At 66.1% G+C, this 57,671-nt stretch carries 53 protein-coding genes and 1 pseudogene (1 of these 54 running past the window's edge); 12 read left to right on the top strand and 42 right to left on the bottom strand.

Annotated elements, in window-relative coordinates:
* Nucleotides 1-95, top strand: the end of a protein-coding gene (locus QMA10_RS09090) for a DUF4870 domain-containing protein (protein WP_290167729.1). Its footprint begins 325 nt before the window's first position; the window shows 95 of its 420 coding nt (coding positions 326-420); its start codon lies off the left edge, out of view; the stop codon is at nt 93-95.
* A 46-nt stretch (nt 96-141) separates the two neighbouring features.
* On the opposite strand, the gene hemW is transcribed toward QMA10_RS09090, so the two are convergent.
* Nucleotides 142-1,374: a radical SAM family heme chaperone HemW gene (gene hemW / locus QMA10_RS09085; protein ID WP_290167672.1), complete on the bottom strand. Its 1,233-nt coding sequence runs from the start codon at nt 1,372-1,374 to the stop codon at nt 142-144.
* Complete coding sequence (gene lepA, locus QMA10_RS09080) at nt 1,371-3,224, bottom strand: translation elongation factor 4 (RefSeq protein WP_290167671.1); 1,854 nt, start codon at nt 3,222-3,224, stop codon at nt 1,371-1,373. Before lepA ends, hemW begins: the two co-directional genes overlap by 4 nt.
* 174 nt (nt 3,225-3,398) lie before the next feature.
* Between lepA and QMA10_RS09075 the strand changes: the two genes are divergently transcribed.
* Together QMA10_RS09075 and rpsT are read left to right on the top strand one after the other, a co-directional pair.
* The gene (locus QMA10_RS09075) at nt 3,399-3,962 is read left to right on the top strand and encodes a type II toxin-antitoxin system PemK/MazF family toxin (RefSeq protein ID WP_290167668.1); all 564 of its coding nucleotides are present in this window, start codon (nt 3,399-3,401) and stop codon (nt 3,960-3,962) included.
* A 237-nt stretch (nt 3,963-4,199) separates the two neighbouring features.
* A complete protein-coding gene (rpsT, locus tag QMA10_RS09070; protein WP_290167667.1) occupies nt 4,200-4,460 on the top strand; it encodes a 30S ribosomal protein S20 in 261 nt (86 codons plus the stop codon).
* A 90-nt stretch (nt 4,461-4,550) separates the two neighbouring features.
* Here the strand turns inward: rpsT and holA are convergent, their stop codons facing one another.
* A complete protein-coding gene (gene holA, locus QMA10_RS09065) occupies nt 4,551-5,522 on the bottom strand; it encodes a DNA polymerase III subunit delta (RefSeq protein ID WP_290167726.1) in 972 nt (323 codons plus the stop codon).
* Nucleotides 5,523-5,693: 171 nt separating this feature from the next.
* Nucleotides 5,694-8,003, bottom strand: a complete 2,310-nt coding sequence (locus tag QMA10_RS09060; RefSeq protein WP_290167666.1) for a ComEC/Rec2 family competence protein — start codon at nt 8,001-8,003, stop codon at nt 5,694-5,696.
* An 851-nt stretch (nt 8,004-8,854) separates the two neighbouring features.
* Here QMA10_RS09060 and QMA10_RS09055 point away from each other — a divergent pair.
* The gene (locus tag QMA10_RS09055) at nt 8,855-9,754 is read left to right on the top strand and encodes a macrolide 2'-phosphotransferase (RefSeq protein ID WP_290167664.1); all 900 of its coding nucleotides are present in this window, start codon (nt 8,855-8,857) and stop codon (nt 9,752-9,754) included.
* A 97-nt stretch (nt 9,755-9,851) separates the two neighbouring features.
* Here QMA10_RS09055 and QMA10_RS09050 read toward each other — a convergent pair whose 3' ends face one another.
* Nucleotides 9,852-10,556, bottom strand: a complete 705-nt coding sequence (locus QMA10_RS09050; protein WP_290167661.1) for a helix-hairpin-helix domain-containing protein — start codon at nt 10,554-10,556, stop codon at nt 9,852-9,854.
* A 356-nt stretch (nt 10,557-10,912) separates the two neighbouring features.
* Here QMA10_RS09050 and QMA10_RS09045 point away from each other — a divergent pair, with 356 nt between their 5' ends.
* Nucleotides 10,913-11,407 (top strand): hypothetical protein, encoded by a 495-nt coding sequence (locus QMA10_RS09045; RefSeq protein WP_290167660.1) that lies wholly within the window; start codon nt 10,913-10,915, stop codon nt 11,405-11,407.
* Here QMA10_RS09045 and QMA10_RS09040 read toward each other — a convergent pair.
* From QMA10_RS09040 to QMA10_RS09030, 3 genes are all read right to left on the bottom strand, one after another.
* Nucleotides 11,404-12,405: a DegV family protein gene (locus tag QMA10_RS09040; protein ID WP_290167657.1), complete on the bottom strand. Its 1,002-nt coding sequence runs from the start codon at nt 12,403-12,405 to the stop codon at nt 11,404-11,406. The genes QMA10_RS09045 and QMA10_RS09040 overlap by 4 nt on opposite strands.
* Before the next feature lie 45 nt (nt 12,406-12,450).
* Complete coding sequence (leuS, locus tag QMA10_RS09035) at nt 12,451-14,976, bottom strand: leucine--tRNA ligase (protein WP_290167724.1); 2,526 nt, start codon at nt 14,974-14,976, stop codon at nt 12,451-12,453.
* A gap of 204 nt (nt 14,977-15,180) precedes the next feature.
* Nucleotides 15,181-15,732 (bottom strand): GNAT family N-acetyltransferase, encoded by a 552-nt coding sequence (locus QMA10_RS09030; RefSeq protein ID WP_290167655.1) that lies wholly within the window; start codon nt 15,730-15,732, stop codon nt 15,181-15,183.
* 155 nt (nt 15,733-15,887) lie between these two features.
* On the opposite strand from QMA10_RS09030, the gene QMA10_RS09025 reads away from it, so the two are divergent.
* Nucleotides 15,888-16,904, top strand: coding sequence for an RNA polymerase sigma factor (locus tag QMA10_RS09025; protein WP_290167654.1), 1,017 nt, complete (start codon nt 15,888-15,890; stop codon nt 16,902-16,904).
* A 19-nt stretch (nt 16,905-16,923) separates the two neighbouring features.
* Here the strand turns inward: QMA10_RS09025 and QMA10_RS09020 are convergent, their stop codons facing one another.
* From QMA10_RS09020 to QMA10_RS09000, 5 genes are all read right to left on the bottom strand, one after another.
* On the bottom strand, nt 16,924-17,925 hold the full coding sequence (locus tag QMA10_RS09020) for an SDR family oxidoreductase (protein ID WP_290167651.1): 1,002 nt from the start codon (nt 17,923-17,925) through the stop codon (nt 16,924-16,926).
* On the bottom strand, nt 17,922-18,899 hold the full coding sequence (locus QMA10_RS09015; protein WP_290167649.1) for a bile acid:sodium symporter family protein: 978 nt from the start codon (nt 18,897-18,899) through the stop codon (nt 17,922-17,924). The genes QMA10_RS09020 and QMA10_RS09015 overlap by 4 nt, the downstream gene beginning before the upstream one ends.
* Nucleotides 18,889-20,277, bottom strand: a complete 1,389-nt coding sequence (locus QMA10_RS09010; protein WP_290167648.1) for an NAD(P)-binding domain-containing protein — start codon at nt 20,275-20,277, stop codon at nt 18,889-18,891. Before QMA10_RS09010 ends, QMA10_RS09015 begins: the two co-directional genes overlap by 11 nt.
* Nucleotides 20,278-20,492: 215 nt before the next feature.
* The gene (gene glpK, locus QMA10_RS09005) at nt 20,493-22,013 is read right to left on the bottom strand and encodes a glycerol kinase GlpK (protein ID WP_290167646.1); all 1,521 of its coding nucleotides are present in this window, start codon (nt 22,011-22,013) and stop codon (nt 20,493-20,495) included.
* A gap of 60 nt (nt 22,014-22,073) precedes the next feature.
* Nucleotides 22,074-22,811: an MIP/aquaporin family protein gene (locus QMA10_RS09000; protein ID WP_290167722.1), complete on the bottom strand. Its 738-nt coding sequence runs from the start codon at nt 22,809-22,811 to the stop codon at nt 22,074-22,076.
* Nucleotides 22,812-23,085: 274 nt separating this feature from the next.
* On the opposite strand from QMA10_RS09000, the gene QMA10_RS08995 reads away from it, so the two are divergent.
* The 3 genes from QMA10_RS08995 to QMA10_RS08985 are packed head-to-tail and all read left to right on the top strand — an operon-like array spanning nt 23,086 to nt 25,936.
* The gene (locus tag QMA10_RS08995; protein ID WP_290167645.1) at nt 23,086-23,922 is read left to right on the top strand and encodes an aldo/keto reductase; all 837 of its coding nucleotides are present in this window, start codon (nt 23,086-23,088) and stop codon (nt 23,920-23,922) included.
* Nucleotides 23,922-24,842, top strand: coding sequence for an alpha/beta hydrolase (locus tag QMA10_RS08990; protein ID WP_290167643.1), 921 nt, complete (start codon nt 23,922-23,924; stop codon nt 24,840-24,842). Before QMA10_RS08995 ends, QMA10_RS08990 begins: the two co-directional genes overlap by 1 nt.
* A 2-nt stretch (nt 24,843-24,844) precedes the next feature.
* Nucleotides 24,845-25,936, top strand: coding sequence for a glycosyltransferase family 1 protein (locus QMA10_RS08985; RefSeq protein WP_290167721.1), 1,092 nt, complete (start codon nt 24,845-24,847; stop codon nt 25,934-25,936).
* Nucleotides 25,937-25,943: 7 nt separating this feature from the next.
* On the opposite strand, the gene QMA10_RS08980 is transcribed toward QMA10_RS08985, so the two are convergent.
* From QMA10_RS08980 to QMA10_RS08970, 3 genes are all read right to left on the bottom strand, one after another.
* Nucleotides 25,944-27,224: a DUF1524 domain-containing protein gene (locus QMA10_RS08980; protein WP_290167642.1), complete on the bottom strand. Its 1,281-nt coding sequence runs from the start codon at nt 27,222-27,224 to the stop codon at nt 25,944-25,946.
* Nucleotides 27,225-27,395: 171 nt separating this feature from the next.
* On the bottom strand, nt 27,396-28,415 hold the full coding sequence (locus tag QMA10_RS08975) for an NADP-dependent oxidoreductase (protein ID WP_290167641.1): 1,020 nt from the start codon (nt 28,413-28,415) through the stop codon (nt 27,396-27,398).
* A 74-nt stretch (nt 28,416-28,489) separates the two neighbouring features.
* Nucleotides 28,490-28,921 (bottom strand): MarR family transcriptional regulator, encoded by a 432-nt coding sequence (locus QMA10_RS08970; RefSeq protein WP_290167639.1) that lies wholly within the window; start codon nt 28,919-28,921, stop codon nt 28,490-28,492.
* Between the two features lie 165 nt (nt 28,922-29,086).
* Here QMA10_RS08970 and QMA10_RS08965 point away from each other — a divergent pair, with 165 nt between their 5' ends.
* Both QMA10_RS08965 and QMA10_RS08960 read left to right on the top strand, forming a co-directional pair.
* The gene (locus tag QMA10_RS08965; RefSeq protein ID WP_290167638.1) at nt 29,087-29,446 is read left to right on the top strand and encodes an Hsp20/alpha crystallin family protein; all 360 of its coding nucleotides are present in this window, start codon (nt 29,087-29,089) and stop codon (nt 29,444-29,446) included.
* A gap of 63 nt (nt 29,447-29,509) precedes the next feature.
* The gene (locus tag QMA10_RS08960) at nt 29,510-29,716 is read left to right on the top strand and encodes a hypothetical protein (protein ID WP_290167636.1); all 207 of its coding nucleotides are present in this window, start codon (nt 29,510-29,512) and stop codon (nt 29,714-29,716) included.
* A gap of 26 nt (nt 29,717-29,742) precedes the next feature.
* Here the strand turns inward: QMA10_RS08960 and QMA10_RS08955 are convergent, their stop codons facing one another.
* From QMA10_RS08955 to pyrR, 13 genes are all read right to left on the bottom strand, one after another.
* Complete coding sequence (locus tag QMA10_RS08955) at nt 29,743-31,851, bottom strand: primosomal protein N' (protein ID WP_290167634.1); 2,109 nt, start codon at nt 31,849-31,851, stop codon at nt 29,743-29,745.
* Nucleotides 31,852-31,860: 9 nt separating this feature from the next.
* Nucleotides 31,861-33,090: a methionine adenosyltransferase gene (gene metK, locus QMA10_RS08950; protein WP_290167633.1), complete on the bottom strand. Its 1,230-nt coding sequence runs from the start codon at nt 33,088-33,090 to the stop codon at nt 31,861-31,863.
* Between the two features lie 90 nt (nt 33,091-33,180).
* On the bottom strand, nt 33,181-34,464 hold the full coding sequence (gene coaBC / locus QMA10_RS08945) for a bifunctional phosphopantothenoylcysteine decarboxylase/phosphopantothenate--cysteine ligase CoaBC (protein WP_290167632.1): 1,284 nt from the start codon (nt 34,462-34,464) through the stop codon (nt 33,181-33,183).
* Nucleotides 34,465-34,535: 71 nt separating this feature from the next.
* Nucleotides 34,536-34,796 carry a DNA-directed RNA polymerase subunit omega gene (rpoZ, locus tag QMA10_RS08940; RefSeq protein ID WP_290167629.1) on the bottom strand — a complete coding sequence of 87 codons (261 nt, stop codon included), beginning with the start codon at nt 34,794-34,796 and terminating at the stop codon, nt 34,536-34,538.
* Between the two features lie 39 nt (nt 34,797-34,835).
* Nucleotides 34,836-35,405: a guanylate kinase gene (gmk, locus tag QMA10_RS08935; protein WP_290167628.1), complete on the bottom strand. Its 570-nt coding sequence runs from the start codon at nt 35,403-35,405 to the stop codon at nt 34,836-34,838.
* A gap of 62 nt (nt 35,406-35,467) precedes the next feature.
* Nucleotides 35,468-35,785: an integration host factor, actinobacterial type gene (gene mihF / locus QMA10_RS08930; RefSeq protein WP_290167626.1), complete on the bottom strand. Its 318-nt coding sequence runs from the start codon at nt 35,783-35,785 to the stop codon at nt 35,468-35,470.
* A gap of 142 nt (nt 35,786-35,927) precedes the next feature.
* Entirely contained in the window at nt 35,928-36,815 is an 888-nt protein-coding gene (pyrF, locus tag QMA10_RS08925; RefSeq protein WP_290167625.1) for an orotidine-5'-phosphate decarboxylase, read from the bottom strand.
* Nucleotides 36,808-40,104, bottom strand: a complete 3,297-nt coding sequence (gene carB / locus QMA10_RS08920; RefSeq protein ID WP_290167624.1) for a carbamoyl-phosphate synthase large subunit — start codon at nt 40,102-40,104, stop codon at nt 36,808-36,810. Before carB ends, pyrF begins: the two co-directional genes overlap by 8 nt.
* Nucleotides 40,104-41,240, bottom strand: a complete 1,137-nt coding sequence (carA, locus tag QMA10_RS08915) for a glutamine-hydrolyzing carbamoyl-phosphate synthase small subunit (protein WP_290167719.1) — start codon at nt 41,238-41,240, stop codon at nt 40,104-40,106. Before carA ends, carB begins: the two co-directional genes overlap by 1 nt.
* Before the next feature lie 38 nt (nt 41,241-41,278).
* Nucleotides 41,279-41,797, bottom strand: coding sequence for a hypothetical protein (locus QMA10_RS08910; protein ID WP_290167621.1), 519 nt, complete (start codon nt 41,795-41,797; stop codon nt 41,279-41,281).
* A complete protein-coding gene (locus tag QMA10_RS08905; protein WP_290167619.1) occupies nt 41,785-43,116 on the bottom strand; it encodes a dihydroorotase in 1,332 nt (443 codons plus the stop codon). The genes QMA10_RS08910 and QMA10_RS08905 overlap by 13 nt, the downstream gene beginning before the upstream one ends.
* On the bottom strand, nt 43,113-44,111 hold the full coding sequence (locus QMA10_RS08900) for an aspartate carbamoyltransferase catalytic subunit (RefSeq protein ID WP_290167618.1): 999 nt from the start codon (nt 44,109-44,111) through the stop codon (nt 43,113-43,115). Before QMA10_RS08900 ends, QMA10_RS08905 begins: the two co-directional genes overlap by 4 nt.
* Nucleotides 44,108-44,689, bottom strand: coding sequence for a bifunctional pyr operon transcriptional regulator/uracil phosphoribosyltransferase PyrR (gene pyrR, locus QMA10_RS08895; protein WP_290167617.1), 582 nt, complete (start codon nt 44,687-44,689; stop codon nt 44,108-44,110). Before pyrR ends, QMA10_RS08900 begins: the two co-directional genes overlap by 4 nt.
* 235 nt (nt 44,690-44,924) lie before the next feature.
* Between pyrR and QMA10_RS08890 the strand changes: the two genes are divergently transcribed.
* A complete protein-coding gene (locus QMA10_RS08890; protein WP_290167615.1) occupies nt 44,925-46,160 on the top strand; it encodes a PrsW family intramembrane metalloprotease in 1,236 nt (411 codons plus the stop codon).
* Between the two features lie 110 nt (nt 46,161-46,270).
* Here QMA10_RS08890 and nusB read toward each other — a convergent pair whose 3' ends face one another.
* From nusB to QMA10_RS08825, 13 genes and pseudogenes are all read right to left on the bottom strand, one after another.
* Nucleotides 46,271-46,681, bottom strand: coding sequence for a transcription antitermination factor NusB (nusB, locus tag QMA10_RS08885; protein WP_290167614.1), 411 nt, complete (start codon nt 46,679-46,681; stop codon nt 46,271-46,273).
* A complete protein-coding gene (gene efp / locus QMA10_RS08880; RefSeq protein WP_290167613.1) occupies nt 46,678-47,241 on the bottom strand; it encodes an elongation factor P in 564 nt (187 codons plus the stop codon). The genes nusB and efp overlap by 4 nt, the downstream gene beginning before the upstream one ends.
* A gap of 68 nt (nt 47,242-47,309) precedes the next feature.
* A complete protein-coding gene (aroB, locus tag QMA10_RS08875) occupies nt 47,310-48,431 on the bottom strand; it encodes a 3-dehydroquinate synthase (RefSeq protein ID WP_290167610.1) in 1,122 nt (373 codons plus the stop codon).
* A gap of 4 nt (nt 48,432-48,435) precedes the next feature.
* On the bottom strand, nt 48,436-49,014 hold the full coding sequence (locus QMA10_RS08870) for a shikimate kinase (protein WP_290167608.1): 579 nt from the start codon (nt 49,012-49,014) through the stop codon (nt 48,436-48,438).
* On the bottom strand, nt 48,998-50,212 hold the full coding sequence (aroC, locus tag QMA10_RS08865; RefSeq protein WP_290167605.1) for a chorismate synthase: 1,215 nt from the start codon (nt 50,210-50,212) through the stop codon (nt 48,998-49,000). The genes QMA10_RS08870 and aroC overlap by 17 nt, the downstream gene beginning before the upstream one ends.
* 32 nt (nt 50,213-50,244) lie before the next feature.
* Nucleotides 50,245-51,135, bottom strand: coding sequence for a shikimate dehydrogenase (locus QMA10_RS08860; RefSeq protein WP_290167603.1), 891 nt, complete (start codon nt 51,133-51,135; stop codon nt 50,245-50,247).
* On the bottom strand, nt 51,136-52,335 hold the full coding sequence (gene mltG / locus QMA10_RS08855; protein WP_290167601.1) for an endolytic transglycosylase MltG: 1,200 nt from the start codon (nt 52,333-52,335) through the stop codon (nt 51,136-51,138). It abuts the gene before it with no gap.
* 26 nt (nt 52,336-52,361) lie between these two features.
* Nucleotides 52,362-52,943, bottom strand: a complete 582-nt coding sequence (gene ruvX / locus QMA10_RS08850) for a Holliday junction resolvase RuvX (RefSeq protein ID WP_290167599.1) — start codon at nt 52,941-52,943, stop codon at nt 52,362-52,364.
* 2 nt (nt 52,944-52,945) lie between these two features.
* Nucleotides 52,946-55,639: an alanine--tRNA ligase gene (gene alaS / locus QMA10_RS08845; protein WP_290167598.1), complete on the bottom strand. Its 2,694-nt coding sequence runs from the start codon at nt 55,637-55,639 to the stop codon at nt 52,946-52,948.
* An 82-nt stretch (nt 55,640-55,721) separates the two neighbouring features.
* A complete protein-coding gene (locus QMA10_RS08840) occupies nt 55,722-55,973 on the bottom strand; it encodes a DUF6167 family protein (RefSeq protein ID WP_290167717.1) in 252 nt (83 codons plus the stop codon).
* 30 nt (nt 55,974-56,003) lie between these two features.
* Nucleotides 56,004-56,378, bottom strand: a complete 375-nt coding sequence (locus QMA10_RS08835; protein ID WP_290167597.1) for a DUF948 domain-containing protein — start codon at nt 56,376-56,378, stop codon at nt 56,004-56,006.
* A 191-nt stretch (nt 56,379-56,569) separates the two neighbouring features.
* Complete coding sequence (rpsD, locus tag QMA10_RS08830; RefSeq protein ID WP_104054795.1) at nt 56,570-57,196, bottom strand: 30S ribosomal protein S4; 627 nt, start codon at nt 57,194-57,196, stop codon at nt 56,570-56,572.
* A 271-nt stretch (nt 57,197-57,467) separates the two neighbouring features.
* Nucleotides 57,468-57,671: pseudogene (locus tag QMA10_RS08825) on the bottom strand (replication-associated recombination protein A); the annotation flags it as partial.

Below are 57,671 nucleotides of genomic sequence, written 5' to 3'. Positions count from 1 at the left end.
GGGTTGCCATCGCGGTGTCCTCAGTGATCGCCGGCATCGAGTGCAACCGCGGCCGGCCGTACCGCTACCCGCTGAACCTGCGCCGCATCCCGTAGCACGCGCGTTTTGCCGGCACGGTGCCAGGCGGCGCTCGTTCAGGGGCTAGTCCGGAAGCAGGCGGCGGACGACGGCGTCCGCCAGCAGGCGGCCCTTGGACGTCAGCAGCACGCGGCCCGCCAGCGCCGCGTGCGGATCCACCAGGCCGTCGGCCATCAACCCGGCCACGGCGAGCCGGCCGGAATCCTTGAGCCGGGACAGCTCCAGGCCTTCGGCCAGCCGGGTGCGCAGCATGACGTCTTCCACGTACCGGGTTTCGGCGTCGAGGGTTTCGCGTCCGACGGCGGGTGACTCCCCGGCGGCGAGCCGCTGCGCATACGCGGTGGGGTGCTTGGCGTTCCACCAGCGCACGCCGCCGGCATGGGAATGGGCCCCCGGCCCGATGCCCCACCAGTCGTCGCTGCGCCAGTAGGCCAGGTTGTGCCGGCACTGGTCCGCGGGGGTGCGTGCCCAGTTGCTCACTTCATACCAGGACAGTCCGGCGGCGGTCATCAGTTCGTCGGCAAGCAGGTATTTGTCCGCGTGGTCGTCGTCGTCGATCGGCGGGACTTCACCGCGCCGCATCCGGGCGGCGAGCTTGGTCCCGTCCTCAATGATCAGGGCGTAGGCCGAAATGTGGTCCGGCTCGTAGCTTAGGGCCTCCTTGACGGAGATTTCCCAGTCCGCCAGGGACTCCCCCGGCGTGCCGTAGATCAGGTCAACACTCACCTTCAGGCCGGCGTCGCGCGCCCATTTCACGGCCTCGGGAACCCGCGACGGCGTGTGCGTGCGATCCAGCACTGCGAGCACGTGCGGCACCGCGGACTGCATGCCGAAGGACACCCGGGTGAAGCCGGCGTCTGCCAGCAACTGCAGCGAGGCGGGGGTGACCGAATCGGGGTTGGCTTCGGTGGTGACCTCGGCCCCCGGTTCCAGGCCCCACATATCGACGGCGGTTTTCAGGATCCCTGCGAGGTCCTCCGCGGGCAGCAGGGTGGGGGTGCCGCCGCCGAAGAACACGGTTCCCATCTTCCGGTCCGGAAGACCCGATGCCTTCAGCGCACGGGCGGCGAAGCGCACTTCCTGCTCCGCTGTGCCGCCGTAGGCAGCCTGCGAGGCACCGCCGCCCAGCTCCGTGGCGGTGTAGGTATTGAAGTCGCAGTAGCCGCAGCGGACGGAACAGAACGGGATGTGGACATACAGACCAAACTTCCGGTCCGCTGCTCCGTCCGCAGCCTGGGCGGGCAGGAGACCGTCGGCGGGAGCCGGGTCTCCGAGGGGTAATGCGCTGGGTGTCACTTCTTGGCTTTATCCTTGGACTCGTCGGAGGAAAGTGCGGCCACGAAGGCTTCCTGCGGAACTTCCACGCGGCCCACCATCTTCATGCGCTTCTTGCCTTCCTTCTGCTTTTCCAGCAGCTTGCGCTTACGGCTGATGTCACCGCCGTAGCACTTGGCCAGCACATCCTTGCGGATGGCGCGGATGGATTCGCGGGCAATGATGCGGGAGCCGATGGCCGCCTGGATGGGGACCTCAAACTGCTGGCGGGGAATGAGTTCGCGCAGCTTGCCCGTCATCATGACACCGTAGGAGTAGGCCTTGTCCTTGTGCGTGATGGAGCTGAACGCATCCACCTGTTCGCCCTGCAGCAGGATGTCCACCTTAACCAGGTCGGCAACCTGTTCGCCGTCGGCCTTCCAGTCCAGCGAGGCGTAGCCGCGGGTCTTGGATTTGAGAATGTCGAAGAAGTCGAAGACAATCTCGGCCAGCGGCAGGCGGTACCGGATCTCCACCCGGTCCTCGGAAAGGTAATCCATGCCGCCCAGGACGCCGCGCCGGGCCTGGCACAGCTCCATGATGGCGCCGACAAATTCATTCGGGGCCAGGATCGTGGCCGAAACCATCGGCTCGCGGACCTCTTTGATCTTGCCTTCGGGGTACTCGCTGGGGTTGGTGACCGTGACCACCTTCTTGTCCTCAAGCGTCACCTCATACTCCACGTTGGGCGCGGTGGAGATCAGGTCCAGGTTGTACTCGCGCTCCAGGCGCTCCCGGGTGATTTCCAGGTGCAGCAGGCCCAGGAAGCCCACGCGGAAGCCGAAGCCGAGCGCCGCCGATGTCTCGGGCTCGTAAACCAGCGCGGCGTCGTTGAGCATGAGCTTTTCCAGGGCGTCGCGCAGTACCGGGTAATCGGCGCCGTCGATGGGATACAGGCCGGAGAAGACCATGGGCTTGGGATCGGCGTAACCGGGCAGCGATTCGGAGGCCGGCTTGGCCAGGTTGGTGACGGTGTCACCAACCTTGGACAGGCGCACGTCCTTCACACCGGTGATCAGGTAGCCCACCTCGCCGACGCCAAGGCCCTTGGACGGTGTGGGTTCCGGGGAGCTGACACCGATTTCGAGCAGCTCGTGGCTGGCCCGGGTGGACATCATCTGGATGCGTTCGCGCGGCGAGAGCTTGCCGTCCACCACACGCACATAGGTGACAACGCCGCGGTAGGTGTCATACACGGAGTCGAAAATCATGGCACGGGCGGGAGCATTGGGATCGCCCACCGGAGCAGGAATCTCCCGGACGATCTGGTCCAGCAGGTCTTCGACGCCCACGCCGGTCTTGCCGGAGACACGCAGGACGTCCTCCGGATCGCCGCCGATCAGCTTTGCCAGCTCCTCGGCGTACTTCTCCGGCTGCGCCGCCGGGAGGTCGATCTTGTTCAGGACCGGAATGATGGTGAGGTCGTTCTCCATCGCCAGGTAGAGGTTGGCCAGCGTCTGGGCCTCAATGCCCTGGGCTGCGTCCACCAGCAGCACGGCGCCTTCGCACGCGGCCAGGGAACGGGAAACCTCGTAGGTGAAGTCCACGTGGCCCGGGGTGTCGATCATGTTCAGGGCGTAGGACTCGCCGTCGAGCTCCCACGGCATGCGCACGGCCTGCGACTTGATGGTGATGCCGCGTTCGCGCTCAATGTCCATGCGGTCCAGATACTGGGCCTTCATGTTCCGGTGCTCGACGACGCCGGTGGACTGGAGCATGCGGTCGGCCAGGGTGGACTTGCCGTGGTCGATGTGGGCGATGATGCAGAAATTTCTGATGATCGCCGGATCCGTCGCGGCAGGCACCGGTGAGAAGCGGGCCATAGGTGACACTGTGGCGGTTCCTTTACTGTTCACAGGACTTCACGGCGGCTGCGGCGCAGGCCGCGTGCCGGAACCGGACAAGGCTCGGTTCATCGTTTTTCCTGGTGGTTTTAACTGCTGAATTAACAGTCTCCCACGAATGCCAGCCCGCGCTGGAACCGCAGAACGTATTAGCGTGGGCTCATGTCCTTCTCCAACCGATCCTTTCTTTCCCTGGCCCGCACGGCCATCCGCCTGCTGACGCGTCCCGCAGCCGGCTCCGGTTCCCGAACCGCACGCAAGCCGCACCGCTCCAGTGCCGGAGCCCCCGCCGCCCGCAGCAGGACGGCTGCTCCCAAGCCGGCGTCCAGGTCATCCGCCTATCCCGGGGACTACCGGGGAAAAGTCACTCCCGTTTACGCCCCGTCCCCGGACGGATCTCCCGATCCCGGCGAAGTGGTGTGGGCCTGGGTTCCCTATGAGGACGACTATTCCCAGGGCAAGGACCGCCCGGTGCTGCTGATTGGCCGCAGCGGCTCCCGGCTGCTCGCCCTCATGATGACCACCCGCGACCGCAACAACGGCCGGGAGTCCGATCCGGACTACGTGGATGTTGGCACCGGCCCCTGGGACAGCCGGGGCCGGCCGAGTGAGGTTAAGCTGGACCGCGTGCTGCAGCTGGATCCGGCCACCATCAGGCGGCAGGGGGCGGTTCTGCCCGCCGCAGCGTTTCAGCGCGTCGCCTCAAGGTTTTCGGCCCAAAACTGATGTCCCGCGTCCCGCAGACCCGGGGCGCACGCCCGGGGAAAGCTCCGCCGTCGGGGCCTGGACCCCGCCAATGGGCCTTCGAGGCCAAGTTCTGCTAACATTTATTGCTGTGTGTCCGCGCAGGTCGACGGGCACTTCAGTTCAGGCGCCATTACGGTATCCCCACGCCGCTCAGTCAATGTCTGGGCTGAAATTCCCTCACCGACCAAGTCCGCAATACAAAGAGAGTTTATATAAGTGGCCAATATTAAGTCCCAGAAGAAGCGCATCCTCACCAACGAGAAGGCGCGCATGCGTAACAACTCGGTGAAGTCCGAGCTGAAGACCGCAATCCGCTCCGTTGACGCTGCCGTGAAGGCCAGCGACAAGGATGCAGCAGTCGCAGCAGTGGCCACTGCCAGCCGCAAGCTGGACAAGGCTGTCAGCAAGGGTGTTATCCACAAGAACAATGCCGCCAACCGCAAGTCGGCCATCTCCAAGAAGGTCAACGCGCTCTAAGCTGTTGTTCTTGCTTTAGTCTTATCGGTCTGGCCGGTCCCCTTGGGGCCGGCCAGACTGCTTTAACCGGCGGGCTTCAGCCGGGGCAGGTCAGCGTCCGGCCGCAGCCAGCGAAATCACGGTTACCGCGTGCTCTACGGCGTATATGGGATCGCGGCCGGCGCCCTTGACCTGCGCATCGGCCTCGGCCAGCACCTGCACGGCCTTGATCAGGGATTCCTGGGACCAGTGCTGGGCGTCGCGCCGCGCCTGGTCCACCTGCCACGGGGCCATGCCCAGTTCCTTCGCCATGGAAGCTGAGGAGCCGCGCAGGTTCGCCACCTTGGCCACAGCCCGGACCTTCATGGCCAGCGCGCCCACCAGAGGGACGGGATCCACGCCGGTGTCCAGGGCATGGCGCAACATCGACAGGGCCTGTCCGCCTCGTCCGGCCAGTGCTGCGTCGGCCACCTTGAAGGCGGTGGCCTCCACCCGCCCGCCGTAATACTTCTCGACAAGCTCTTCGCTGATTTCCCCGGAGGCATCGTTGATCAGCTGCCGGCAGGCGGCCGCCAGATCCGCCAGCTTGGAGCCCACCGCGGCAACCAGGGCGCGGGAGGCAGCGGGGTCGATCCGGCGCCGGGCTGCTTTGAATTCCTGGGCCACAAAGTCCAGCTTCTCAGCGTCCTTCTTGAACGGCTGGCACTCCACCACCGGCGCCCCGGACGCTTTAACCGCGTCCAGGAGCTTTTTGCCGCGGTTGCCGCCTCCGTGACTCAGAACCAGCACCGTGTCGGGGGCGGTATCCGCGAGGTACGCGAGGGTGTCGGTCAGGAACTCATCATTCATGGCCGCCAGGTTCGAGGCCTCGATGAGTTTGGCCTCACCGAAGAGCGACGGGCTTGAATGCAGCATCAGTTCACCCGCGGCGTAGGTTGCCGCGTCCAGACGGACAATTTCCGTGTCCGGCTGGTCCTGCCGCAGCGAGGCACGGATCCGTTCCATGGCGCGTCCGGCCAGGTAGTCTTCGGGGCCGCTCAGCAGTACCACCGGCGCGGGTTCCGCCTCGCGCCAGGAGACAATCTTCCCCGCGGACTTGCCGCCGGATTTTGCGGTGCTTCGCCTAGCGGACGGGACGGCCGGATTCACAGCGAACAGACTCCTGGGATGAGAACGAGCGGGACGACGTTTGGGAACACTCCAACATTACCTGCCGGCTTCCGCGGGCACCTTGCGTTTGGAGGCTGCGACAGCCTAATGCCCGTCCATGCGAACCCATGACAGCAACGATCCGTCCGTCTCCAAAGTGACGGGGCCGAGTTCATCAGTGCGCACGACAGCGGTCCCGGAACCCCTCAACCCTTCCAAAATCTCCGGCGACGGATGTCCGTACTCATTGCCGGCGCCAACGGAGATCAGCGCCAGGCGCGGGTTTAGTTCCTCGATCAGCGCCGTACCGCCGTTGCGGGCACCATGGTGGGGCACTTTCAACACATCCACTCCTGCGTCGCGCAGCCAGGCATGCCGGGACAGCAGGGCATCCGATGCACCCTCTTCGATGTCTCCGGTGAATAGCATCGTGACGCCGGACCCGTGTGGCTCTCCCGGCACAGGTTCGGCCGGTGAGTCCATTGTCACCAGAATCACCGAACTGGCATCGTTTTCATTGGCCTCTTTTCTCCGGGCGGGAGGCCACAGCACCTCCCAGTCCACTGTGCCGGCCCGAGACGCCATCCCTTCGGTCAGCCGCGTCAGTTCGGCTCCGGAGCCTTCCAGCACCATCCGCAGGGATCCGGGAAGAGCTTCTTTGGCCGTCGAATAGGCAACATGGTTCACCTCCCTGCCCCGCAGCACACCTTCAGCTCCTCCGTAATGGTCCAGGTGGGCATGGGAGAGGATGAACAGGTCTACGGTGTCCACCTCCAGCCGCTTGAGGCAGTTGTCCATGACGTCCGGGTCAGGACCGGCGTCAATCACCACGGCACGGTGTGCCGCCGTCCGCACCACCAGCCCGTCTCCCTGGCCGACGTCACAGACAGCGGCCATCCATCCAGAGGGCGCCGGACCAGGACGCAACTGGAGCCAGGCGGCAGCCGCGGCGGCCGGCAGCAGCAACAGGGCTGCAGCAACGGCCCAGTGCCGGTGTGGCCGCACAGGCCTGGTGCTCACGGCTGCAGAGCCCGCGGGCCCAGTACCCGCAGGTTCAGTACCCGCAGGTTCAGCGCGGGGCGGCTGCGCTGCATTCCCCGGCGGTCCAAAACGCCACAGGAGCCAGACACCGGCACCGGCAGCCAGCACCATCAGGATTACGCCCGCCGCACCGGAGGGCCACGGCACCAATGCACCGGGAAGCCCGTCAAAGAAGCGGGCCACCCCTGCCGTCCAGGCCGCACCCGCACCGGAAATGAGCACGAACGGTCCGGCGGCAACCGGAACGGTGGCCGCGAGGACAGCCGCCAGCATTCCGACCACCGTGACCAGCGGCACGACGGGCGCCACTGCCACGTTGGCGGGCAGGGAGAACGCCGGCACCTGCGGCTGCAGGAGCACCAGGACCGGTGAACAGAAGAACTGTGCCGCCATCGGCACGGCCAGCGCTGCTGCCAGCGGCCAGGGCAGCCTTCTGGACAGCAGCTCCGTCAGCCGCGGACCCAACAGGATCAGCCCGGAGGTGGCCAGCACAGAGAGGATGAAGGCGTAGCTTCCGCTGAGCCAGGGATCCACGGCCAGCAGGACCGTGATGGAAAGACACAACAGGGCCGCCGGCAGCTTGCCCCGTCCGGACAGGACGGCGATGGTCCCCAGGCTGCCCATGACCGCAGCTCTCAGGACACTGGCGTCGGGACGCACCACCAGCACGAATGCCAACAGGGCCGCTACCCCGGCTGCAGCGGCCCAGCCCCGCGGCAGCCTGACAGCGCGCGCCAGCAGGAAGACGAAGGCCAATAAGTAGCCGCAGTTGGCTCCGGAGACAGCGGTGATATGGGTGAGTCCGGTGTTCTTCATGGCTGTTTCCACCGCATCGTCCAGGGTGCTGCGGTCCCCCAGAACCATCCCGGGCAACAGACCTGCTGCATCCTCGCCGGTGACACCGGCGTGTTCACCCGCCGCAGCGGAAAAGGTGCGGCGGATGCGCGCCGTTTCGCCGTACCAGCCGCCGGCTGTTTCCACCTCGGGCCTGCCGTTGGCATACAGCAGTGCCACTGAGCGCTCACCGGCTTCAGTGGCCTGCAGTGATCCGGCGGCGGTGAACCGGTCGCCAAGCTGCACCTCCTCGTAGCCGCTGCCCCCGATCACCAAAACCGTGGCGGCAGCGGAGAACCGCTGACCGCCGCTCGTGGCCTGCTGAAGGACGGCCTCGGTGATGTACCGGGAACCGCCGCTGAAGCGGTCGGCCGCCACCGCGCGGGCATCCGTGGAGGCTCGGAACTCGCCGGTGACCGTCCTGCCTTCGGCGATGGCTGATGCGACCGGTCCGGCCGTTCGTTCCGCGGTCAGGATGCCGGCACAAACACAGACCAGTGCTGCGGCGGCGAGGGGAACCGCGGCCGCGCGGGCAAACATCCCGGCGAACTTCCGACCCCGGTCCCCTTGTTTTCTCATCCGCCGCAGTGCCGGGACCAAAAGGACGATTGAGCAAAAAGCCAAGATGATCCCGAGCATTGCCGCTTCACCGCCGGAGACCCGCACCGCCAGGACGGCAGCGGCCCACGATGCCGCTGCAACCGGCACCAGCCGAAACTCCAGCAGCGGATGAATCCCTGCGTCGACGGGTCTTTGCGGTACCAGGGCTCGGACCCGCTCTCCCACCGCTTTGACCCGGGCAGCAAGGCTACCGTGCGGAGGCGCCGCGGGCTGGTTCGCCGCCGAATGCCGGTGACTGCCAGGCTGCCCCGGATTCAGTGCCTGTCCCGGCCCGGAACGCACGGATGTATCGGTCTCAGAGGTATCGGTGCCGTTGCCGGGTTGAACATTCCCCCGCAGCGCCGCGGCCGTGTACCGGTGCCATCCGCGCTCCTGTCCGGCAGTCCGTCCGATCCGCGGAGGAGGCTGAGGCTCTGATGCCGCTTCACCGGCGGATCCGCTCCCGTCCATCATCAGGCTAGACGGTAATGAGCGGCGGGTGGGTGGAACAATCGAAGCCCATCAGCAGACCAGCGCTGCCCGGACAGAGACACCACCTGTTGCTTCGGCTTGTTCTTCGGTGCGGTCAATCTTCATGGTCTGCCTAATCTTCCGTCAGCGCCCTGTGCCCTGTTTGCTACAGCGAACTGCGCAGCCCGGTCAGCCTCAACGGTGATCGACCATATTGTGGATAACCTTTGAAGGTCGGAGGATGCGGGAAGAGGCTTGCGTGCGAGGCGGCACCGATCGCTGCAGGTGCCGGCAGGGCGGACAGGTGACAGGATGGTCCAATGAACACGCTCGAAGATGCCATTGCGCTGGCCGCCTCCCACGGCCTGCAGGTGTCCGCCGGCGGTGCGACCCTAAACGAGGCGGGCTTGGATTACCGCGTTGTCATGGCCTCTGATGCGACCGGCCGCCGCTGGGTACTGCGGATTCCGCGTCGTACGGACGTGTCCGAGTCAATGGCCGGCGAGGTCCGCATCCTCAATCTGGTGGCACCGCTTCTTGCGGCTGAAGGGATAGCGGTTCCGGATTGGCAGATCATAGCCCCGGACCTGATTGCCTACCCGGCTTTGCCCGGAGCCCCGGGCTTGACCCTGTCCGGGACCGGGGAAATCGTCTGGCACATGGATCCGGCCAGCCCGGACTACGCGGCCCGTCTGGGCTCTCTGCTGGCTTGTCTAAACTCTCTGGGTGCGGCGGAGGCCGGGGCTGCGGGCGTAGAGGTTCGATCGCCGGAGCGAGTCCGTCAGGCATGGCGGGACGACATCTCCCGGGTCAGTGCAGAGTTCACCGTCGCCCGGGCTTTGTCCACGGCATGGCAGAACTGGCTTGAAGACGATACCTGCTGGCCGGAGGAGACCGTGATGACCCATGGAGAGATCTATCCTGCACACATCCTGTTCGACGAGCACGGCGTGATCACCGGGGTCCTGGATTGGACGACGGCCCGCGTTGACGACCCTGCCCGAGACCTGGCCGCCCAGTACGGCGCCGGCGGGGAGGAGATGCTGCAGGTCACCCTCGCCGCGTACGAACAGGCCGGCGGGCACGTGCACTCGGGTCTGGCCGCCCAGGCCCGGCACCTCTGGGAGGCTGCGCCGCTCGGGTATGCGGTGTACGCGCTGACCACGGGCGCTGAGCGTGACCGGGCCACAGCCGCCGCCATGCTCAATCCGGAAGCCTGACCCCGGGTCCGTGGGACCTCGCCTACCGGACATCGCTTACCGAACATGGCCACGGTACATGGAAACAATCTGCCCGCGGATCCGTTCCTTTGGGATGCTAGACGGTAATAAGCGGCAGCAGGGCGGCGAGCATGGTCTCGCCAATACCGGGCACAGCGTCCAGATCCTCAGGCCGGGAGAAGCTGCCGTGCTCCTCACGCCAGTCAATGATCCGCTGTGCAATCACCGGTCCGACCCGGGGCAGGGAATCGAGTTCCTGCAATGAACCGGAGTTGATGTTAATCAGGGCTCCTGAACTGTCTGCTCCCCCGGTGCTGCCTGTTCCTCCGGCACCTTGTCCCGCACCCGCTCCTTCACCCGGATCCGGGCCCGCGTTCGGCGGCGGGCTTCCAACTGGTTCCCCTATGCGGGGAACCACCACCATCATGCCGTCCTGCAGCGGAGCCGCCAGGTTCACCGCGGCAAGATCCGCGTCGGCTGCCGTTCCTCCGGCGGCCTCCACCGCGTCGCCGGCCCTGCTGCCGGAGGGGACCCGCACAACCCCGGGGCGCACAACAGCTCCCGCCACATGGATGACCAGGACGGAGGGGGCCGCGGCAGGATCGGCTTCATCTGTTGGGCCGGTCGCGGACCCGGCGCCGCCGTCGTTACCGGGGTTATTCTCCGCACCGGCAGAGGTGTTGTCGGAGGGCTCCCGCTCGGGATCGGAGCCCTCTGCCGCACCCCTTTCCCCACCGCCGGACTCCGCGCGGGCGGTGAACTCCGGCCCGTCCGCAGCAAGGTCGACACTGCCAACTTCCACCTCCGGGCCGCCTCCTCGAAGCACTGCGAGGCCAGCCGTCAGGCCAATCAACAGACAAACGGCAAGGACAGCACCGCGAAAGGACATTAGCCAGCGGCGCCGGGGCGTTTGTTCTGCGGTTGCGGGTGCCGTGTCCCAGCGGTGTTCTGCCATGGACCCAAACTAAGCGTCCCCGGCACGGGTTGCGGCAGAGTTCCTGCCCGTGTGTGGAACGTCCGCTGTTCCGGCTCAGGCGGGGCCCTGTGCAGGAGGAGAAGGGGACCGGAAAACAGCCCGGTAGAATTAACGCTGCGCATGACCCGGTCTCAGGGCAGGCGCGCCACACTTCGCTACCCCTATCCAGGAGCCCATACCCGGTGAACAAGAAATCCCTCAAGACGGACGGGTTCGCCGGATTCCGGTCCCTGAACACCCTGGACATCAATCGGATCCCGCAGCGGCAGGGACTCTTCGCCGTTCTGAGGCCGCACGGCTTTGAACCGCGGTTCCTACGCACCAGCACGGCCGGCGTCTTCAAGAAGAAAAACCCATCCCTGCCTCAAGAAGAGCTCGCCGCTGAATGGGTGCCGGAAGCGGACATCCTCTTTATCGGCAAGGCCAGCCCCGGCAGCAAGGGCAACCGCGGGCTTCGGCGCCAGATCTCAGAATTTGTGGACTTCGGCAACGGATTGCCGCCGGGACACTGGGACGGACGGCTGATCTGGCAGCTCGCGGACTCGGAAGACCTTCTCCTGGCGTGGAAGGAACTGCCGGCGGAACAGCTGAATCCGGCACTGGCGGCGTATCACGGCGAGTTCGTTCAGGTTTACGGCAGACTGCCGTTCGCCAATCCGGTCCAGGCCCGGGCCTAGGTCCCGCCGGCACTGCCCCCGGGTCCGGCGTCCGGCCCGGGAACCTGCACCTGGGGTGCGGCCCCGGAATCACCGGAGACCGCCACGGCCAGCACGCCCAGTCCGGCATGGGCGGCCAGGACGGCGGGCAGCGGGCAGATCATCAGTTCGACGTCGGGCGCGGCCTCCGCGATGGTTCCGGCCAGCCGCTCGGCCTCCACTTCATTGCCGAAGTGATGTACTGCCACCCGCACCCGGCCGGTACGCGCGGTGATGTTCTGCCGGACCAGTTCGGTAAGCCGGGCCAGCGCGCGGGGCGCGGACCGCACCCGCTCCAGCGGCACCACCCTGCCCTCACGAACCACCAGGATGGGCTTGACCGCAAACAGGGTGCCAAACCAGCCGGCGGCGGCGCTGATCCTGCCGCCTCGGCGCAGTTGCTCCAGGCTGGGAACGTAGAAAAGAATGCTGGCAGAGGAGGCAGCAGCACGTGCCGCATCGGCTACGGCCGCCGCTGATCCGCCGTCGCGCGCCCTTTCCGCAGCAGCGGCCACAGCGAATCCCACACCCATCGCCACAGTGGCCGTGTCGATGACGGTCACCGGAACGGCGGCTGAACGGGCCGCCATCCGGGCGGAATCCACGGTCCCGGACAGTTCACCGGAGAGGTGGAGCGAGACAATCGCAGAGCAGCCGGCCGCTGCCAGCTCCGCGTAAGCAGCCTCGAACTGGCCCGGGGCCGGGCGGGAGGTGCGCACGTCGGAACCCTGCGCCAAAGCCAGCGCGAGGGCGCCGATCATGCGGTCGGTGCCCTCGCTGTAAATCTGGTCGCCGATCATCACCGGCATGGATACCACCCGCACCAGGCCGGTGACCTCGGCCGACTGCGCCCAGTTCCCCGGCAGTGCAGCGGCGGAATCAGTGACAACGCCAACCCGGGCTGCGGGGGCGGCACCGGTTTCCCGGAGCCGCCGCCGTTTTGCGCGCGCGGACAGCTTGTCCAGCCAGTCCGCATTCATAAGCCCTCCGAATCAGCGCGCCCGGTGATGGTGATGAGCGCCAGCCTACGCCGGAACGATGTTCACGAGCTTCGGAGCGCGGACAATCACGGTGCGGATACCGCGGCCGTCCAGTGTCTTCTGCACGGCGTCCGAGGCCAGAGCCAGTTCGCGCAGCTCGTCTTCGCTGATGTCCGCGGCCACCTCAAGGCGGTCGCGCACCTTGCCCTGCACCTGGACGACGGCGGTGACCGTGTCCTGGACCAGCAGGGTTTCATCCACGGCGGGCCAGCCGGCGTTGACCACGGAGGCCGGACGGCCCAGCAGGGCCCACAGGTCCTCTGCGGTGTACGGGGCGAACAGGCTCAGGATGATCGCCACGGTCTCGGCGGCTTCGCGGACCGCGGGGTCCGCTCCGCCCACGCCGGAGTCGATCGCCTTGCGGGTGGCGTTGACCAGTTCCATGGTCCGGGCCACCACCACGTTGAACTTGTTGTTCTCCAGCAGCTCGGTGGCGTCGGCAACTGTGCGGTGCGTCAGCGCGCGCAGCTTCTTGTCGCCCTGCGCGAAGTCGACGCCGGGTTCGCTGGTGACACCCTGGCCCAGGCGCCAGGCGCGGGCCAGGAACTTCGCGGAGCCCGACGGCGAAACGTCCGCCCAGTCGACGTCGTCCTCCGGCGGGGAAGCGAAGATCATGGTCAGGCGTACGGCGTCCACGCCGTACTTGTCCAGCTGCTGCCCCAGGTCCACACCGTTGCCCAGCGACTTGGACATGGCCTTGCCGCCGTTGAGGACCTGGCCCTGGTTCAGCAGCGAGCTGAACGGCTCGCTGGCTTCCAGCAGGCCCATGTCATGGACCACCTTGGTGAAGAAGCGCGCGTAGAGCAGGTGCAGGATGGCATGCTCAACGCCGCCCACGTACTGGCCCACCGGCATCCAGTTCTTCGCCGCTTCGGGGTCGAACGGTCCGTCCGTGTAGTGGGGGGAGACAAAGCGCATGAAGTACCAGGACGAGTCCACAAACGTATCCATGGTGTCCGTGTCACGCTTGGCGGGACCATCGCACGTCGGGCAGGAAACGTTGACCCAGTCCTCGGCGGACGCCAGCGGGGAGGTGCCCTTCGGCGCCAGAGCCTCACCCTTCAGCCCGGTGGGCAGCGTGACGGGCAGCTGGTCATCGGGAACCGGAACCTCGCCGCACTTTTCGCAGTGGATGATCGGGATGGGCGTGCCCCAGAACCGCTGGCGGGACAGCAGCCAGTCACGCAGGCGGAAGTTCACGAACTTCTCGCCGGTGCCCTGTTCCTGCAGCATTTCGATGGCGGCCGGGATGGCTTCGGACTTGGGCAGCCCGTCCAATTTGCCGGAGTTGATGAGGGTGCCCTCGCCGGTGGTGGCAATGCCGGTCTCTGCCGGATCCTCTTCGCCGGTGTCCAGCACGGCCTTGACGGGCAGGTCAAACGTCTTGGCGAAGTCCAGGTCACGCTGGTCATGCGCAGGCACGGCCATGATGGCGCCGGTGCCGTAGTCGGCCAGTACATAGTCGGCGGCCCAGACGGGCAGCTTTTCGCCGTTCAGCGGGTTGACCGCGTAGCGGCCGGTGAAGATGCCTGTCTTGGTGCGTTCGGTGGACTGGCGCTCGATGTCCGAGAGGGCCTTGACCTGCTCGCGGTAAGCCAGCAGGGCGTCCATGTGCTCGTCCGTGGTCAGCTCTACGGCCAGCGGAGCATCGGCGGCGACGACGAAGAACGTGGCTCCGGCCAGGGTGTCCGGGCGGGTGGTGAAGACGGTGACCTGCTCGGCCGGCTTGCCGCCGTCGGCTTCGATATTAAACCGGACGTGGGCGCCTTCGGAGCGGCCGATCCAGTTCTTCTGCATGGCCAGCACGCGCTCGGGCCAGTGGCCCTTGAGCTGCTCCATGTCATCAAGCAGGCGGTCGGCGTACTCGGTGATCTTGAAGTACCACTGGTTCAGCGACTTCTTGGTGACCTGGGTGCCGCAGCGTTCGCAGGCACCGTTGACCACCTGTTCGTTGGCCAGCACGGTCTGGTCCTTGGGGCACCAGTTGACCGGGGAGTTCTTACGGTAGGCCAGGCCCCGCTCGTAAAAACGCTTGAACAGCCACTGGGTCCAGCGGTAGTACTCGGGGTCAGAGGTCTGAATCCGGCGCGACCAGTCCACGCTGATGGCGTAGCGCTTGAACGAGGCAGCCTGCGTGTCGATGTTGCGGTAGGTCCAGTCGCTGGGGTGCGCGTTGTTCTTGATTGCGGCGTTCTCAGCGGGCAGGCCAAAGGAGTCCCAGCCGATCGGGTGCAGCACGTCATAGCCGCGCTGGCGCCAGTACCGCGCGACGACGTCGCCCATGGCAAATGCTTCGGCGTGGCCCATGTGCAGGTCGCCGGAGGGATACGGGAACATGTCCAGGACGTAGCGGCGTTCCTTGGAACCGTCGTCGGCGGGCTGGAAGACACCGAGCTCGTCCCAGACTGCCGGCCACTTCTGCTCAATGTCCGCAAAACTGTATACGGCCTCTTCAGACTCATCCGTCTGTGACTGCGTACTCACTGTTGTCGCCTCTGTCCTCAAAGAAATCCTGTTGATCCGCGGTAGCCGGTCAGCGCCGGTTCCGCCGCTTAAACTCAAGTTTCGTCACACTTTCCCCCAGACACACAAAAGCCCCTCGGCAGGCAAGGGGCTGGGCCGCGCACGGACGGTGCGCGGCTACCTAAGGAGGAGGAAAGCGTTCATCTTTCCACTTTACAACAGCCGCCTCTCGGCGGTCGCCGCGCCACAGCCTTATGACGGGGAGATCGCATACAGCAGCGAATCTTCCCGCCGGCCCCGGATGAGTTTGTGGGCGGGCAGCCGGGCTTCCAGCACCATTCCGGTCTCTTCGAGAACACGGGACGACGCGGTGTTGCCCGGCCTGCAGGTAGCGGTGATCCGGTCCAGGTCCAGCACGGTGAAGCCAAAGCCGACGACGGCGGCCGCGGCCTCGGTCGCATAACCTTGGCCCCAGCGCTCTGCAGCCAGGACATAACCAACTTCGCCGGCTCCGGCGCCGTCCACCGTCAGCCCCACGGAACCGAACGGGCCGCTCCGGACCCCTGCACCGCCGTCGGGCACGGTCAGCGCGAAGGTGTAGGCCCGCCGCGGGTCCTGCTGCTCCTCGGCCCGGCACGCGGCTAGAAAGTCCCGGCTGTCCTGAAAGGTGTTGGGACCCCATTCAACGTATTCGGTCAGCCGGCGGTCCGACGCAAAACCGTGCACTGCTGCCAGATCCCCCGAGGTGTAAGGGCGCAGGGTCAGCCGGGGAGTGTCCAGCACCAGCGGTTCAGGCAGCAACATGTGACGATTCTGCCGCATCAGTACTGATTCCTTCGCCTTGCGTATCTTTTTGGGGCGTCCGTGCGTCTACCGGATAGGAACATGGCACAGTGCCATGCTTTTGAATGAGACGACCGTGAGCACGCTGGGCCCAGGGTCCTGGAAAAGGGGCAGAGATGACACTTGAGTTGGATTCACCGGTACTGGACGGCCGCCTTCGCGGCGAACTGCGGCAGGCACGGCGGGACTTCCTCGTGGCGCTGGAACCGGTCCGGGCTTCGGTCTACCGCTATTGCCGCAGCCTCACTTCCAACGTGTGGGACGCCGAGGACCTGTTGCAGGAAACCCTCGCGAAGGCCCTGGCTGACGCATCCCAGCGGCACGAACCCATCGTCAACACGCAGGCGTGGCTGATCCGGATCGCCACGAACATCTGGTTGGACTCGCTCCGCCGCAGTGGCAGGATTACCCCTGCTGACGGGACGGACGTAGGCATGAACCTTCCCGACGACACTGCAGTGGACCCCCTGGTCAATGTGGCTGTGGAGGAGGCCCTGCGGCAGTTGCTGCTTGCGCTGCCGCCGCAGGAGCGGGCCTGCGTGGTCCTCAAGGACGTTTTCTCCTATCCGCTGGCTGAGATTGCCGGCATCCTCGACACCACCACCGGGGCTGTGAAGAGCGCCCTGCACCGTGGCCGGGCTGCGTTGCAGGCGGCGCAGGCAGAGGGCAGGCCCGCGCCCGCACGGTTGGACACCGCGGTGGCCTCCCGGCCCACTCCCCACGCGGCGGTGCTGCGGCAGCTGGCCGATGCGTTTGCCGCCTACGACATCGAAACGATGGTGCGCCTGTTCCTCTCCACCGGGCGGACTGACGTCGTCGGCAACGTCAGCGAAACCGGACACGAGCAGATCCGCACGGGGTCGATGAGCCACACCTTCGGTCCGGACGCCGCCGAGCTCTACCGGCCGAGTATCCATTGGTTCGACGGTGAGGAAGTCATCCTCCTGTGGGAGCGGCCCAAGAACGCCCCGGATTCCCCCGAAGTGGTGGCCGACGTCCTGCGGATCCGGTGCGTCGAGGGGGAGCCGCTGATCGCTGCCCTGAACTGGTACTTCTTTTGCCCCGAGCTCATTGCGGAAGTGGCCGGCGGTTTGGGTCTGCCGTTCAAAACCAACGGTGTCAGTTACTTCTGAGCATCAATTAATTGCAGTATCAATTCAGTGCAGTCCGGGCCGGTGCTGTTGGGGCCGGCCCGGACTGTTCGGCGGCATCCCGGGCGGCGCGGAAGGCCAGGAACGCCCCGCGGCTCGTATAGGTGGGGGTAAAGCCGAAGTCTTCCTTCAAGGCCGTGTTGTCCAGCACGGGGCGGTAGCGCAGGAACCGCAGTTGTTCCGGCCCGTGCACGGTCACCTTCAGCCGGTGCCCCAGCCACAGGGCGGCGGCCAGTACCGGGCCGGGGACCGTGAGGGTCCGGCGGCCCAGCAGTCCGGCGATCTCGCGGACCGTCAGGGCGCCGTCGCCTGCCACATTGAAGATGCCGCTGCGCCCGGTGACCACGGCGCGGACCATGGCGTCGGCGACGTCGGTGTCCCAGGCAAAGACAAACGGGGACTCGCTGCCTGCGACCCGCAGCAGCCGCGGTGCGTCGAACAGGGCGGTGATCTGGTTGCGGACCCGCTCGCCCAGGATGGTGCCGATGCGGAAGATGGTCTGTTTCAGCTCCGGATGCTCCTGCCGGAAGCGGGCCAGTTCCTCCTCGACCAGGCGCTTGTGGTGGCTGTAGGCAAACTCGTTGTTGCCGCGCAGGGCATCGTTTTCCCGCAGCCAGGCCGGGTTGTCGGGGTGGTAGCCGTAGGCCGCGCCGGAAGAGGAGATGACCACATGCTTTACCGCTGCGTCGATGCAGGCGGCCAGCACGTTTCGGGAACCGGTCACGTCTACGGCGAACTCCTGTTCGCGCGTGGTGTCCTTGCCCGGATTCACGATTGCTGCCAGATGCACCACGGTATCGATCCGGTGCTCCGCCAGCAGCCGGCCCACGTCGGGGGAACAGACATCGGCCAGCGCGTAGCTGACCCCGTCCAGGCGGCGCTCCGGGGCAGGTTCGCGGATGTCCAGGGACAGGACATGGGAAATCTGCGGGTGTTCCAGGAGCCGGGCAACAACCGCGCTGCCGAGGAAGCCGTTGCCTCCGGTGATGCAGACCCGGGTCATGGGGCTTCCTTTCGGGCAGCAGGTCCTGGGGTTTCGGTTGCTTCGGGCGTTCCGGGCATGGCTGGGGCCCGGGCTGCTTTCCGGGCATCCCGCCGCCGCCACCAGGTGGCCAGCAGCAGGCCGGCCAGGATGTCCCAGATCCCCCACCAGGCGGCGATCATGGCCATGCCGCCCAGTCCGGCGAAGAAGGTGAGCGTCAGGCCCAGCCCCAGCCCGGTGTTGCGGGCGCCCACCTCGAAGGCGAAGGCCCTGCGGTCCGGTTCCCCCAGCCGGGCTGCTGCTGCGGTCCAGTATCCGACGGCCAGCGCCACGGCGTCATGGAGCAGGACCACCAGGAAGATGGTGCCCAGGTGCTCGCGCAGCGGTCCAAGGTTGCTGGCCGTGCCGGAAATGATGAACACCAGCAGGGCCACAAGTCCCACCCGCTGCACCCAGGGCAGCGCCTTGGCGGTCAGCGCGGGAAAGCGCCGGGCCAGCGGCATGCCGATGGCGAAGGGAAGCCCGATGATCAGCAGCACCTGGACCAGCATCTCGGCACGGTTCAGGGAAAAGTCGCGCATCAGGGCATCGGTGGCCGGGTTCAGCGACGCCCAAAGCGCCACATTCAGCGGCATGACCACGATGGCCACCAGGTTGGATACCGCGGTCATCGACGCCGACAGGGCGACGTTGCCTCCGGCCCGGTGGGTCAGCACGTTGGAAATTCCGCCCGGCGGGCAGCACGCCACCAGGATCATGCCCAGCGCGATCGAGGCCGGCACATTCAGCAGCAGGGCCAGCCCTACGGTGACGGCGGGCAGCACCAGGTACTGCGCGCCGATGCCCAGCACCACCGCCTTGGGATGGCGGGCAACGGTCCGGAAGTCTGACGGGCGGACCTCCAGGGCGATTCCGAGGATGATCAGGGCCAGGACCGCGTTCAGGACGATCAGCGAGGCGGGCGTGAAGTTCAGTACGACGTCGTCAATGGGCATGGGTGCCGGCCCCGCCCCGCGTCGCGGCCGCAGACTGAACCACTGGCTGGACCGTCGGCTGGCCTGGCTGGCCTCTCTGGACCGCTGGCTGGACCGTTGGGTGCAGCAACGCGAGATGGGCGGCGATCTGCGCCCGGTACGCGTCCTTGTTGACGTAGTAACTCATCCGGTCCAAGCCGAGGTACTTGTAGCCGCCGGTCATGTCAGGGGACGGTCCGGCGATGGCCTGCCGGAACCCGGCTGCGCGCTGCGGTGCATTAACCTGCGCGGCCAGATAGGCAGCTGCGAGTTCTGCCTGCTTGTAGCGGCCTTCCCAGCCCAGGCCGGAGGCTTCCACCATGCCCACGACGATCAGGTTTTCCGCCTGCCGGCTGAACATGTTCAGGTACAGCGACGGCGACGGGCCGTTCCAGCCCAGCTCGGCCCGGTTCAGGAAGGGATAGGAAAGGACGTAGCCGGTGGAGAGCAGAATCAGGTCATACTCGCGCGCGCTGCCGTCGCGAAAGTGCACCGTATGCCCGTCGAGCCGGGAAATGTCCGGCATCACCTCGAGATCGCCGTGACCCAGATGGTGCAGGATCAGGGAGTTGACCACAGGGTGGGATTCGTAGATCCGGTAGCCCGGTTCGGGGAAGCCAAAGCGGCGGGGGTCGCCCGTGAACATCCGAAGCAGCCGCTTGTCGATGAACTGCTTCAGCGGACGGGGCAGCGGGCGGCCCTGGTTCAGCGTGTCGGTGGGCCGGCCGAAAATGTACTTCGGGATGAAGTAGTAGCCGCGCCGCACACTGATGTCCACGGACGCAGCATGGTGCACGGCGTCCACGGCGATGTCGCAGCCGCTGTTGCCCGCACCCACGACCAGGACGCGCCTGCCGGCCAGGTCGGAGGGGTTCTTGTAGTGCGCCGAGTGCAGGATTTCACCCGAAAAGGTGCCCGGAAACCCGGGCACGAACGGGGTGTGCAGCGTGCCGGTGGCCACGATCAAGGCACTGAACTTCCCGCTGCCCGCACCCTCGGCACTGCGCCACGACAACTGCCAGCCGCCGTCGTCCTGCGTGGCGGCGGTGACCTGAGTCCCGAACCGGATGGAACCGCGAAGCCCGAAATGGTCTGCGTACCCGCGGAAGTACGACTGCAGGTGCCGGTGCCCCGGATAGTCCGGAGTGCCCGCAGGCATGGGATATTCAGCGAACTCGGTGGTGGTTCTTGAAGATATGAGATGGGCGGATTCATACACGGTGCTGGCTGGATTCTCGATGTTCCAGAGCCCGCCCACATCGGTGTGCTGTTCAAAGCCGACAAACTCCAGCCCCTGCCGGGACAAGGCCCGCATGGCCGCCAGTCCGCTGGGCCCTGCTCCGATGACTGCGACCGGCAATTCCCCGCGTCCTGCCGTAGGTGGTTCCAACACTCATTCCCGCTTTCGTGACCTGCATCACCATTGATGCTGCCAGAACGCTACCGACAAGGGGCAGCAAGGGTCAAACACCGGCCCCGGCGGGGCTCCGCCAGGCTTCGTCGCGGGGACGGCAAGGGCCCCGGCGGAAATTCCGCCGGGGCCCTTGTCCTACCGCTGAAACAGGCGCGGTGTGGTTACAGCACGTCCTCGTCAACCCAGTCGAAGGTCCGGGTGACAGCCTTGGACCACAGGCGCATCTGCCGGTCCCGCTCGCTGTCTTCCATCTGCGGAGTCCAGCGCTTGTCTTCAGCCCACTTGGTCTCCAGCTCTTCCTTGTCATTCCAGTAGCCAACGGCAAGGCCGGCGGCGTACGCGGCACCCAGGGCCGTGGTTTCCACGATCTTGGGGCGGACGACGTCGACGCCGAGGATGTCTGCCTGGAACTGCATGAGTGCCTCGTTGGCAACCATGCCGCCGTCCACGCGCAGTTCGGTGAGCGGAACGCCGGAGTCGGCGTTGACGGCGTCGAGCACCTCGCGCGTCTGGAAAGCCGTGGCTTCCAGGGCTGCACGGGCGATGTGGTTCTTGTTCACGAACCGGGTCAGGCCAACAATCGCGCCGCGGGCGTCGGAACGCCAGTGCGGAGCGAAGAGTCCGGAGAAGGCCGGAACAATGTAGACGCCGCCGTTATCGGTGACCTCGTTGGCCAGGCGCTCAATCTCCGGTGCGCTCTGGATCATGCCCAGGTTGTCGCGCAGCCACTGAACCAGCGAACCGGTGACGGCGATGGAACCTTCCAGCGCGTAAACCGGCTTGGAATCTCCCAGCTGGTACGCCACGGTGGTGATCAGGCCGTTCTCGGACTGGATGATCTCTTCACCGGTGTTGAAGATCAGGAAGCAGCCGGTGCCGTAGGTGTTCTTCGCAGCGCCTTGGCCGAAAGCGGCCTGGCCGAAGGTGGCGGCCTGCTGGTCGCCCAGGATGCCGGCAACGGGTGTTTCGCGCAGCAGCTGCGAGGTGTGCACCGTGCCGTAGACCTCGGAGGATGACTTGATCTCCGGCATCATCGACAGCGGAACACCGAAGTCCTTGAGGATGTCTTCGTTCCACGTCAGGGTCTCAAGGTCCATGAACAGCGTGCGCGAGGCGTTGGTGACGTCGGTGATGTGGACGCCGCCGTCGGTGCCGCCGGTGAGGTTCCAAACGATCCAGGAGTCGGTGTTGCCGAAGATCAGGTCACCCGCTTCGGCGCGTTCGCGCGCACCTTCCACGTTGTCCAGGATCCACTTGATCTTGGTACCGGAGAAGTAGGTGGCCAGCGGCAGGCCAACCTGCTGCTTGTACCGGTCCAGGCCGCCGTCCTTGGCGAGCTCGTTGACGGTGGACTGCGTGCGGGTGTCCTGCCAGACGATCGCGTTGTAGACCGGCTTGCCCGTGGTCTTGTCCCAGACCACAGCGGTTTCACGCTGGTTGGTGATGCCGACGGCGGCAATATCGTGCCGCGTCAGGTTTGCCTTGGACAGCGCGGTTCCGACAACCTCGCGGACGTTGGTCCAGATTTCCTCGGGATCGTGCTCCACCCAGCCGGCACGGGGGAAGATCTGCTCGTGCTCTTTCTGGCCCGTGGAAACGATGTTGCCGTCATGGTCGAAGACAATCGCGCGGCTGCTCGTGGTGCCCTGGTCAATGGCAATGATGTATGAGGGATCAGTCATGATTCGCTCCTTTTTACTGAGGGAAGTTTGGTGGCGGAAGAAATCCGCCCGGTCAACGTTCTAGACGACGGGCATCGGAATGCCGTTGAAGACGATTCCGGCCAGCGAACCGCCGATGATCGGGCCGACAACCGGCACCCAGGAGTAGGCCCAGTCGCTCTTGCCCTTGTTGGGAATGGGCAGCAGGGCGTGGACGATGCGGGGGCCCAGGTCACGGGCAGGGTTGATGGCGTAACCGGTGGGGCCGCCGAGGGAGGCGCCGATGGCAACCACCAGGAGGCCAACAGCCAGCGGGCCCAGCTCATTCGGGGTACCGCCGAAGGCGAGGATGATGAATACCAGAACGAAGGTGCCGATGACTTCAGTGACAACGTTCCAGCCGTAGGACCGAATGGTCGGACCGGTGGAGAAGACGCCCAGGATGTTCTCTGCGTCGGGCTCGTCGTCGAACTGCTTCTTGTATGCCAGCCATGCCAGGACAGCACCCAGCATTGCACCCAGGAGCTGTGCCACCAGGTAAACCATGACGGAGGCAAAACTGGTTTCCACGCCGGGGGCCAGATCCGAACCGTTGAACAGCAGGCCAAAGGTCACCGCCGGGTTCAGGTGCGCGCCGGACTGAACGGCAACAAACACACCGGCAAACACGCCAAGGCCCCAGCCGAAGTTGACCATGAGGGTCCCTCCGCCATTGCCCTTCGTCTTGCGCAGGGCCACGTTTGCAACCACTCCGCAACCGAGCAGTATCAGGACTGCTGTTCCAGCAAACTCACTGAGGAATACCTCACCGAGAGTCACCATTGACTTCTCCATCTCTTGGTTAGTGAACCAGCCGATTACCCGCTGGTCTGTCTCAACTTTGCCATGGTTCCCTCCCCGGTTGGACCCACGGCCGGCAGCGGTGCTGCCTCGTTTTTGCGAATTATTTCCGTACTACCCTACGCAATCAATCCCTTTTGAACCGCATTTGACGGAAGGGGCTGCTGGAAGAGGTGCCATGCCGGGTCTCCGCCGAGTCTTGGTACCGGGCTTAATTCACCCGCCGCCCGTCATCCTCGGTAGAGTCTTTTGCATGGAACCGGCACCCAAACTTACCCTCAACAACGGCGTCCGCATGGATCAGATCGGCTTCGGCACCTACAAGGTACCCGCCCCGGACACAGCGGATGTGGTCACCCTAGCCCTCCGCGCCGGGTACCGCCACGTTGATACCGCGGCCCTGTACGGGAACGAGGAGGGCGTCGGGAAGGCCCTGCGGGACTTTACCGCCGGCAGCAACGTTGTCCGCGATGAGATATTTGTCACCACAAAGGTCTGGAACACCGACCAGGGGTACGACTCCACACTGCGGGCCTTCGATGCCTCCATGTCCCGTTTGGACCTGGACGTCCTTGATCTCTACCTTATCCACTGGCCCTGCCCCGAGCGGGGATTGTTCGTGGACACGTACCGCGCCATGGAGGAGCTGTACCGGTCCGGCCGGGTGCGTGCCATCGGAGTGTCAAACTTCCAGCCCAACCACCTGCGGCAGCTGATGGACGCCACCGATGTGGTCCCTGCCGTCAACCAGGTGGAGCTTCATCCGTGGCTGCAGCAGCATGAGCTGACCAATCTGCACCGAGAGCACGGCATCCGCACGGTCGCGTGGAGCCCGCTGGGACGCGGTGCTGTCCTCTCCGACCCGGTCATCACCTCCATCGCCGCCGATCTGGGCGTCTCCCCTGCCCGCGTTATCCTCCGCTGGCACGTGGAACAGGGCAGCATCGCCATTCCCAAGGCCAGCTCCGCAGAGCGCATCAAGGAGAACCTGGATGTTTTCTCGTTCGAACTGACACCGGAGCAAAGCAGCGCCATTGCCGGGCTGGACCGGAACCAGCGCTCCGGATCCCATCCGGACCAGGTGAACTAATGCTCACGGCGGCCCGGGACAGACGGACGGCGGACATCACGCTGACCCGCGAAGCGGATGTCCGCACGATTGCCGTGGACGGCACGCTCCAGCGCTGCTGGGACTTTCCGGCCGTTCCGGGTGAACCCGCCGGCCCCCCGATCTTCATGGTGCACGGCTTCCGCGGCGACCATCACGGCCTGCTCCGGATTGTGGAGGCGCTGCCCCGGCACCGCGTCCTGGTCCCCGACCTGCCCGGTTTCGGCTCCGGCCAACCGCTTCCGGGAAAGCACGACGTCGGGGCGTACGCGGGCTTTGCCGCTGCCGCACTGACCTCCCGCACGCTTGGCCTGGGCCCGGACACCGTTGTGCTGGGCCATTCCTTCGGTTCCATCATTGCGTCCCGGGTGGCTGCCGAACATCCGGAGCTGCTCAGTGAACTCATCCTGGTCAATCCCATCTGCGAACCTGCTTTGGAAGGCCCCAAGGCCATCACCAGCAAGGCCGCCGAACTCTACTACCTGGCGGCGGCCCGGCTGCCCGAGCCGCTGGGCATGGCCCTGCTGCAGCACCCGGTGATTGTCCGGGGCATGAGCATCTTCATGGCCAAGACCCGGGACCGCGGGCTGCGGCACTGGATCCATGGCCAGCACGCCGCCTATTTCAGTGCCTTCGCCAACCGTGATGTGGTGCTGGACGCCTTCCGGGCATCGATTTCCACCACCGTGAGGGACAGCGCCGCGCAGCTGGCCATGCCTGTGCTCCTGATTGCCGCGGAGCGGGATGACCTGGGCTCCGTCGCCGGACAGCAGCGGCTGGCAGCACTCATTCCCGACGCCGAACTGCAGGTCCTTCCCGGGGTTGGCCATTTGGTGCACTATGAAGCGCCGGGCGAAGCAGCAGGACTGATTTCCGACTTCCTGCGCCGGAGGCACGCATGACCCTGCGCATAGCGGTGGATGCCCGCTTCACCCGCATCGGCCAGCATGACGGGATCAGCCGGTACGGCGCGTCCCTGATCGAGGCCGTGTCCCGGCAGGCCTCCGTGCTGATGCTGATTTCTGATGAACGCCAGCTGGCCCTGCTGCCGGACCTCCCGTGGGCGAAGATCAACAGTCCGCTGTCCCCCGCCGAGCTCCTGGTGGCCCTGCGCGTCAACCGGTTCCGGCCCGACGTCGTCGTTTCCCCCATGCAGACGATGGGCAGCTGGGGACGAAAGTATCCGCTGATCCTGACCCTGCATGATCTGATCTACTATTCCAATCCGACGCCGCCCGGTTTCCTGCCGCTGCCTGTGCGGGGTTTGTGGCGGCTGTACCACCTCGCGTACTGGCCCCAGCGTCTGCTGCTGAACCGGGCCGACGTCGTCGCCACCATCAGCGACACCACGCGCGCACTGATGCAGCAGCACCGGCTCACCCGGCGTCCGGTCCGTCTCGTCGGCAACGCGCCCCAGCCGGGTGCCGTGGCCAGGGATCCTGCGCAGGCCCCGGACAAGACCCTGCTCTACATGGGGTCCTTCATGCCGTACAAGAATGTGGAAACCGTGATCCGCGGCATGAAGCACCTGCCCGGTTACACGCTGCACCTGCTGAGCCGGATCACCCCGGAACGGCGCCGGGAACTTGAGGCGCTGGTGCCCGCCGGCACCAGCGTCGTTTTCTCCAACGGGGTCACCGACGGCGAATATGAACAGCTGCTGCGCACCGCCACGGCTCTTGTGACTCTGTCCCGGGCCGAGGGCTACGGGTTGCCGATGATCGAGGCGATGGCAGCGGGAACTCCGGTGGTGGCCAGCGATATTCCGATTTTCCGGGAGGTCTCCGGCGGCGCGGCCCTGCTGGTGGATCCGGACAGCCAGGGGGCATTTGCCGATGCAGTCCTCGCGCTGGCTGATCCGGAGCGCTGGCGGAAGGTCTCCGAGGCCGGGCTGCGGCGTGCGGCGCAGTACTCCTGGGACGCCTCTGCCGTGCAGCTGGTGGAAGCAGCACAGGAGGCTGTCCGGCAGCACAGGGCACGCCGCCCAGCCGGCTGACCGCCGTTTAGTTCTCGCAGCCTATCCCGTCGCCGTCACGGTCGAACTTAGGCTGCCACCCCGGGTCACCGGCCCGGATGGGTGCCGCGCCGGCAGCCTTCACGGCGTCGCAGTTCTTGTAGTAGACATCTCCCGGTGCCGCGGGGGCTGCCGGAGCTGCTTGGTCCGGGACAGGTGCGGGGGCTTCAACGGGCAGTTGTTCCGCCGCCGGGGCAGGTTCCGGGGCGACGATGACCCCGCCGTCGGCAGGCACCGGCTGGTCAGGGCACGTGGACGTGAGGACACTCCGGATCGCATCTGACTCTGCCTGCGTCATCCATAGTCCGTATTTGGCTTTCACAGCAGTCTGCAGGGCCACGTACTCGCAGCGGAATCCCTTATTCGGCGGCAGCCACGTGGCAGCGTCACCGTCCCCCTTGGCACTGTTCGTTGGGCCGTCCACGGCGAGAAGGTTCAGCGGATCGTTGGCGAATGCCTCACGCCGGTCTTGGGTCATCTGCTGGGCGCCCTTCTGCCAGGCATCGGAGAGGGCCACCACATGGTCGATCTGGACGGCGGCGGAAGTACCCTCCCCGCGCACAAAGCTGATCACTGTGCCCGTGAACGGGTCCAGCAGGGTGCCGGAGGCAGCAACACAATTGTTCGTCCCCGGCTTGAAGCTGACCGATTCCAGGTCGCGGCGGAGAATATCGTTGCGCTGGTCGCAGCCGTTGCGGTCAACGTCCTTCCATGCGGACCCAAACAGGTCCCGGTCATAGCCGGTCTTCGGCGCCCGGCCCTTGATCGGGATGGTGTCCAGCTGGGCCAGTGCGGTGCCGGCCGCTGCAGGTGCAGGGGCCGCCGGTTCGGGTTCGGCCGTGGCCTCAGGAGCCGGCTTCGATTCAGACGTGGCCTCCGGAGTCGGTTCTGATTCAGCAGTCGGTTCAGGGGTTTGGGCCGGGGCGGGGGTGGCGGTAGCCGACGGCGATGACACAGGTTCCGGTTCAGCAATCGGCGTCGTCTCATCCAGCTCGGCGGCGGGCGCAAGTGTTGCGGCCACGATCAGCGTGACGACGGATGCGGCCACCGTGATGGCTCCCCCGCGTCGTCCGCCGGGGATCCGGGCCCAGGAGCGCCGGCCGGTGACGAGGACATACAGGCCGGTAAGCAGGCCGCAGAACGCCAGCAGCACCAGTCCGGCAGCAACGCTGGAGAACATTGCAGCTATGACCAGGAGGCCCAGGATGGCACCGGCAACGATGGTTGCCGGTCCGGGCTTCCGGCCGCGGGCGGGTCTAACGTCGGTCATAGGGCTCCTTTCCATAGCTGAATTCCCCGTTTTCAAGATTAATCCGAATCGGGCAGCCGTCCGGACCACGGGTTGCCGGGCCCAGGCAGACAGCAAAAAGCAGGGAAGGAGCGGAAACCCGAAGGTTCCGCTCCTTCCCTGCTGTAACCGGGGTCCGGCCGGACCGGCAGATCAGCTCTGCAGGGTCACGATCATCTTGCCCTTGTTGGCGCCCTTCATCAGGTCAATGAACGCCTGCGGGGCGTTTTCCAGGCCCTCCGCGAAGGTCTCGTCGTAGCTGACCGCACCGTCGCGCAGCCACCCTGACATCAGTTCGGCGAATTCATCGGCGTACTGGTTGTAGCTTCCGACGATGAAGCCTCGCAGTGTCAGTTCCTTGCCGATGGCAAGGGCGAGGTTGCGCGGTCCGGTGGGCGTGTCAGTGTCGTTGTACTGGGAGATGGCACCGCACATGGCAATCCGGCCGTACTTGTTCAGCACCGAAATGGCAGCTTCGAGGTGCTCGCCGCCCACATTGTCGAAGTACACGTCGATGCCGTCTGCGCCCGCGGCCTTTTTCAGTGATTCTTTGACAGGGCCGTCGTGGTAGTTGAAGGCCTCGTCGAAGCCCAGGTCCAGCAGACGCTGCACCTTTTCGGCCGAGCCGGCACTGCCGATGACTTTCTTGGCTCCCATGGCCTTGGCGATCTGGCCAACCAGGGACCCGACGGCGCCGGCAGCTCCGGACACGAAGACAACGTCACCCTCCTTGAACTCGGCAACCTTGGTCAGGCCCGCATAGGCCGTCAGTCCGGTCATGCCCAGCACGCCCAGATAGGCCGTTGCCGGAGCCAGCTCCGTGTCGATGACGCGGGCCCGCTTGCCGTCCAAGATGGCGTAGTCCCGCCAGCCCAGCGCGTGGAGGACCTTATCGCCGGGCTGGAGGCCCTCGGAACGGGATTCCACCACTTCACCGATGGCGCCGCCGTCGAGCGGGGCTCCGATCTGGAAGGGCGGCACGTAGGACTTGACGTCGTTCATGCGGCCCCGCATGTAGGGGTCCACGGACATGTACAGGTTCCGGACCAGAACCTGGCCGTCTTCCAGCTTGGGCACGGGCACCTCGGCGAGCCTGAAGTTCTCGTCCGCGGGCCAGCCCTCGGGGCGTGATGCCAGCTGGATTTCGCGGCTGGTCTGGGGGTAGTCGGTCATGAAAATGCCTTCCTGTTCGGGACCCGGAGGTCCGTGGGGTATGTGGAAATCTCACGCTGCAGTGGACGCGTCCGTCAGTGGGCGGCGTCCCGCAGGGCCCGGGTAACTTTGGCGAGTGTTTGCTGAAGGGTCCGGAGCTCCTCCGGCTCAAGCCCGGCGGCTTCCGCGACACGCTGCGGCAGAGGCAGTGCCTTCTCCTGCAGAGCGCGGCCGTTCCCGGTCAGGTAAACCTCAACACGGCGTTCATCCATTGCCGACCGTGTGCGGCGGAGCAGGCCTGCGGCCTCGAGCCTCTTAAGCAGCGGAGAGAGAGTGCCGGAATCCAGTTCAAGGGCCTGGCCCAGCTCCCTCACGCTGCGGCCGTCCTCTTCCCACAGGACCATCAGCACGAGGTACTGCGGATAAGTCAGCCCCAGTTCCTCCAACAGCGGACGGTAAACCGCTGTGGCGGCGCGGGAGGCCGTATACAGCGAGAAGCAGACTTGGCGGTGAAGGGCATCGGGCATGGATCCGAACCTACAGCATTATTTAGTTGTGCACAACTAAATAGTGCACATCATAGTTTCCTGCCGGTTCTCCGGTGGATTTTTCACGGAAGCCAATGTCGCCTTAAGATTCTGCCAAACCCGGTTTTGGCACACCGAGCGGGCGCAGAAAGGAGCCTGTGGGAGATGACCCTGGGAATCGGTCCGGAACCTGAAGCGGACCTGTTGGTACCGGTGGATTTGTACCGTGAGGGTGATCATTACCTGCTCACCGCTGACCTGCCCGGCCTTGATCCCGGTTCCCTTCACATCGACGTCCGGGGACAGCTGCTGACCATCTCGGGGCACCGCACGCTGCGCCGGTTGAACGGAACACAGTGGCTGGAACGGGACCGCGGCCGCGGCTCCCTTCAGCGGCAGGTCCTCTTGGGCGGAAAGGTCAGGGCCGAGGCGATCAACGCCCGGTACGAATGCGGGGTGCTCAGCATTCTTCTCCCGGTGGAACCCGGGCACAGCACGCGAAAGATCGATGTCCGGTTCCGCTAAGGGGCACCGGGAACGCGTCCCGTAACAGCTGAACCAGTCCAGCCCTTCCGCGGAGTTCAACGCATGGTGCTGGTCTCCACACTGGGCCGGGGATACACCTCTGAGGCCGGTCACCTGTCCGCAGCTCTGGAAGCCGAAGACATCATCAATGCCACGGGGGCCACAGCTGTTCACCGGCCATGCGTGCAGCACCTTGACCCGGGCAATGTCACGGCCACAAGCGTCGCGCAGTGGGTGGAAACCGCGTTCAAACCTGCACTCCGGAGCTGAAGGGGTGTTCCATCCGATCCCGCCCTCTAGAGGACGTCCGTTCCGTCCACGCGAATGTACACGGGGTCCCCGGTCCGCTTGGCTGAGACGGCGGCCCTGGCGGCCCGGAGGGCTGCGGTGACGGATGGCGCTGCTGCGTAGGAGAAGAACAGCAGCGTGCGGTAGCGCCCGCCTGAGCCGCCCAGCTGGCCGTCGCGGTGCACCGGGGCGGGCCCCGGGGGATCCTCCAGCGGCGCCGGTCCCACCACGCGGGTTTCAGCCGGCAGCTCCAGGCGGGGAACAAAGGCGGTGAGCGCCTCGCGGGACCCGGTGAGCTCGGCGTACCGGACGGCGGGCGGCAGTCCCAGCTCCCGGCGCAGTTCCAGCTCACGTTCAGCGGCTCCGGCCGGATCCCAGCGCAGCAGGTGCCCCACGGTGGTGGTGTCATCGGCGGTAACCACCACCAGGCCCTTCTCTGCGGCGGGGCGGACCAGGGCTGCGGCGCTGAACCAGCGGCGCAGTGTCTCCTCTCCCGCCCGCAGCGATTCCCGGGACATCATGGCGTTGCCGTCCAGCAGGATCGCCGCGGCGTAACCGCCGGCAGCCACCGGCTCGGCCCCCGGCGTGGCCACCACCAGTGCCGGGGCGTTGGAGACTTCCGCCCGCACATGGTCTCCGGCGGAAGAGATAACCGTGACGGAGGGAAAGGCGCGGCCCAGCTCTTCGGCAGTGCGTCCGGCACCGGCGGCTGATCCGCGCAGCCTGGTTCCGCCGCAGTTGCCGCAGCTCCACACCGGCTCGGGCCGGCCGCACCAGCGGCACGCCGGAATGCCGTTGCGGCTGGCCAGCCCCAGCGGACCGGCGCAGGCACGGCAGCGTGCCGGTTCCCGGCACTCCTCGCAGGACAGCGCCGGAGAGAAACCGCTGCGGGCCACCTGCACCAGCACCGGACCGCGGGTCAGGCCGTCCTGCGCTGCCTTCCACGCCGTGTGGGGAATCCGGGCGCGGGCCGCCAGCGGATCACGCTCCATGGTGAAGGAGTCCACGGTGCTGACCACACGCGGGGCCAGGGACCGGACGGTGCTGCGTTCGGCGGTGATGCTTGCCGCCCAGCCGCTGTCCACCAGCCGCTGGGCTTCGGTGCTGCGTGAGTGGGAGGCCAGCAGGAGGGCAGCATTTTCCTGGGCGGCACGCAGCAGCAGCACATCCCGCACATGCTGATACGGGGCGCGCTGCTCGGCATGGAGATCGTCGGCGTCATCCCAGAGCACAGCCAGCCCCAGATTGCGCACCGGAGCGTAGGCCGCGGAACGGGTGCCGATGACCACCTGGACATCCCCGTGCAGGACCTTCAGGAAGGCGCGGTACCGGGGGGTGGCTCCGTCGTCGGCGGTGAGCCGGACAAACGCATCCGCGCCGATGCGGCCGGACAACGCCTCGCCGAGGCGTGCCAGGTCCTTGGCATCGGGAACCACGACGACGGCGCCGCGTCCGGACAGGAGGGTGGAATGGACGGCGGCAGCGATTTCCTCCGGCCACGCTCCGGGTCCGAATCCGCCGAGAGAGGCGAGCACTGCACGCGGGCTGTGTCCCGCGGCCAGATGCGTCAGGAACCGGGGGCCGTGCTGATACCGCGCCCAGGGATTGGGGCCGGAGCCTTCAGGACCTGCCGGGACGTCCGGATCCGGATTGTCAGTTCCCCGGGCCTGCACCGTGAATTCCTTATCCACCCGTGCCGCCCGGGGCGGGATAGCCACCCGGAGCACGTCATGGACGGTGCCGGAGTAGCGGGATGCCAGTGCCTCGGCGAGGCGCAGGATCTGCGGCGCCAGGACAGGCTGCGGCGAGACCACTTTGCCCAGCGGAACCAGCCGCGCGGAAGTGCCGGCCTCCGCCGTGCGTTCAGTAATGAAGCCGGCAAGTTCCTGCCCGCCGAACCGCACCTTGACCCGGGCCCCGGGCACGGCATCCGCATCGAGGTCTGCGGGGACCAGATAGTCGAACGGACGGTCCAGATGCGGCAGCGGTGAATCCAGCAGCACCCGTGCCACCGGCAAAGCAGGTGCCGCCGGCTGCGTCCCCAGGCTTCGGGACGGCGCCACGAAACCGTGCAGCAGGGAGAGCTGCCCGTTGTCACTGTCCGGTTCCCGGGCCACAGGTCCCGCCTAGGCGTTGAAGTAGCTGCGGAGGTCCCCGGCCTTGTCCGTGCGCTCCCAGGTGAATTCGTCGTCTTCACGGCCGAAGTGGCCGTTGGCGGCGGTCTTCTGGTAAATCGGGCGCTTCAGGTCCAGGGCGTTGATGATGCCCAGCGGGCGCAGGTCGAAGACTTCCTGGATGGCGTCGGCGATGCGGGCCGGGTCCACGGTTTCGGTGCCGAACGTCTCCACGTAGATTCCCACCGGATGTGCCATGCCGATGGCGTAGGCAACCTGGATCTCCGCGCGGCGGGCCAGTCCGGCGGCAACAACGTTCTTGGCTACCCAGCGCATGGCGTAGGCGGCGGAGCGGTCCACCTTCGACGGATCCTTGCCGCTGAAGGCGCCGCCGCCGTGGCGGGCAAAGCCGCCGTAGGTGTCCACAATGATTTTCCGGCCGGTCAGCCCGGCGTCGCCCACCGGACCGCCGATGACGAAGGTGCCGCCGGGGTTGACGATGTTCCTTACCCGTGAGGTGTCCAGATCGGTGCCGGCCAGCACGGGCTTAATCACATGGGTCGCCAGGTCTGCGCGCAGTTGTTCCAGTTCAACGTCGACGGCGTGCTGGGAGGAGATGACCACCGAGTCCACGGACACCGGGCGGTCGCCGTCGTATCCGATGGTGACCTGGGTCTTGCCGTCGGGGCGGAGGTATCCCAGGGTTCCGTCCTTGCGGACGGCAGTGAGACGCTCGGACAGCCGGTGCGCCAGCCAGATGGGCGTGGGCATGAAGACGGAGGTCTCATCCGAGGCGTAACCGAACATGATGCCCTGATCGCCGGCACCTTGGGCATCGAGGGGATCCACTGTGTTGCCGGAGCGGTTTTCCACCGAGTTGAACACCCGTGAGGCAATCTCGGGCGACTGCTGGCCGATGGAAACCGAGACGCCGCAGCGTGCGCCGTCAAAGCCGTTGGCGGAGGAGTCGTAGCCGATCCCCAGGATCGTGTCCCGGACAAGCTGCGGGATTTCCACGTAGCCCTCGGTGGTGACCTCACCGGCCACGTGGACCAGGCCGGTGGTCACCAGCGTCTCTACGGCTACGCGGGACTCGGGGTCAACCTTGAGCATGCCGTCGAGGATGGCATCACTGATCTGGTCACAGATTTTGTCCGGATGACCCTCAGTGACCGATTCCGAGGTGAAAAGACGCAGCCCGTCGCGGGCAGCCGAAAGTGCTGAAGTATCTGGGAAAGTCACGTCTTTTACTCTACTGGGTCCGGGCCGGGTCCCCGAATGGGGAATTTCCGGCTGTGGGTTGCGGGCGCGGATAAGGCTCCCCCGCAGGCATCAGCGGACGGGAAGTGCGGCCTCGAGTTCCTGCGCCACGCGGGCGATGATCCGGCGGGCAACCTCGGTTTTGCTGCCGGTAAACGTGAGCGGAACCGTATCGGCGGAATCCCGGGGTGAAAGCAAGGTCACTTCGGTGCTGTCCTGGCCAAACACCAGGGAGCTGCCCACCCGGTTCAGTACAAGCAGGTCACAGCCTTTGCGCTTGAGCTTCTGCCGGCCGTAGTCGAGCACGTCAGCATCGCCGTCACCGGTTTCAGCGGCGAAGCCCACGATGAGTGCCGGCAGGGGCTTGTGGCCTGTTTCCGCAGCCGTGCTGCCTGCGGCCGCAGTGCGCCGCTGCACGGCCTCGGCCAGGATGTCCGGGTTGCGGACCAGCGTGATTACCGGGTCTGTGCCGTCGTCGCGTTTTTTGATCTTTGTGTCCGAGTGGGTGTCCGGACGGAAATCCGCCACGGCTGCGGCCATGATCAGCACATCGGATCCGGGTGCTGCGGCGTGTACGGCCTCGCGGAGCTCCAAAGCTGTCTCCACGCGGGTGAGTTCAACGCCCTCGGGGGCGGGAATGTCCATGTGCGCGGCAATGAAGCGCACCTGCGCACCGGCGTCGAGGGCTGCGCGCGCCAGGGCCGCACCCTGCTTGCCGGAGGAGCGGTTGCCCAGGAACCGCACAGGGTCCAGGGGCTCGCGGGTGCCGCCGGCGGTGACCGTTACGGTCTTGCCGTGCAGCGGCCCGGACAGGGCAGCCTGGTCCTGCGGCGGTGCTGCCGCGGCCATGGCCGCGGCAAAAATGTCTTTGGGATCGGGCAGCCGGCCGGCGCCGGAATCAGTTCCGGTGAGCCGTCCCACGCCCGGCTCCATGACCAGCACTCCCCTGCTGCGCAGGGTGTCAACGTTGGCGCGCGTGGCCGGGTGGGACCACATTTCAGTGTGCATGGCGGGAGCAAAGAGCACCGGCCCCCGGGCCATGAGCAAGGTGTTGGTGAGCAGGTCATTGGCCTGCCCGGAAGCGGCGCGGGCCAGCAGGTCCGCGGTGGCCGGCGCCACCACGATGAGGTCCGCCTCGTGGCCGAGACGGACGTGGTTGACCTTCTCCACTTCGTCGAACACCGAACCGGAGACGCGGTTGCCGGACAGGGCTTCCCAGGTGGCCGCCCCCACGAACTTCGTGGAGGCCTCCGTGGGAATCACCGACACGTTGTGGCCGGCCTCAGTGAAAAGACGCAGCAGCGACGCGGACTTGTAGGCGGCGATGCCGCCGCCCACACCCAAAACTATGCGCACCGCTGCTGCTCCTGACCCTGACCGCGCGGGTCAGCTGTTGTTAATTGCCGGTGAAACTGCTCCGCGGAGAATTACTCGGCGGATTCGGCGGGGCGGCTGACCAGCATGCCCTCGTTGATTTCACGCAGCGCAATGGAAAGCGGCTTCTCGTTCAGCTTGGTCTCCACGAGCGGGCCGACATACTCGAACAGGCCCTCGTGCAGCTGCGAGTAGTATGCGTTGATCTGGCGGGCGCGCTTGGCGCCGTAGATGACCAGTGCGTACTTCGAGTCGGCTACGTTCAGCAGGTCGTCGATCGGCGGGTTGATGATGCCTTCAGAAGCAGTAGACACAGATTCTCCAAAATTCTTGATACGGGATGTGGCGGTTCGTCAGCTCTGGCGCGGACTGATTCCCATGAGTGAAACAAGCTCAGCTGCTGCCCGCTGTACGTCATCATTTACCACGGTGTGATCGAACTCGGGCTCGGCAGCAAGCTCCAGTTTAGCTGTTTCCAGCCGTTGCTGCTGCTCTTCGGGCGTTTCGGTGCCCCGACCCACCAGCCGGCGGACCATTTCATCCCACGACGGCGGTGCCAGAAACACGAAATTAGCCTCGGGCATTGATTCTTTGACCTGGCGGGCGCCCTGCAGATCAATCTCCAGGAGCACCGCCCGGCCCTCGGCCATGGCCGACTCTACCGTGCTGCGCAGCGTGCCGTAACGGTTCCGGCCGTGGACAACGGCCCACTCCAGCATTTCGCCCTTTTCCACCAGCGAATCAAACTCGTCGGCGGAGACGAAGAAGTAGTGGACACCGTTTTCTTCGCCGGGGCGCGGTGCACGCGTGGTGGCTGAGACAGACAGCCATACCTCCGGGTAGTTGTCCCGGATATACGTGGAGACCGTGCCTTTGCCAACTGCGGTTGGACCTGCAAGAACTGTCAGCCGCGGTTGCGACACTGAGGACCTTCTTTACTCTCGATGTGGTTCGGCCCCGACGGTGCGGCCGCAGCGGGAGCGGCCTAGTCGGTTGCCAAAAGTTCTATCAGCGCCTTGCGCTGGTGGACGCCCAGACCGCGGACTCTCCGGGTCGGGGCAATACCCACGGTAGTCATTATTCCAGCTGCGCGGCGCTCTCCGACGCCAGGCAGTGCCCGAAGCAGGTCCACCACCTTTAACCGGCCCACGGCTTCCTCCGAAGAACGGGACAGAATGACCTCTTCCACGGACATTTCGCCGGACTTGATCTTGGCCTTTATATCGGCCCGGACAGACCGGGCGGCTGTTGCCTTCTCCCTGGCCATGGTGCGTTCATCATCTGTCAGTGGCTTGAGGTTCAAAAGACCCTCCCGGGCAAGGACTGGCCCGGCAGGGCGGCATGTAACGCACCTGCGGTGCCGGGGCGGTGCTGGTGTATGGGGGTACGGATTGAACCTATCCGTAACCGAACCGCAATTGCAATGCGCCGCGCTACGCGATCCGTTACCCGGCCAGTCCCGCCAAAGTCTGCCGGGCGGCGTCCCTCACCCCCGCCGGCGCGGGGCCGGCCTTCAGGATGTCCCGGCTGGAGGTTGCCAGCACGTTGGGATAGGCAGCACCGAAGGTGGCCCGCAGGTCCGCCCCGGTGGCGCCCTGGGCACCCAGCCCCGGGGCAAGGACGGGCGTGTGGGCGGCGGCCAGATGGATGCCCAGCTCGGTGAGGGCCGTTCCCACGGTAGCCCCGATGACCAGGCCGGTGGAGCCGAGCCGCCGGTTCGCACCGGCAGCGGCAGCCCTCCCCAGTTCACGGCTGTTTTCAGCCGCTGCGGCATCCACGATCCCGGCTGCCACGGAGTGGTCCCCGCCCGCGTGCTGCACCGACGCCCCCTCGGGGTTGGAGGTCAGCCCGAGGACAAACACGCCGCGGCCCGAGGCCTGGGCAAGATCAAGCGCAGGGCGCAGCGATTCGAACCCCAAATACGGGCTGACAGTGAGTGAATCGGCAGCGAGGGCCGATCCGTCCCGCAGCCAGGCATCGGCATAGGCCGCCATCGTAGAGCCAATATCGCCGCGCTTGGCGTCGGCAATGCTGAGCACCCCGGCGTCGGAGCAGGCCGCGAGCACCCGCTCCAGGGCCGCCAGGCCCGCAGATCCGTGCCGTTCAAAGAGCGCCACCTGCGGCTTCACAGCTGCGGCCAGCTCCCCCACCGCCTCCAGGACGGTGAGGGAGAAACGCTCCAGGGCGGCGGCGTCGTCGTTCAGTCCCCAGGCGGACAGCAGCCCCGGATGCGGATCGATGCCGACGCACAGCTGCCCGCGGGTATCCATGGCCTCCTGCAGGCGCACCCCGAACGACGGTTCTGCCGCCGGCTCAGTCACGTACTCAGACACCCGACGAAGCCTTGAGCTTGGCGGCGTGTTCCTGCAGCGAGGTGACATCCCACTCGTAGGAGCGCATGGCCTCGATGGCCTGCACTGCGGCACCGAATTCGGAGACAGTGGTGACCACCGGGCAGCCGATGGAGGTGGCGGCGGCACGGATTTCATAACCGTCGCCCCGTGCCTGGCCGCCGGAGGGCGTGTTGACCACCAGGTGGATCTCGCCGGCGGTGATCAGGTCCGCAACAGTTCCTTCACCGTTGGGTCCGGTGCCTTCGCTGACCTTGCGGACGGTGGTGGCGGTGATGCCGTTGCGGCGCAGAACCTCCGCGGTGCCGCCGGTGGACAGGATCTCAAACCCAAGGTCTACCATCAGCTTCACGGGCATGATGATGGAGCGCTTGTCCCGGTTCGCCACGGAGACAAAGATCTTGCCCTCCGTGGGCAGCGCCGAGTTGGCAGCGGCCTGGGACTTGGCGAAGGCCGTGTCGAAGTACTTGTCGATGCCCATGACTTCGCCCGTGGAGCGCATTTCCGGGCCGAGCAGGGAATCCACCACGGTGCCTTCGGGAGTGCGGAAGCGGCTGAAGGGGAGCACGGCTTCCTTCACGGCCACCGGAGCGTCCAGCGGCAGCACAGACCCGTCGCCGACGGCGGACAGCTTGCCGTCCGCACGCAGCTCGGCAATGCTCCGGCCGGTGCCGATCAGTGCCGCGGCCTTGGCCAGCTGCACGCCGGTGGCCTTGGAGACAAACGGCACGGTCCGCGAGGCCCGCGGGTTCGCTTCGATAACGTACAGGACGTCCGAGGCGAGGGCGAACTGGATGTTGATCAGTCCGCGCACGCCCACGCCGGAGGCGATGACGCGGGTGGCTTCACGGACGCGGTCGACGACGTCGGTGCCCAGGGTGATGGGCGGCAGGACACAGGCGGAGTCGCCGGAATGGATGCCGGCCTCTTCGATGTGTTCCATAATGCCGCCCACGTACAGGTCCGTGCCGTCGAAGAGGGCGTCCACGTCGATCTCGATGGCGTCTTCCAGGAACCGGTCCACCAGGACGGGGTGGTCCGGGGTGATTTCCGTGGCGTTGGCGATGTAGCGCGAGAGGTTCGCCTCGTCGTAGACAATTTCCATGCCGCGGCCGCCGAGCACGTAGGAGGGGCGCACCAGCACGGGGTAGCCGATCTCATCCGCGATCTTCTTGGCGTCGTCGAAGGACACGGCGGTGCCGTTCTTGGGAGCGATCAGTCCGCCCTCATCCAGCACGTGCTGGAAGGCGCCGCGGTGTTCGGCCAGGTCAATGGCCTCCGGCGAGGTGCCGAGGATGGGGACGCCGGCGTCGGCCAGTGCCTGGGCCAGCTTCAGCGGCGTCTGCCCGCCGAGCTGGACGAACACGCCGAGGACTCCCCCGGTGCGCTGCTCCGCGGCGATGACCTCCAGGACGTCCTCAAGGGTCAGCGGCTCGAAGTAGAGGCGGTCGGAGATGTCATAGTCCGTGGACACCGTTTCCGGGTTGCAGTTGATCATGACGGTCTCGTGGCCGGCCTCGCGCAGCGCCATGGTGGCGTGGACGCAGGAGTAGTCAAACTCGATGCCCTGCCCGATCCGGTTGGGCCCGGAGCCCAGGATGATGATGGACGGCTTTTCGTGCTGCGCCACCTCATCCTCCTCGTCGTAGGAGGAGTAGTGGTACGGCGTGTAGGCGGCGAACTCGGCGGCGCAGGTGTCCACCGTCTTGTAGACCGGGCGGATGTTCAGTGCGTGCCGGACACCGCGGATGACGGCTTCGGGCGTATTGGTCAGGGCGCCGATCTGCTCGTCGGAGAACCCGTGCCGCTTGGCCAGGCGCAGGATTTCCTCGTTGACGGTGCCGGCGCCGGAGATTTCCGCGGCCACCTCGTTGATCAGCTGCAGCTGGTCCAGGTACCAGGGGTCAATGCCGGTGGCTTCGTAGAGGTCCTCCACGGTGGCTCCGCCCAGCAGTGCCTGCTGGACCTGCTTGAGCCGGTCCGTGGTGGGCCGCTTGGCGGCTTCGATGAGTCCGGGCACGGCGTCGGCCGCCACCGGGGCGAAGGACAGGGAGGCGCCCTTCTGCTCCAGGGAGCGAAGGGCCTTCTGCAGGGCTTCGGTGAAGTTGCGGCCGATGGCCATGGCCTCGCCCACGGACTTCATGGTGGTGGTCAGCGTGGGGTCGGCGGCCGGGAACTTCTCGAACGCGAAGCGCGGAACCTTCACCACCACGTAGTCCAGGGTGGGTTCGAACGACGCCGGGGTCTTCTTGGTGATGTCGTTCGGGATCTCGTCCAGGGTGTAACCGAGCGAAAGCTTGGTGGCGATCTTGGCGATGGCGAAACCGGTGGCCTTGGAGGCCAGCGCGGAGGAGCGGGAAACGCGCGGGTTCATTTCAATGACGACGACGCGGCCGGTGTCCGGTTCGATGGCGAACTGGATGTTGCAGCCGCCGGTATCCACGCCGACCTCGCGGATCACGGCGATGGCGATGTCGCGCAGCTTCTGGTATTCGCGGTCGGTGAGCGTCATGGCCGGGGCCACCGTGATGGAGTCGCCGGTGTGGACGCCTACGGGGTCGAAGTTCTCGATGGAGCAGACAACAACCACGTTGTCGTTCTTGTCCCGCATCATTTCCAGCTCGTATTCCTTCCAGCCGAGGATGCTCTCTTCGAGCAGCACCTCGGAGGTGGGGCTGTACTGGATGCCGGCACCGGCGATGCGGCGCAGGTCTTCGGCATTGTAGGCCAGGCCTGAGCCCAGTCCGCCCATGGTGAAGGAGGGGCGGACCACCATGGGATAGCCGAGCTTGTCCGCGGCGGCGAAGGCTTCATCCATGCTGTGCACGATGATCGACTTCGCGGACTCGGCGCCGCAGCGCTCCACGACGCCCTTGAACTTCTCCCGGTCCTCGCCCAGCTCAATGGCGGCAATGTTGGCGCCGATCAGCTCGACGTTGTACTTCTCCAGCACGCCGTTCTTGTCCAGGGCGATGGCGGTGTTCAGCGCGGTCTGCCCGCCGAGGGTGGGCAGCACGGCATCGGGGCGCTCCTTGGCGATGATCTTCTCGACCACCTCGGGAGTGATGGGCTCTACGTAGGTGGCGTCGGCGAATTCCGGGTCGGTCATGATGGTGGCCGGGTTGGAGTTGACCAGGATGACCCGCAGGCCTTCCTCCTTCAGCACGCGCAGTGCCTGCGTGCCGGAGTAGTCGAATTCGGCGGCCTGGCCAATGACGATCGGGCCGGAGCCGATCACCAGGACGGACTTGAGATCGGTTCTGCGGGGCATTAGCGGGATTCCTTGTTCTTGCTGGAGGCCATGAGGTCGACGAAGCGGTCGAAGAGGTATGCGGAGTCGTGCGGTCCGGCGGCGGCTTCGGGGTGGTACTGGACGGAGAAGGCGGGGATATCCAGGCAGGCGAGGCCTTCCACCACGTTGTCGTTCAGGGACACGTGGCTGACTTCCACCTGGCCGAACCGGGACTCGGGAGCCGTGACGGGACCGTCAAGCGGTGCATCAACGGCGAACCCGTGGTTCTGGCTGGTGATTTCCACCTTGCCGGTCCGGCGGTCCAGGACCGGCTGGTTGATGCCGCGGTGGCCGTAGGGCAGCTTGTAGGTGCCAAAGCCCAGGGCTCGGCCCAGGATCTGGTTGCCGAAGCAGATGCCGAAGAACGGCGTCCCGGTGTCAAGGACGTCGCGGAGCAGCTTGACCTGGTCATCCGCCGTCGCCGGGTCGCCGGGGCCGTTGGACATGAACACGCCGTCGGCGTTCAGTGCGGTGATGTCCGCGAGACTGGCGGAGGCCGGCAGCACGTGCACGCGCACGCCGCGCTCGGCGAAGCGGACCGGGGTCATGGACTTGATCCCCAGGTCCAGGGCGGCCACGGTGAAGCGGGGCTCCCCCTGCCAGCCGTGGTCCTTCGGCTCAATGACGTAGGAGGCTTCCACGCTGACTTCCTCGGCGAGGCGGACGCCGGCCATGGATTCCTGGGACTGGACCTCGGCGAGCAGCTCCGCGTCGGGGCGGGCAGCCTCTGCGCCGGAGAAGATCCCGGCCTTCATCGCGCCGCGTTCGCGCAGATGGCGGGTGACGGCGCGGGTATCCACGCCGGAGATGCCGACGACGCCCTGCGCCGCCAGTTCTTCGTCCAGGGTCCGTTCGGACCGCCAGTTCGACGGTCGGCGGGCGGCATCGCGCACAATGTAGCCGGCCACCCAGATGCGCCGGGACTCGGCGTCGTCGGTATTCACACCCGTGTTGCCGATGTGCGGCGCGGTCTGCACCACGAGCTGGCGGGCGTAGGAGGGATCGGTGATGGTCTCCTGGTAGCCGGTCATGCCGGTGGCGAAGACGGCCTCGCCCAGGGCCCTGCCCTCGGCGCCGTAGCTGCGGCCGCGGAAGGTGCGTCCGTCTTCAAGCATCAGGACAGCTGCGGTGGAGGCGGAGGTGGTGGAAACGGTCACAGTTGTTCCTCGCTTGTTTCTGACGGCTCAGCCGGCAGGAGTTCGGTAATTGCTGATACCAGCGGTGTCTTCTCTTCGGGGGTGCGGTTGCGGAAGCCGGTGTCCACTGAGGCGGAACCCAGTTTCCAGGTGATGATGACCAGGCCTTCCTTTTCCACAAACTTGCCGGCCATGCCGCGTTCCAGGCGGACCCCTTCGAGGTCCTCCCGGGGAATCCAGACGTCGGGAGCGCCGCTGCGCACCAGGAGCACGCCTTCATCGAAGACGGCGGCGGTGGCGTTGGACTTCACGCCCAGGCCGTAGACGGCAATCCGGTCCAGCCAGTCCCCTGCCGTGGTGGTGCAGACGTACTGGCCCAGCGCCTGGAACCTCGGAACTTCGAGGCCGTCGGGCATCGGCACCGGCCGCTGGACGTTTTGCTGGCGCTGCTGGCGTCCGCGCCAGCTCCAGGCGAAAAGACCAAGGAGCACCAGCACCAGGGCAAGCGTGCCCAGGGCAAATATCACGCGATCCATGGGGACTCCTCTGCGGAAACGGGGTGAGGTGTGTTGAGGTTGGCGTTCAGGACCGTGGGGTGGCCGGCAAAGAAGGTTGCCTGCACAACGCCGGGCAGTTCCAGCCCGGCAAACGGTGAGTTGCGTCCCTTTGAAGCCATCTTAGAAGGGTCCACGGTGCGTCGCGCAGACGGGTTCACCAATATGACGTTGGCCGGTTCCCCGGCCGCCAGCGGCCTGCCCTGGGTCTGCACGCCGCCGATGGCGGCCGGGGTGAGGGAAGTCACGCGGGCGAAGCCTTCCCAGTCCATCAGGCCGGTCTCGATCATGGCGTGCTGGACCACGGAGAGCGCGGTTTCCAGTCCGGTCATGCCCATGGCAGCCTGCGCCCACTCGCATTCCTTGTGCTCGGAGGGGTGCGGTGCGTGGTCGGTGCCGACAATGTCGATGGTCCCGTCGGCCAGGCCGCGGCGCAGGGCCTCGACGTCGGCAGCGGTGCGCAGCGGCGGATTGACCTTGTAGACCGGGTCATAGCTGGTTACCAGGTCATCGGTGAGCAGCAGGTGGTGCGGTGTTGCTTCGGCGGTGACCCTGATGCCGCGCTCCTTGGCCCAGCGGATGATCTCCACGGAACCGGCGGTGGACACGTGGCACACGTGCAGCCTTGAACCGGTGTGCTGCGCCAGCAGCACGTCACGGGCAATGATGGACTCTTCGGCTACGGCAGGCCAGCCGGCCAGCCCCAGGACGGCGCTGACTTCACCCTCGTTCATCTGGGCGCCCTCGGTGAGGCGCGGCTCCTGTGCGTGCTGGGCGATGACGCCGTCGAACGCTTTCACGTACTCCAGCGCGCGGCGCATCAGCACCGGATCCGAGACGCACTTGCCGTCATCGGAAAAGACGCGGACCCGGGCGCGGGAATCGGCCATGGCGCCGAGCTCGGCCAGCCGTTCTCCTTCAAGCCCCACGGTGACGGCACCCACGGGACGCACATCCACCCAGCCGGACCGGCGGCCCAGGCTCCAGACCTGCTCCACCACGCCGGCGGTGTCCGCCACCGGGTTGGAGTTGGCCATGGCATGGACCGCGGTGAATCCGCCCAGGGCGGCGGCCCGGGTGCCCGTTTCGACGGTTTCGGCGTCTTCACGGCCGGGCTCGCGCAGGTGGGTGTGCAGGTCCACCATGCCGGGCAGCGCAATCAGGCCTTCGGCCTCGATGACAACGGCGCCAACAGGTGCTTCGAGGTCGGGTCCGACGGCGGAGATCAGGCCGTCGGAGATCAGGAGATCGGCGGTTTCCTTGCCGAGCAGGGAAGCGTTGCGGATCAGATAGGTGTTCACTGTGCGTTCTCCAGAGGGGCGGGAGCGGCGGGAGTGTTCTCCCCGGCCAGCAGAAGGTAAAGGGAGGCCATGCGCACGGACACGCCGTTACTGACCTGTTCCAGGATGGTGGCCCGCGGCGAATCGGCTGCCCGGGAGGAAATTTCCAGGCCGCGGTTCATCGGGCCCGGGTGCAGCAGGATGGTGTCGGTCAGCCCCAGGGTGTCCAGCCGGCCGAGGCGCACGTCGTCGAACCCCCAGCGCCGCGAGTACTCGCGGACGGAGGGGAAAAACGCGGACTGCATGCGTTCGCCCTGCACCCGCAGCATCATGACGGCGTCGGGTCCGGTTTCGAGGGCCGCGTCGAGGTCATAGCTGATCTGGCACGGCCAGGATTCGACGCCGAACGGCAGCAGCGTGGGCGGGGCCACCAGGGTGACCGTTGCACCCAGGGTGCGCAGCAGCCACAGGTCGGAGCGGGCCACCCGGGAGTGCAGCACATCGCCCACAATGACCACGTGCATGCCGGTGAGATCGGTGCCGGTGGACGCCGTGCCGTGCAGCCGCGCCCAGTGCCGGCGCATGGTGAACGCGTCCAGCAGAGCCTGGGTGGGGTGCTCGTGCGTGCCGTCGCCGGCGTTCAGCACGGCGGCGTCAATCCATCCTGAGCCGGCCAGCCGGGCGGGCGCGCCGGAGGAACCGTGGCGGATCACAACGGCGTCAGCTCCGATGGCGGCGAGGGTTTGTGCAGTGTCCTTCAGGGATTCACCCTTGGAGACGGAGGATCCCTTCGCCGAGAAGTTGATGACATCGGCGGAAAGGCGCTTCGCCGCGGCTTCAAAGGAGATGCGGGTGCGGGTGGAGTCTTCGAAGAAGAGGTTCACCACCGTGCGTCCGCGCAGCACGGGTAGTTTCTTGACCTCGCGCTGGGAGACAGCCGCCATTTGTTCGGCGGTGTCCAGGATGGCCAGTGCGTCGGTGCGGCTGAGGTCCCGGGTGGAGAGCAGGTGCTTCACAGAGTGCCCTCGATAACCACTTCGTCCACGGCCGGGGAATCGGTTTCGTGCAGGTGTACGCGGACCTTCTCAGCGGAGGCAGTGGGCAGGTTCTTGCCTACGTGGTCCGCACGGATGGGCAGTTCGCGGTGGCCGCGGTCCACGAGGACGGCGAGCCGGACAATGCGGGGCCGGCCCAGATCAGTGAGGGCGTCCAGCGCGGCGCGGATGGTGCGGCCGGAATAGAGGACGTCATCAACGAGGACCACCACTTTGTCATCGATTCCGGAGAGCGGAACCTGAGTGGCGTGCGGGGTGCGGGTGGGCTGGCGGGCCAGATCGTCACGGAACATGGTGACGTCCAGTTGTCCCACGATGGCGGCAGGATCCACAGACGGGTCTGCGGCTGCAATGCGGGCGGCGAGCCTCAGGGCGAGCGGGTAGCCCCGGCGCGGGATCCCCATGAGGACGAGGTCTGCGGCGCCTTTGTTGGCTTCCAGGATTTCGTGTGCAATCCGGGTAAGCGCGCGGTCAATATCAGCTGAAGCCAGAACGGTGCGTGCGGGTGCGGATGCGCCCGGCGGGTTGGACAAGTCCATATTCTGCCTCCTCCTTCCCCGCCTCACAGGACGGAATTTAAAGGGTGAATGCCTGATCAAGCTATCACGGTGAACGCCGCCGGCCCTTACTGTGACACCGACTGTTACGGCCGCCGCAGCGGACGCAGGCGTCCCCCGACGGAATGTTTGCCGCTCCGGGCATCCCCGGACACGCCGAAAGGCGCCGCTGCGGGCGCATTTCCTTTTATGGTTGGCTTATGACAGGCGCAGCGTTATGACCAGCCACGGACCCGAGGACCACCCTGCCCTGGACCGGGTTCCGGTGACCCCGCCCGGCGGCCTGCAGCCGGCCGGCGTGAAACCGCCGGTTGCCGGGCCGGTGCCCGTGCAGCCCTTGTGGTCCGCTCCCCCGAAAACCAGCAGGGGAACCGCCGCCACCGTCCTGCTGATCGCAGGAGCGTCGGTGGCGCTGCTGCTGGTTGCGTGGTTCCTCTGGTGGCAGCTTGGCACCGTTGCCTTTGTGCTCTGCGGTTTCCTGGCGCTGGTACCGCTGGGAATCTGCCTGCTGGGGCTGCGCTGGGTGGACCGGTGGGAACCCGAACCGCGCTCGGCGCTGGTATTTGCGTTCCTCTGGGGCGCCGGCGTATCGGTGGGCATAGCCCTGCTGGCGGGCCCTTATGTGGGCCGGCTGCTCTACGCCGTTCTGCCGGGATTCGCGCCGGAGTTCATCGGCCCTGTCCTGGAAGCTCCGATCGTGGAGGAAATCGCCAAGGGGCTGGGCGTGCTGATTCTGGTGTTTGTGCGGCGCAGCCATTTTGACGGGCCGGTGGACGGCGTGGTGTACGCAGGAACAGTGGCTGCGGGTTTTGCCTTCACTGAGAACATTCTGTATTTCGGCTCCGCGCTGATTACCAGCGGCGGATTCGGGGCGCAGCTGGGGTTCGTCTTTGTGCTTCGGGGACTGTTTTCCCCCTTTGCGCACGTACTGTTCACTTCCGCCGTCGGACTGGCCCTGGGTTTCGCCGTCCGCCGCGGCGGTACCGCCCGGATTATGGGAGCCTTCCTCCTGGGCCTGCTGGCCGCCATCGTGGGCCACATGTTCTGGAACGGCGGAACAGCGCTGGCCGCGGGGGACTTCTTCGCTTTCTACTTCCTGCTGCAGGTGCCGCTCTTTGCTCTGGCCGTGACCGGAGTCCTCCTGCTGCGCCGCGCCGAGCAGCGGCTTACCCGGCAGCGGCTGGGCGAATATGCGGCCGCCGGCTGGTTCACGCCCCAGGAAGTGCTGATGCTTTCCACCCGCGCCGGAAGGCACCAGGCGATGGCCTGGGCGGGGAGGTTCGGGGCGCGCAGCATCATGAAAAGGTTCATTGCCGAGGCCACGCGCCTGGCCCTGACCCGCCAGCAGATTGCTGCCGGCCGCGATGTGGCCGCCAATCAGGCCACGGAGCGGACCCTGCTGCGGGACGTTACCCGCACCCGGTCCGTGATGCTGGCCCGCTCCGGGGCCTAGATGCACCTGGCACGGGCAGCAAAAAGCCCGCAGGCGGCCTCCCACAAGGGTGGCCGCTGCGGGCTTTTTGCTGCCACAACGCGTGGCGCAGACAATGTCCTGCCGGCGGTTTAGGCCAGCAGCGAGGGCTTGAGCTGGTGAAGCCGGCCCAGCAGCCCGTTAACGAAGGACGGTGACTCGTCCGTGGACAGGGTCTTGGCCAGCTCAACGGCTTCGCTGATGGCCACCTTGTCCGGGATATCGTCGTTGTACAGCAGTTCCCAAGCGCCGATACGCAGGATGATGCGGTCCACGGACGGCATCCGTTCCAGCGGCCAGCCCTGAGAGTAGGTGCTCAGGAACTCGTCGATGGTCTCCTGCATGGAAACCACACCCTCCACCAAATCCATGGTGTAGGGGTTGATCGTCTGATCGGTCTGTTCCCTGCGGGCCTTGATCATGTCAAAGGCTGAGGCTGAACGCTGTTCAGCTTCAAACAGAACTTCCAGTGCCCTGGTGCGGGCCTTAGTGCGTGCACTCACTCGTTAACGCGTCCCAAATAATCGCCGGTGCGGGTATCTACCTTGACCTTGGTGCCCTGTTCCAGGAACAGGGGAACCTGGATCTCGTAACCGGTTTCCACGGTTGCAGGCTTGGTGCCGCCGGTGGAGCGGTCGCCCTGCAGGCCCGGTTCGGTGTACGTGATTTCCAGGACCACGGACGGGGGCAGCTCGATGTACAGCGGGGAACCTTCGTGGATGGCGATGGTCACCATCATGGATTCGAGCATGAAGTTGGCGTTGTCGCCCACGATGGAACCCGGCACGGTCAGCTGATCGTAATCGGAGGTGTCCATGAAGACGTAGTCTTCGCCGTCCTGGTACAGGTACTGGTAATCCCGGCGGTCAACGGTGGCCGTTTCGATCTTGATGCCGGCGTTGAAGGTCTTGTCCACTACCTTGCCTGAACGCACGTTACGCATCTTCGTACGGACAAACGCACCACCCTTGCCCGGCTTTACGTGCTGGAACTCGATGATGCTCCAAAGGTTGCCTTCAAGCTTCAGCACGGTGCCGTTCTTGATGTCGTTGGTCGTCGCCACAGTTTCTCTTTCGTTGATTCGCCAGGTTTCGTTTTAAGTCCGTCGACTATTCTACCCGCTCCGGGGACCTACAGGCTGAGGCGGATCCCGCCCTGCGGCTCGGAGGCGATCTCCTGGTAGGCAGCAAAGAGCAGCGAGGTGTCCGGAACCTCCAGCATGGAGGGCTTCGCCAGTCCGTCCAGGACTACGAAGCGCAGCAGGTCGCCGCGGGATTTCTTGTCCCGCCGCATGCCGTCCAGCAGGGCGGACCAGCGGTCCTTCCGGTACGTGACAGGCAGTCCCAGTGATTCGAGGATTGTCTTGTGCCGGTCCGCGGCGGCGTCGTCGAGCCGGCCGACCATGCGGCCCAGCTCGGCGGCGAAAACCAGCCCGACGGAGACCGCAGCGCCGTGGCGCCACTGATAGCGTTCGGCCAGTTCAATGGAGTGGCCCAGGGTGTGGCCGTAGTTCAGGTACTCGCGGCGGCCGGCTTCGCGCAGGTCGGCAGAAACAATTTCGGCCTTGACCGCAACGGAACGCTCCACCAGTTCGCGCACTACGTCGGAGGCGCCGTCGCCCACTGCCTCCGGGTTCCCCTCAACGAGGTCCAGGATGGCGGGATCGGCGATGAAGCCGCACTTGATGACCTCGGCCATGCCGCTGAGCAGTTCATTCTTGGGCAGCGTGGCCAGCGCGTCCAGGTCAGCGAGCACACCGGCGGGCGGGTGGAAGGCACCCACGAGGTTCTTGCCCTCGGCGGTGTTGATGGCGGTTTTGCCGCCTACCGCCGCATCGACCATGCCCAGCAGGGAGGTGGGGATGTGGACCACTTTGATGCCGCGCAGCCAGGTGGCGGCCACGAATCCTGCGAGGTCGGTGACGGCGCCGCCGCCCACTGCCACAACGGCGTCGGAGCGGGTGAAGTCATTCTGGCCCAGCACCTGCCAGCAGAATGACGCCACCTGGATGTGCTTGCCCTCTTCAGCGTCGGGAATTTCGGCGGTTACCGCTGTCAGGCCTGTAGCGGCGAGCTCGTCGCGCACCGTGTCTCCGGTGGCACGCAGCGCACGCGGATGGATGACCAGTACCCGGCGCACCCGCTCTCCCAGCATGGCCGGGAGGCGGTCGAGCAGCCCGTTGCCGATAACGACGTCGTAATTGCTTGCGGGGCTTTCGCCGGTCACCGGGATAACGGTGGGATCGGAGGCCATGTGATTAAGCTCCTTCATTGAGGATGGTTGTCAGCCGGTCAACGACCACCGGGACGGGAAGTCCGCGGGTGTCGATGGTGATGTCGGCCAGGGATTCGTAGACCGGACGGCGGGCTTTCGCCAGTTCCTCCCAGCGGCGCACGGGGTCTCCGGCGAGCATCGGGCGGTGTCCGGACCGGATGATTCGGGGCAGGACGGTTTCCAGGTCTGTGTCCAAAAACACAACGGTGGCGCGGCGCAGCAACTGCTGGGTGCCGGTGTCCAGCACCGCACCCCCGCCCAGTGAAATAACGGCCGGAGTTTTCTCCGCCAGTGCTGCGGCGACGGTGCGGGCCTCAAGCTCGCGGAAGCCGCATTCACCGCGGGCGGCGAAGATTTCCGGAATCGGACCGTGCGTGTCAGCCACCAGCTGGTCCGTGTCCAGGAACTTCAGCCGGTTTCGGGCAGCCAGCTCACGCCCCACCACCGACTTTCCGGCTGCCATGAATCCGATCAGGACAATGTGCGCTGCAGGTTTCAGCCGGTCCGAAGACTTGAGGCCGGAAGAGCCGGAAGGGGCGGAGCCGTCAGAACTGCCGGTCACTGGTGCCAGCCGATTCCAGCGCGCCGGGAATGTTCTCGAGGTAGGTCCGGAGATTGCGTGCCGTTTCGGCAACCGAATCGCCGCCGAACTTCTCCGTCACTGCTTCGGCGAGCACGAGTGCCACCATGGCTTCGGCCACCACGCCTGCTGCCGGAACGGCGCAGACGTCGGAGCGCTGGTGGTGGGCCCGGGCCGGTTCGCCGGTGCTGACATCCACCGTCTGCAGGGCGTGCGGCACGGTGGCAATCGGTTTCATGGCTGCCCGCACGCGCAGGACCTCGCCAATGCTCATGCCGCCTTCGATGCCGCCGGCCCGGTTGCCGGAGCGGATGACCCGCCCGTCGGCGTCCTGCAGGATTTCGTCATGTGCAGCAGACCCGCGGCGTGCAGCCGTCAGGAAACCGTCGCCGACCTCGACACCCTTGATGGCCTGGATGCCCATCAGGGCTCCGGCGATGCGGGCGTCAAGGCGCCGGTCCCAGTGGACGTAGCTGCCCAGTCCCGGCGGCAGCCCGTAGGCCAGGACCTCCACCACGCCGCCCAGGGTTTCGCCGTCCTTGTGGGCAGCATCCACCTCGGCGACCATGGCCGCTGAGGTTTCGGCGTCGAAGCAGCGCAGCGGGTCGGCGTCCAGGGCCGCAACGTCGCCCGGTCCGGGCAGGGCTGAACCCTCGGGGCTGGCAACAGCAGCAATGCTTACGGTGTGCGAGACCAGTTCAATGCCCAGGGATTTCAGGAAGGAAGAGGCAACGGCGCCCAGGGCCACGCGGGCTGCCGTTTCCCGGGCGCTGGCGCGTTCCAGTACCGGGCGGGCTTCATCGAAACCGTACTTCTGCATGCCGGTGAAGTCGGCGTGGCCCGGGCGGGGGCGGGTCAGCGGAGCGTTCCGGGCGGACTCGGCCAGGAGCGCCGGGTCCACCGGATCGGGGGACATGACTTTTTCCCATTTGGGCCATTCGGTGTTGCCCACTTCAATGGCCACCGGCCCGCCCTGGGTGAGACCGTGGCGGACTCCCCCGAGGATGCGCACCTGATCCTGTTCAAACTTCATCCGGGCACCGCGGCCGTAGCCCAGCCGCCTGCGTGCCAGTGCTTCCTGGATCAGGGAGCTATCGACTTCGACGCCAGCGGGGACGCCCTCAACTATTCCTACCAGCGCGGGCCCATGGGACTCACCGGCGGTCAACCATCGCAACATGCCTTCAATACTGCCATGTCCGGTGTGCGCGTTCAGCGCCGCGGTGCTCCCACTGCGTCACACATCACGTTTATGACGGCGGCTTCGTCTCGGAACTTGTCTCCGGCGAAGAGGCGAACCTGTTCCACCGCTTGGTAGAGCAGCATTTCCTGCCCCGGAACAATCCGGCCGCCGGCCTCCTCCCACGCCCGGGCGATGCGGCTGGGCCACGGATCATAGGCTGCGTCCAGCAGGACGGCTCCGGTGCGGTCTCCCGCGGCTGCGGCGAGGGATTCCGCCAGCGGATCCGCGGCCCGGGGCGGAAGGGTGGAGATGACGACGTCGGCGGCGGCGCAGGCGGCCGCCGCCTCTTCCCAGGGGTGCAGGGAAACAGAGGTTCCGGTACGGCTGCCGGCGGCCTGGACGGCGACGGTCCCGTCTGCCGCCGCACGGAAACCGCGGGCGTAGACGTCCACTGCGACGGCGTCGAGCCTGGCCGCAGCGGCCACCGCGGCGCAGGCGGTCCCGCCGGCACCCAGAACGGCAATCCGCGGAGCCGTCCGGGACCCGGCGTGCTCCAGGGCACGCACAATCCCGGTGACGTCGGTGTTGTGGCCGGTCAGGACCACACCGCCTGCCGTGTACTCGAAGGTAACGGTGTTCAGCACCCCCAGGGCCGCCGCCGTCTCCGTCAAATCATCCATGGAGGGCACCAGGGCTGCTTTCAGGGGCATCGTCACGGACAGTCCCGCCCACAGCGGGTCCCCCGGTGCCGGGTTCCGGAGGGCCGCCGCAAAAGCGGCGGCGTCCTCTTCCGGAACGTCCACGGCGTCGTAGGTGCAGTGAAAGCCAAGGTACTCGTAGGCGGCGCGGTGCAGGAGCGGAGACTTCGAATGGCCGATCGGATGCCCGAGGACGGCTGCCCGCCGGACAGGTTCAGTCAACTACGCGCACCTGCCTGCCTCCTGCGAGGCGCACCAATTCTGGTACTGGGCCACATACTTGGCGTGCTCGGCCAAGGTGGACGAGAACTCTGTCTGGCCGGTGTCCAGGTTGACGGTCACCCAGTAGTAGTACGGCACGTCTGCGGGGTTGGCAGCGGCCTGGACGGCCTCCGTGCTCGGGGAACCAATCGGTCCCACGGGCAGTCCCGGGTTGGCGTACGTGTTGTACGGGTTGGACTTGTCAGCCTTTTCCGCGGGCGTCAGGTCGTAGCTCTTACGGTTCAGCCCGTAGGTCACCGTTGCGTCGGACTGGATCAACCCGGAGGTCTCAACGTTGTCTTCCCGCAGGCGGTTCTGGATGGCTCCGGCCACCGTGGCGTAGTCGGCTTCTCCTGCCTCTGCCTGGATGATGCTGGCCTTGGTCAGGATCCGGTACTGCTCAGCGGGATCCGTAATGCCGGCGTCCTCCAGTGTCGTGAAGGTGCCGTCCACCATTTCGGTGACAATGGACGTGGCGTCCTGATCCACCGGGAAGCGGTATTCGCCCGGATGCAGGTACCCTTCCAGGCTTACGGCCTGGGCGGGAAGGCCAAACGCCTGGGGGTCCTTCCCCAGCGCCTCGAATTCGGCCAGCGGAATGCCGGTGGAGGTGCTGAGAATTTCAAAGACTTCGTTCTGGCGAAGGTCACGGGCTACGGCGGCGTAATGTACCGCTGCACCCTGCTCTCCCAGCAGGGCATCGAGTGCCGCCGAGGAAGACATCTGCTGCTTCATCTCATACGAGCCGGGCTGGATTTCCCGGCCTTCGGACTCCGTTTGGAAGGTGTTGACGAACTCCTTCGACGTGGCAACGATGTCAGCTGCCTCCAGCTTTCCGCCGATGACCATCGGCCCGTCGCCCTCGGCCACGGTGAAGCTCACGCTGCCGGTACCGGATCCTTCATAGTCCTTGATCTCATTCATGCCCAGCAGGTCCCGGAGGAAGAGGGTCAGGCCGAGCACCACGCCGGCGAAGAACACCAGGACAGCCAGCATGACAATGGTGCGGCGGCGGCGGCGGCGCTGCTTTTCGCGTGACGGGCGGCGGTTCCCGCGGGTGTCCGCTTCTTCCGCGAAGAGGACGGCCACGGGAACCTCGGCTTCCGGAGCGTAGTCGGCCTCATGGTCTGCGGTCGGTTCATACTCCGGTTCCGCGCCCATGGCTGGATGGTCCGGATACCTGTGGCTCACAGCGCAGACCCGTTTCCGCGCTTGTTGTCCTGGGAAATAGTTGGCTCCTGTGTCGGGGCCGGCAGCGCGCCGGGTTGGCGCTCCTGCCGGCAGATTGTGACCGGCTCCCCCACATCGCGTTCAAGGGAACGCTGCATGTCAATGGCGTGCTGCAGTATTGCTACAGCTGCTGCTTGATCAACCACTCTACGGTGTTCCCTGCTGTTCAAGCCAGCTTCGTGCAAAGAGCGGTGGGCGGACACCGTGCTGAGCCGCTCGTCCACCAATGACACGGGAATGGCCAGTCCGCTGCGCTCCAGCTCGCTGAGCAGCGCCTGCGCATAGTCCCGCGCCATCACCGTGGACGCGGTTTCGGTGCCTCTCATGCTGCGCGGAAGGCCCACAAACACCTGTACGGCGCTGCGGTTGGCCGCCTCGCGGACAATAACCCGAATGTCGCTGTTCTTCTTTGCGTCCCGCTTGAGCGTCTTCACCGGCATGGCCAGCGTTCCGTCAGGGTCGCTGACGGCCAGGCCCACGCGGACCTGGCCGACATCCACCCCGAGCTTCACTCCCCGGGGGTAGTCCTGCGGTGCCATGTTTAGCCCCGGTTGGCTACGGCTGCCTTGACGGCGGTGAGTGCTTCAGCGAGCTTGGCGGGGTCGGAGCCGCCGCCCTGCGCCACATCGTCCTTGCCGCCTCCGCCGCCGCCGAGGATTCCGGCGGCCGTCTTGACCAGGGCACCGGCCTTCACGCCGGCTGCGCGGGCGTCCTCGTTGGTGGCAACAATGACCACGGGGCGCGAGTTGGCGACGCCGGCCACGGCCACCACGGCAGCACCGCTGCCCAGCCGGGACCGCAGGTCCAGTGCCAGTGTGCGGAGGTCGTCGGCGCCGGCCCCCGTGCCGGCGTCATGGACCAGGACCCGGACGCCGTCAACGTCAACCGCGGTGGAGACGAGAGCCGCGGCGGAAGCAGCCAGCTGCTCGCGGCGCAGGCGCTCGAGCTCCTTCTCAGTGGACTTCAGCTTCGCCAGCGTGGCGGCAAGCCGGTCCGGCAGCTGCGCGGAGGGAACTTTGAGCATTTCGGAAAGTTCGTTCACCAGGGCGCGCTCGGCTGCCAGGTGGCGGAAGGCGTCCATGCCCACGAAGGCTTCAACCCGTCGGTTGCCGGATCCCACGGACTGCTCGCCCAGAAGGGTGAGGCTGCCGATGCGCGAGGTCGATGCCACGTGCGTGCCGCCGCAGAGTTCACGGGACCAGTCGCCGTTCATCTCCACCACGCGCACGGTGTCGCCGTAGGCTTCGCCGAACAAGGCGGTGGCGCCCAGCGCCTTCGCCTCGGCCAGGGACATGATCTTGGTCTCGACCTGATAGTTGCTGCGGATCGCGAGGTTGGACACTTCTTCGATCTCGGACTTGGCGGCGTCGGAGAGTCCTTCGCCCCAGGAGAAGTCGAAGCGCAGGTAGCCGGCCTTGTTGAAGGAACCGCGCTGCAGTGCCTCCGGGCCGAGAATCTGGTGCAGGGCGGCGTGCACAATGTGCGTACCGGAGTGCGCCTGCTCGGCTTCGTGGCGGCGCTGGGCATCGACGGCGGCAAGGACAGCTGCGCCGTCGGCGATTTCACCTTCGCGGACAATGGCCTTGTGCACGCTCAGTCCCTTGACCGGACGCTGGACGTCCTGGACCTCGATGACAAAGCCGTCGCCGGTGATGAGGCCGGTGTCGGCAGCCTGGCCGCCGGCTTCCGCGTAGAACGGGGTTTCATTGAGCACCAGGGAGATCTCGGCGCCCTGGCCGGCGTAGGGAACCCGCGAGCCGCCGGAAATGATGCCGCGCACCGAGGATTCGCTGGTCAGCTCGTCATAGCCGGTGAACACGGTCTGCCCGGCGGCGAGGAGCTCGTTGAACACCGATACGTCGTCGTGCCCGTGCTTCTTGCCGCGGGCGTCCGCCTGGGCGCGCTGGCGCTGTTCCTGCATGAGCGAGCGGAATCCGGCCTCGTCAACCTTCAGGCCTGCTTCCTCGGCCATTTCCAGCGTCAGGTCGATCGGGAAACCGTAGGTGTCATGCAGGGTGAAGGCGTCCTCGCCGGACAGCGGCTTGTTGGCGGCCTGCGAAATTTTGACCGCTTCCTCCAGGCGCTCGGTGCCGGAGGCAATGGTGCGCAGGAACGCCTTTTCCTCGGCGTAGGCAATGCGGCTGATGCGCGCAAAGTCCGTTTCAACCTCGGGGTAGGTTCCCTTCATCGCGTCCCTGGATACGGGCAGCAGTTCGGGCAGCACAGCGGTTTCCACGCCCAGCAGGCGCATGCTGCGCACGGCGCGGCGGATCAGGCGGCGCAGCACGTAGCCGCGTCCTTCATTGGAGGGGCTCACGCCGTCGGAGATGAGCATCAGGGCGGAACGGATGTGGTCCGCGACGACGCGCAGCTTCACATCGTCTGCATGGTGCGGGTCCGAGGGGTCTTCGGCGGAGGTGTACTCCTTGCCGGAGAGTTCAGCGGCCTTGTCCAGGACGGGACGGACCTGGTCGGTCTCGTACATGTTTTCCACGCCCTGCAGGATCATCGCGAGGCGCTCGAGGCCGAGGCCGGTGTCGATGTTCTTCTGCGGCAGTTCCCCGGCAACGTCGAAGTCCGTCTTGGAGCGCACGGCGGAGAGCTGGTACTGCATGAAGACCAGGTTCCAGATTTCGATGTAGCGGGTTTCGTCGACGGCGGGGCCGCCCTCGAGGCCGTAGGCCGGGCCGCGGTCATAGTAGATCTCGGAGCAGGGACCGCCGGGGCCGGCCTGTCCGGTGTTCCAGTAGTTGTCCGCCTTGCCGGTGCCGATGATGCGCTCGTTCGGGATGCCGATTTTGTCGCGCCAGATGGCGCGTGCTTCGTCGTCGCGCTCGTCGCCGTCCTCGTAGACGGTGACCCACAGGCGCTCGGGGTCCAGGCCGAAGCCGCCCGCTTCGACGTCGGACGTCAGCAGCTCCCACGCGAAGGTGATCGCGTCTTCCTTGAAGTAGTCGCCAAAGGAGAAGTTGCCGGCCATCTGGAAGAAGGTGCCGTGCCGTGCGGTCTTGCCCACTTCTTCGATGTCCGCGGTGCGGATGCACTTCTGCACACTGGTGGCCCGGCTGTAAGGGGGCTTCTCGCGGGCGGTGAGGTATGGAATGAAGGGCACCATGCCGGCCACGGTGAACAGCAGCGACGGATCATTGGTGACGAGCGACGCGGAGGGAACCACCGTGTGGCCCTTTTTGCTGAAGAAATCCAGCCAGCGGCGTGCAATCTCGTGGGACTTCATGGTGCTTTTTACCCTTCCGGTAATTCAGGCGCGCGCAGCATTGAACTGCGCGCAGTGTCAGACGGTGCTGGCCAGTTGCGGATCAGCGGCGCACGGCGGTCATGGTGTCGGCAACGGTGTCGCCGGTTTCCATGCCCAGGGCGGTGCGGAGGTCACCTTCGCGTTCGGTCATGCCTTCACGGAACGCATCGGCGAAGTTCTGCAGGGCGTCGGCGGCGGTGCCGACGGCCCGGTTGAGTCCGGCCGGACCCAGGGTGTTCTTGGCGTCGGAGAGGCGCCGGACAGCGATGACGCCGATGGTGACACCGATGGACATCCAAAAAACTCGCTTGATCATTCTCTTTGCTCCTGTGCTGGTGGCTGGTTAGCGGCTGCGGCGGCCGCGGCTCTTGGCGCCGCGTGCGGAAAGGGCCGAACGGACCCCGTAGCTGAAGGCTGACACCTTGATCAGCGGCGATCCTACGGTTGCAGCAACCAGGGAAGACAGCGCAGAGATGTTGGCTGTGGCATCCGAGACATTGGAGGAAATGCCGTCCACCTTCTGCAGCTGCAGGTTGGTGGTGGACACGGTGGTGGTGACTTCCTCGATCAGCGGCGTGGTCTCGTCGCTGATGGTGCGGATGGCACCGCGCAGCTCATCAAACACCTTGCCAAGCTTCCAGATCGGGACGGCCAGCAGCACCACCAGCACCGCAAACACGCCGGCCGCAATCAGACCGGCAATATCTCCACCCGACATGGTTCTCCTCTTGGTTTGAAAACTAAAAACTTCCGCTATGTACCTTACCCACTTCAGGGCCGCAGCACTTACTTGTTCCCGCCGGCAGGTATGCGTTCCTGACGGGGAACGGCCGCCAAAAGGGGCCGGTTAACCGAACAGCCCGCGGCACGGGGCCGCGGGCTGTCCAGAAAAATCGAGAAGACTCGAAATTAGCGTGCGTAGTATTCCACGACGAGCTGCTCTTCGCAGGTCACGGGAACTTCCGAGCGCTTCGGGCGACGCACGAGGCGTGCCTGCAGCTTGTCCAGGGAAACATCCAGGTAACCCGGAACAGCGGGCAGGACGTCGCGGTGGGCGCCGGCAGCGGCAACCTGGAACGGCGTCATGGTCTCGCTGCGCTGGTGCACATGGATGAGCTGGCCTTCGGAAACGCGGAACGACGGGCGGTCCACGCGGGCGCCGTCAACCATGATGTGGCGGTGCACAACAAGCTGGCGGGCCTGGGCGATCGTGCGGGCAAAGCCGGCGCGCAGCACGAGGGCGTCAAGACGCATCTCGAGCAGCTCGATCAGGTTTTCACCGGTCAGACCGGCGGTGCGGCGGGCTTCCTCGAAGACACGGGTCATCTGTGCCTCGCGGATGCCGTACTGGGCGCGCAGACGCTGCTTTTCACGCAGGCGTACAGCGTAGTCGCTGTCCTGCTTGCGGCGTGCGCGGCCGTGCTCACCCGGGGGGTAAGGACGACGCTCGAAGTACTTGGCTGCCTTGGGGGTCAAAGCAATGCCGAGGGCGCGCGAAGCGCGGGCCTGACGGCGTGCACGTGTGTTGTTAGCCACGTTCACCTTTCACTGTTTTGGCGGTTTGGCCACCGCAGCCCTGGCTTGCGCCGGGATACCGAGATGACTGATACGTAAGTACTGGCCTCCATTAGGGAGAGCTCGGGCCAACCGCTGCCTTCTGCTACAGACACGGCGCCGGGCACAACTTTCCGCCGGTAAAAGCGGAAAGGGGGTTCGGCGTCGCACTTGCCAGTCAACCATCAATGCTAGCACGCAGACGCGGGCGCACCGTTCCCCGCCCGGCACGCCAAACCCTGCGGCCGCCGTTTTACTTTCCGCGAACAATGCCGCGCAGCCGCTCGAGCCGGGCGGCAATGTCCCGTTCGACTCCGTTGACCGTCGGCTCGTAGTAGTTCCGGCCCACCAGGTCATCCGGCGGGTACTGCTGGCGGGCCACGCCGTGCGGCTCGTCGTGGGAGTAAACGTACCCTTTCCCGTGTCCGAGCTGTTTGGCCCCGGGGTAGTGCGCGTC

The sequence above is a fragment of the Arthrobacter sp. APC 3897 genome (genome assembly GCF_030407495.1).
GTDB lineage: Bacteria > Actinomycetota > Actinomycetes > Actinomycetales > Micrococcaceae > Arthrobacter_B.
The sequence above is the reverse complement of the archived record's forward strand: the minus strand, read 5'-3'. Positions and strand labels throughout refer to the sequence as shown.

Coding starts and splice junctions, on each gene's coding strand:
- QMA10_RS08970 (WP_290167639.1), bottom strand. CDS start 28,921: ATGCCCGATGCCCTTCACCGCCAAGTCTGCTTCTCGCTGTATACGGCC.
- carA (WP_290167719.1), bottom strand. CDS start 41,240: ATGCTTGAAGACGGACGCACCTTCCGCGGCCGCAGCTACGGCGCCGAG.
- QMA10_RS09020 (WP_290167651.1), bottom strand. CDS start 17,925: ATGACCCGGGTCTGCATCACCGGAGGCAACGGCTTCCTCGGCAGCGCG.
- QMA10_RS08980 (WP_290167642.1), bottom strand. CDS start 27,224: ATGACCGACGTTAGACCCGCCCGCGGCCGGAAGCCCGGACCGGCAACC.
- ruvX (WP_290167599.1), bottom strand. CDS start 52,943: ATGGCACCGCAGGACTACCCCCGGGGAGTGAAGCTCGGGGTGGATGTC.
- QMA10_RS09055 (WP_290167664.1), top strand. CDS start 8,855: ATGAACACGCTCGAAGATGCCATTGCGCTGGCCGCCTCCCACGGCCTG.
- QMA10_RS08975 (WP_290167641.1), bottom strand. CDS start 28,415: ATGACCGACTACCCCCAGACCAGCCGCGAAATCCAGCTGGCATCACGC.
- QMA10_RS09060 (WP_290167666.1), bottom strand. CDS start 8,003: ATGTTTGCCCGCGCGGCCGCGGTTCCCCTCGCCGCCGCAGCACTGGTC.
- alaS (WP_290167598.1), bottom strand. CDS start 55,639: ATGAAGTCCCACGAGATTGCACGCCGCTGGCTGGATTTCTTCAGCAAA.
- QMA10_RS08960 (WP_290167636.1), top strand. CDS start 29,510: ATGGTGCTGGTCTCCACACTGGGCCGGGGATACACCTCTGAGGCCGGT.
- QMA10_RS09030 (WP_290167655.1), bottom strand. CDS start 15,732: ATGTTGCTGCCTGAACCGCTGGTGCTGGACACTCCCCGGCTGACCCTG.
- glpK (WP_290167646.1), bottom strand. CDS start 22,013: ATGACTGATCCCTCATACATCATTGCCATTGACCAGGGCACCACGAGC.
- QMA10_RS09075 (WP_290167668.1), top strand. CDS start 3,399: ATGTCCTTCTCCAACCGATCCTTTCTTTCCCTGGCCCGCACGGCCATC.
- mltG (WP_290167601.1), bottom strand. CDS start 52,335: ATGGGCGCGGAACCGGAGTATGAACCGACCGCAGACCATGAGGCCGAC.
- QMA10_RS09025 (WP_290167654.1), top strand. CDS start 15,888: ATGACACTTGAGTTGGATTCACCGGTACTGGACGGCCGCCTTCGCGGC.
- QMA10_RS08990 (WP_290167643.1), top strand. CDS start 23,922: ATGCTCACGGCGGCCCGGGACAGACGGACGGCGGACATCACGCTGACC.
- QMA10_RS08835 (WP_290167597.1), bottom strand. CDS start 56,378: ATGTCGGGTGGAGATATTGCCGGTCTGATTGCGGCCGGCGTGTTTGCG.
- pyrR (WP_290167617.1), bottom strand. CDS start 44,689: ATGGACTTGTCCAACCCGCCGGGCGCATCCGCACCCGCACGCACCGTT.
- QMA10_RS09015 (WP_290167649.1), bottom strand. CDS start 18,899: ATGCCCATTGACGACGTCGTACTGAACTTCACGCCCGCCTCGCTGATC.
- QMA10_RS08910 (WP_290167621.1), bottom strand. CDS start 41,797: ATGGATCGCGTGATATTTGCCCTGGGCACGCTTGCCCTGGTGCTGGTG.
- QMA10_RS08965 (WP_290167638.1), top strand. CDS start 29,087: ATGACCCTGGGAATCGGTCCGGAACCTGAAGCGGACCTGTTGGTACCG.
- aroB (WP_290167610.1), bottom strand. CDS start 48,431: ATGGCCTCCGATCCCACCGTTATCCCGGTGACCGGCGAAAGCCCCGCA.
- aroC (WP_290167605.1), bottom strand. CDS start 50,212: ATGTTGCGATGGTTGACCGCCGGTGAGTCCCATGGGCCCGCGCTGGTA.
- QMA10_RS08890 (WP_290167615.1), top strand. CDS start 44,925: ATGACCAGCCACGGACCCGAGGACCACCCTGCCCTGGACCGGGTTCCG.
- QMA10_RS08995 (WP_290167645.1), top strand. CDS start 23,086: ATGGAACCGGCACCCAAACTTACCCTCAACAACGGCGTCCGCATGGAT.
- carB (WP_290167624.1), bottom strand. CDS start 40,104: ATGCCCCGCAGAACCGATCTCAAGTCCGTCCTGGTGATCGGCTCCGGC.
- QMA10_RS09040 (WP_290167657.1), bottom strand. CDS start 12,405: ATGAATGCGGACTGGCTGGACAAGCTGTCCGCGCGCGCAAAACGGCGG.